Source organism: Aeromonas bivalvium (genome assembly GCF_046078285.1).
Classification (GTDB): domain Bacteria; phylum Pseudomonadota; class Gammaproteobacteria; order Enterobacterales; family Aeromonadaceae; genus Aeromonas; species Aeromonas bivalvium.
On the sequence record NZ_JBGXBV010000005.1, the window covers coordinates 1 to 53770 of the forward strand.

Annotated in this window: 59 protein-coding genes and 2 tRNA genes (1 of these 61 cut by a window edge); 26 read left to right on the plus strand and 35 right to left on the minus strand. The window is 62.5% G+C overall.

The genetic code is table 11. From position 1 onward, the window contains the following. Positions 1 to 33: 33 nt before the first annotated feature. The 15 genes from ACEUCR_RS12570 to ruvA all read right to left on the minus strand — a co-directional run bounded on the left by ACEUCR_RS12570 (position 34) and on the right by ruvA (position 11710). A tRNA-Val gene (locus tag ACEUCR_RS12570) sits at positions 34 to 109 on the minus strand. Positions 110 to 143: 34 nt separating this feature from the next. Beyond that, positions 144 to 219: transfer RNA gene (locus ACEUCR_RS12575), tRNA-Lys, on the minus strand. A gap of 173 nt (positions 220 to 392) precedes the next feature. Then, complete coding sequence (gene ybgF / locus ACEUCR_RS12580) at positions 393 to 1205, minus strand: tol-pal system protein YbgF (protein ID WP_042002241.1); 813 nt, start codon at positions 1203 to 1205, stop codon at positions 393 to 395. 12 nt (positions 1206 to 1217) lie between these two features. Next, positions 1218 to 1742, minus strand: coding sequence for a peptidoglycan-associated lipoprotein Pal (pal, locus tag ACEUCR_RS12585; RefSeq protein ID WP_042002236.1), 525 nt, complete (start codon positions 1740 to 1742; stop codon positions 1218 to 1220). A 49-nt stretch (positions 1743 to 1791) separates the two neighbouring features. Next, the gene (gene tolB, locus ACEUCR_RS12590; protein ID WP_042002234.1) at positions 1792 to 3117 is read right to left on the minus strand and encodes a Tol-Pal system beta propeller repeat protein TolB; all 1326 of its coding nucleotides are present in this window, start codon (positions 3115 to 3117) and stop codon (positions 1792 to 1794) included. A 91-nt stretch (positions 3118 to 3208) separates the two neighbouring features. Continuing rightward, entirely contained in the window at positions 3209 to 4357 is a 1149-nt protein-coding gene (gene tolA / locus ACEUCR_RS12595) for a cell envelope integrity protein TolA (RefSeq protein ID WP_042002232.1), read from the minus strand. 5 nt (positions 4358 to 4362) lie between these two features. Further along, the gene (tolR, locus tag ACEUCR_RS12600; RefSeq protein WP_042002229.1) at positions 4363 to 4809 is read right to left on the minus strand and encodes a protein TolR; all 447 of its coding nucleotides are present in this window, start codon (positions 4807 to 4809) and stop codon (positions 4363 to 4365) included. Next, complete coding sequence (tolQ, locus tag ACEUCR_RS12605) at positions 4809 to 5498, minus strand: protein TolQ (RefSeq protein WP_042002226.1); 690 nt, start codon at positions 5496 to 5498, stop codon at positions 4809 to 4811. Before tolQ ends, tolR begins: the two co-directional genes overlap by 1 nt. Further along, the gene (gene ybgC / locus ACEUCR_RS12610) at positions 5488 to 5895 is read right to left on the minus strand and encodes a tol-pal system-associated acyl-CoA thioesterase (RefSeq protein ID WP_042002221.1); all 408 of its coding nucleotides are present in this window, start codon (positions 5893 to 5895) and stop codon (positions 5488 to 5490) included. The genes tolQ and ybgC overlap by 11 nt, the downstream gene beginning before the upstream one ends. A 104-nt stretch (positions 5896 to 5999) precedes the next feature. Further along, complete coding sequence (locus tag ACEUCR_RS12615; RefSeq protein ID WP_174217908.1) at positions 6000 to 6245, minus strand: cyd operon YbgE family protein; 246 nt, start codon at positions 6243 to 6245, stop codon at positions 6000 to 6002. Positions 6246 to 6297: 52 nt separating this feature from the next. Continuing rightward, entirely contained in the window at positions 6298 to 6414 is a 117-nt protein-coding gene (cydX, locus tag ACEUCR_RS12620; protein WP_005331536.1) for a cytochrome bd-I oxidase subunit CydX, read from the minus strand. 14 nt (positions 6415 to 6428) lie between these two features. Continuing rightward, positions 6429 to 7565 carry a cytochrome d ubiquinol oxidase subunit II gene (gene cydB / locus ACEUCR_RS12625; RefSeq protein WP_392441582.1) on the minus strand — a complete coding sequence of 379 codons (1137 nt, stop codon included), beginning with the start codon at positions 7563 to 7565 and terminating at the stop codon, positions 6429 to 6431. 12 nt (positions 7566 to 7577) lie between these two features. Then, on the minus strand, positions 7578 to 9134 hold the full coding sequence (locus ACEUCR_RS12630; RefSeq protein ID WP_042002211.1) for a cytochrome ubiquinol oxidase subunit I: 1557 nt from the start codon (positions 9132 to 9134) through the stop codon (positions 7578 to 7580). A 942-nt stretch (positions 9135 to 10076) separates the two neighbouring features. Further along, positions 10077 to 11087: a Holliday junction branch migration DNA helicase RuvB gene (gene ruvB / locus ACEUCR_RS12635; protein ID WP_042002209.1), complete on the minus strand. Its 1011-nt coding sequence runs from the start codon at positions 11085 to 11087 to the stop codon at positions 10077 to 10079. Positions 11088 to 11095: 8 nt separating this feature from the next. Next, positions 11096 to 11710: a Holliday junction branch migration protein RuvA gene (ruvA, locus tag ACEUCR_RS12640; RefSeq protein ID WP_042002205.1), complete on the minus strand. Its 615-nt coding sequence runs from the start codon at positions 11708 to 11710 to the stop codon at positions 11096 to 11098. Positions 11711 to 12026: 316 nt separating this feature from the next. On the opposite strand from ruvA, the gene ACEUCR_RS12645 reads away from it, so the two are divergent. Both ACEUCR_RS12645 and ACEUCR_RS12650 read left to right on the plus strand, forming a co-directional pair. Then, positions 12027 to 12404, plus strand: coding sequence for a hypothetical protein (locus ACEUCR_RS12645; RefSeq protein ID WP_408790598.1), 378 nt, complete (start codon positions 12027 to 12029; stop codon positions 12402 to 12404). A gap of 203 nt (positions 12405 to 12607) precedes the next feature. Continuing rightward, on the plus strand, positions 12608 to 14332 hold the full coding sequence (locus ACEUCR_RS12650) for a proline--tRNA ligase (RefSeq protein WP_408790601.1): 1725 nt from the start codon (positions 12608 to 12610) through the stop codon (positions 14330 to 14332). A 116-nt stretch (positions 14333 to 14448) separates the two neighbouring features. Here the strand turns inward: ACEUCR_RS12650 and ACEUCR_RS12655 are convergent, their stop codons facing one another. The 3 genes from ACEUCR_RS12655 to ACEUCR_RS12665 form a co-directional block, all read right to left on the minus strand. Continuing rightward, complete coding sequence (locus tag ACEUCR_RS12655; protein ID WP_042002197.1) at positions 14449 to 15129, minus strand: SDR family oxidoreductase; 681 nt, start codon at positions 15127 to 15129, stop codon at positions 14449 to 14451. 18 nt (positions 15130 to 15147) lie between these two features. Continuing rightward, positions 15148 to 15777: a TIGR04219 family outer membrane beta-barrel protein gene (locus tag ACEUCR_RS12660; RefSeq protein ID WP_408790957.1), complete on the minus strand. Its 630-nt coding sequence runs from the start codon at positions 15775 to 15777 to the stop codon at positions 15148 to 15150. 99 nt (positions 15778 to 15876) lie between these two features. After that, positions 15877 to 16317: a copper chaperone PCu(A)C gene (locus ACEUCR_RS12665; protein ID WP_111873210.1), complete on the minus strand. Its 441-nt coding sequence runs from the start codon at positions 16315 to 16317 to the stop codon at positions 15877 to 15879. A gap of 89 nt (positions 16318 to 16406) precedes the next feature. On the opposite strand from ACEUCR_RS12665, the gene ACEUCR_RS12670 reads away from it, so the two are divergent. Continuing rightward, a complete protein-coding gene (locus ACEUCR_RS12670) occupies positions 16407 to 17150 on the plus strand; it encodes an enoyl-CoA hydratase (RefSeq protein WP_408790605.1) in 744 nt (247 codons plus the stop codon). Here ACEUCR_RS12670 and ACEUCR_RS12675 read toward each other — a convergent pair. Next, on the minus strand, positions 17147 to 17659 hold the full coding sequence (locus tag ACEUCR_RS12675) for a DUF2753 family protein (protein ID WP_408790607.1): 513 nt from the start codon (positions 17657 to 17659) through the stop codon (positions 17147 to 17149). The two genes, ACEUCR_RS12670 and ACEUCR_RS12675, sit on opposite strands and share 4 nt — an antisense overlap. 175 nt (positions 17660 to 17834) lie before the next feature. Between ACEUCR_RS12675 and ACEUCR_RS12680 the strand changes: the two genes are divergently transcribed. The 5 genes from ACEUCR_RS12680 (at position 17835) to ACEUCR_RS12700 (ending at position 24226) form a co-directional block, all read left to right on the plus strand. Beyond that, positions 17835 to 19616, plus strand: a complete 1782-nt coding sequence (locus ACEUCR_RS12680; protein WP_111873207.1) for an ATP-binding protein — start codon at positions 17835 to 17837, stop codon at positions 19614 to 19616. Positions 19617 to 19674: 58 nt separating this feature from the next. Then, positions 19675 to 21027: a sigma-54-dependent transcriptional regulator gene (locus ACEUCR_RS12685; RefSeq protein ID WP_111873206.1), complete on the plus strand. Its 1353-nt coding sequence runs from the start codon at positions 19675 to 19677 to the stop codon at positions 21025 to 21027. A 218-nt stretch (positions 21028 to 21245) separates the two neighbouring features. Then, complete coding sequence (locus ACEUCR_RS12690) at positions 21246 to 22235, plus strand: TRAP transporter substrate-binding protein (protein ID WP_042002176.1); 990 nt, start codon at positions 21246 to 21248, stop codon at positions 22233 to 22235. Between the two features lie 45 nt (positions 22236 to 22280). Further along, on the plus strand, positions 22281 to 22817 hold the full coding sequence (locus tag ACEUCR_RS12695) for a TRAP transporter small permease (RefSeq protein ID WP_042002173.1): 537 nt from the start codon (positions 22281 to 22283) through the stop codon (positions 22815 to 22817). A 5-nt stretch (positions 22818 to 22822) separates the two neighbouring features. Beyond that, positions 22823 to 24226: a TRAP transporter large permease gene (locus ACEUCR_RS12700; RefSeq protein WP_042002171.1), complete on the plus strand. Its 1404-nt coding sequence runs from the start codon at positions 22823 to 22825 to the stop codon at positions 24224 to 24226. Positions 24227 to 24316: 90 nt separating this feature from the next. On the opposite strand, the gene ACEUCR_RS12705 is transcribed toward ACEUCR_RS12700, so the two are convergent. After that, positions 24317 to 25012, minus strand: a complete 696-nt coding sequence (locus ACEUCR_RS12705; RefSeq protein WP_408790610.1) for a ParB-like protein — start codon at positions 25010 to 25012, stop codon at positions 24317 to 24319. Positions 25013 to 25175: 163 nt separating this feature from the next. On the opposite strand from ACEUCR_RS12705, the gene ACEUCR_RS12710 reads away from it, so the two are divergent. Then, positions 25176 to 26780, plus strand: a complete 1605-nt coding sequence (locus tag ACEUCR_RS12710; protein ID WP_408790612.1) for a peptide ABC transporter substrate-binding protein — start codon at positions 25176 to 25178, stop codon at positions 26778 to 26780. Between the two features lie 135 nt (positions 26781 to 26915). Further along, positions 26916 to 27230: a hypothetical protein gene (locus ACEUCR_RS12715; protein WP_392441567.1), complete on the plus strand. Its 315-nt coding sequence runs from the start codon at positions 26916 to 26918 to the stop codon at positions 27228 to 27230. Between the two features lie 106 nt (positions 27231 to 27336). Here ACEUCR_RS12715 and dusA read toward each other — a convergent pair whose 3' ends face one another. After that, on the minus strand, positions 27337 to 28320 hold the full coding sequence (gene dusA / locus ACEUCR_RS12720) for a tRNA dihydrouridine(20/20a) synthase DusA (protein ID WP_408790615.1): 984 nt from the start codon (positions 28318 to 28320) through the stop codon (positions 27337 to 27339). A 136-nt stretch (positions 28321 to 28456) separates the two neighbouring features. On the opposite strand from dusA, the gene zur reads away from it, so the two are divergent. The 6 genes from zur (at position 28457) to ACEUCR_RS12750 (ending at position 31374) form a co-directional block, all read left to right on the plus strand. Next, positions 28457 to 28915: a zinc uptake transcriptional repressor Zur gene (zur, locus tag ACEUCR_RS12725; protein ID WP_042002307.1), complete on the plus strand. Its 459-nt coding sequence runs from the start codon at positions 28457 to 28459 to the stop codon at positions 28913 to 28915. Then, the gene (locus tag ACEUCR_RS12730) at positions 28905 to 29366 is read left to right on the plus strand and encodes a chemotaxis protein CheX (protein WP_042002159.1); all 462 of its coding nucleotides are present in this window, start codon (positions 28905 to 28907) and stop codon (positions 29364 to 29366) included. Before zur ends, ACEUCR_RS12730 begins: the two co-directional genes overlap by 11 nt. A gap of 5 nt (positions 29367 to 29371) precedes the next feature. Next, a complete protein-coding gene (locus ACEUCR_RS12735; RefSeq protein WP_042002157.1) occupies positions 29372 to 29596 on the plus strand; it encodes a hypothetical protein in 225 nt (74 codons plus the stop codon). A gap of 179 nt (positions 29597 to 29775) precedes the next feature. Continuing rightward, positions 29776 to 30306: a helix-turn-helix domain-containing protein gene (locus tag ACEUCR_RS12740; protein WP_042002155.1), complete on the plus strand. Its 531-nt coding sequence runs from the start codon at positions 29776 to 29778 to the stop codon at positions 30304 to 30306. Further along, positions 30303 to 31034: an AzlC family ABC transporter permease gene (locus tag ACEUCR_RS12745; RefSeq protein WP_392441563.1), complete on the plus strand. Its 732-nt coding sequence runs from the start codon at positions 30303 to 30305 to the stop codon at positions 31032 to 31034. Before ACEUCR_RS12740 ends, ACEUCR_RS12745 begins: the two co-directional genes overlap by 4 nt. Further along, positions 31027 to 31374 (plus strand): AzlD domain-containing protein, encoded by a 348-nt coding sequence (locus tag ACEUCR_RS12750; protein WP_042002151.1) that lies wholly within the window; start codon positions 31027 to 31029, stop codon positions 31372 to 31374. Before ACEUCR_RS12745 ends, ACEUCR_RS12750 begins: the two co-directional genes overlap by 8 nt. Before the next feature lie 96 nt (positions 31375 to 31470). On the opposite strand, the gene brnQ is transcribed toward ACEUCR_RS12750, so the two are convergent. Further along, positions 31471 to 32781: a branched-chain amino acid transport system II carrier protein gene (gene brnQ / locus ACEUCR_RS12755; RefSeq protein ID WP_392441559.1), complete on the minus strand. Its 1311-nt coding sequence runs from the start codon at positions 32779 to 32781 to the stop codon at positions 31471 to 31473. A gap of 191 nt (positions 32782 to 32972) precedes the next feature. After that, the gene (locus ACEUCR_RS12760; protein WP_042002146.1) at positions 32973 to 33683 is read right to left on the minus strand and encodes a tRNA1(Val) (adenine(37)-N6)-methyltransferase; all 711 of its coding nucleotides are present in this window, start codon (positions 33681 to 33683) and stop codon (positions 32973 to 32975) included. A 118-nt stretch (positions 33684 to 33801) separates the two neighbouring features. Here ACEUCR_RS12760 and srmB point away from each other — a divergent pair, with 118 nt between their 5' ends. After that, positions 33802 to 35025 (plus strand): ATP-dependent RNA helicase SrmB, encoded by a 1224-nt coding sequence (gene srmB / locus ACEUCR_RS12765; protein ID WP_042002143.1) that lies wholly within the window; start codon positions 33802 to 33804, stop codon positions 35023 to 35025. A gap of 228 nt (positions 35026 to 35253) precedes the next feature. Here the strand turns inward: srmB and yaaA are convergent, their stop codons facing one another. The 3 genes from yaaA to tapT are packed head-to-tail and all read right to left on the minus strand — an operon-like array spanning position 35254 to position 38214. Next, complete coding sequence (gene yaaA / locus ACEUCR_RS12770) at positions 35254 to 36027, minus strand: peroxide stress protein YaaA (RefSeq protein WP_042002140.1); 774 nt, start codon at positions 36025 to 36027, stop codon at positions 35254 to 35256. Positions 36028 to 36061: 34 nt separating this feature from the next. Then, positions 36062 to 37171 carry a PilT/PilU family type 4a pilus ATPase gene (locus ACEUCR_RS12775; RefSeq protein WP_408790618.1) on the minus strand — a complete coding sequence of 370 codons (1110 nt, stop codon included), beginning with the start codon at positions 37169 to 37171 and terminating at the stop codon, positions 36062 to 36064. 8 nt (positions 37172 to 37179) lie between these two features. Continuing rightward, positions 37180 to 38214, minus strand: a complete 1035-nt coding sequence (gene tapT, locus ACEUCR_RS12780; protein ID WP_042002134.1) for a type IVa pilus ATPase TapT — start codon at positions 38212 to 38214, stop codon at positions 37180 to 37182. A gap of 39 nt (positions 38215 to 38253) precedes the next feature. Here tapT and ACEUCR_RS12785 point away from each other — a divergent pair, with 39 nt between their 5' ends. From ACEUCR_RS12785 to ACEUCR_RS12805, 5 genes are all read left to right on the plus strand, one after another. Further along, entirely contained in the window at positions 38254 to 38955 is a 702-nt protein-coding gene (locus ACEUCR_RS12785; RefSeq protein ID WP_042002131.1) for a YggS family pyridoxal phosphate-dependent enzyme, read from the plus strand. 88 nt (positions 38956 to 39043) lie between these two features. After that, the gene (gene proC / locus ACEUCR_RS12790; RefSeq protein ID WP_408760328.1) at positions 39044 to 39868 is read left to right on the plus strand and encodes a pyrroline-5-carboxylate reductase; all 825 of its coding nucleotides are present in this window, start codon (positions 39044 to 39046) and stop codon (positions 39866 to 39868) included. 13 nt (positions 39869 to 39881) lie between these two features. Further along, a complete protein-coding gene (locus ACEUCR_RS12795) occupies positions 39882 to 40433 on the plus strand; it encodes a YggT family protein (protein WP_042002125.1) in 552 nt (183 codons plus the stop codon). Continuing rightward, positions 40433 to 40735, plus strand: a complete 303-nt coding sequence (gene yggU / locus ACEUCR_RS12800; RefSeq protein ID WP_042002121.1) for a DUF167 family protein YggU — start codon at positions 40433 to 40435, stop codon at positions 40733 to 40735. The genes ACEUCR_RS12795 and yggU overlap by 1 nt, the downstream gene beginning before the upstream one ends. 21 nt (positions 40736 to 40756) lie before the next feature. Continuing rightward, entirely contained in the window at positions 40757 to 41173 is a 417-nt protein-coding gene (locus ACEUCR_RS12805) for a DUF4426 domain-containing protein (protein WP_042002119.1), read from the plus strand. 64 nt (positions 41174 to 41237) lie between these two features. Here the strand turns inward: ACEUCR_RS12805 and ACEUCR_RS12810 are convergent, their stop codons facing one another. Further along, entirely contained in the window at positions 41238 to 41663 is a 426-nt protein-coding gene (locus tag ACEUCR_RS12810) for a hypothetical protein (protein WP_042002116.1), read from the minus strand. A gap of 102 nt (positions 41664 to 41765) precedes the next feature. Continuing rightward, positions 41766 to 42038, minus strand: coding sequence for a nucleoid-associated protein HU-alpha (gene hupA / locus ACEUCR_RS12815; RefSeq protein ID WP_005305063.1), 273 nt, complete (start codon positions 42036 to 42038; stop codon positions 41766 to 41768). 339 nt (positions 42039 to 42377) lie between these two features. Between hupA and rsd the strand changes: the two genes are divergently transcribed. Together rsd and ACEUCR_RS12825 are read left to right on the plus strand one after the other, a co-directional pair. Continuing rightward, positions 42378 to 42863 (plus strand): sigma D regulator, encoded by a 486-nt coding sequence (gene rsd / locus ACEUCR_RS12820; RefSeq protein ID WP_111873193.1) that lies wholly within the window; start codon positions 42378 to 42380, stop codon positions 42861 to 42863. An 82-nt stretch (positions 42864 to 42945) separates the two neighbouring features. Continuing rightward, the gene (locus tag ACEUCR_RS12825) at positions 42946 to 43326 is read left to right on the plus strand and encodes a PilZ domain-containing protein (protein WP_042002304.1); all 381 of its coding nucleotides are present in this window, start codon (positions 42946 to 42948) and stop codon (positions 43324 to 43326) included. 70 nt (positions 43327 to 43396) lie between these two features. Here the strand turns inward: ACEUCR_RS12825 and radA are convergent, their stop codons facing one another. Next, positions 43397 to 44761, minus strand: coding sequence for a DNA repair protein RadA (radA, locus tag ACEUCR_RS12830; protein ID WP_042002107.1), 1365 nt, complete (start codon positions 44759 to 44761; stop codon positions 43397 to 43399). A gap of 100 nt (positions 44762 to 44861) precedes the next feature. On the opposite strand from radA, the gene ACEUCR_RS12835 reads away from it, so the two are divergent. After that, positions 44862 to 47249: a PilZ domain-containing protein gene (locus ACEUCR_RS12835; protein WP_408790620.1), complete on the plus strand. Its 2388-nt coding sequence runs from the start codon at positions 44862 to 44864 to the stop codon at positions 47247 to 47249. A gap of 71 nt (positions 47250 to 47320) precedes the next feature. Here ACEUCR_RS12835 and ACEUCR_RS12840 read toward each other — a convergent pair whose 3' ends face one another. Further along, positions 47321 to 48226 (minus strand): alpha/beta fold hydrolase, encoded by a 906-nt coding sequence (locus tag ACEUCR_RS12840; RefSeq protein WP_042002102.1) that lies wholly within the window; start codon positions 48224 to 48226, stop codon positions 47321 to 47323. Positions 48227 to 48250: 24 nt separating this feature from the next. Continuing rightward, positions 48251 to 49258 (minus strand): phosphoserine phosphatase SerB, encoded by a 1008-nt coding sequence (serB, locus tag ACEUCR_RS12845; RefSeq protein WP_408790624.1) that lies wholly within the window; start codon positions 49256 to 49258, stop codon positions 48251 to 48253. A 120-nt stretch (positions 49259 to 49378) separates the two neighbouring features. Between serB and ACEUCR_RS12850 the strand changes: the two genes are divergently transcribed. Beyond that, positions 49379 to 50017, plus strand: coding sequence for an AhpA/YtjB family protein (locus ACEUCR_RS12850; RefSeq protein WP_408790627.1), 639 nt, complete (start codon positions 49379 to 49381; stop codon positions 50015 to 50017). A 3-nt stretch (positions 50018 to 50020) separates the two neighbouring features. Here the strand turns inward: ACEUCR_RS12850 and ACEUCR_RS12855 are convergent, their stop codons facing one another. The 4 genes from ACEUCR_RS12855 to deoA form a co-directional block, all read right to left on the minus strand. After that, positions 50021 to 50605: an RT0821/Lpp0805 family surface protein gene (locus ACEUCR_RS12855; protein ID WP_084205572.1), complete on the minus strand. Its 585-nt coding sequence runs from the start codon at positions 50603 to 50605 to the stop codon at positions 50021 to 50023. A 392-nt stretch (positions 50606 to 50997) separates the two neighbouring features. Beyond that, positions 50998 to 51714: a purine-nucleoside phosphorylase gene (gene deoD, locus ACEUCR_RS12860; protein WP_163154425.1), complete on the minus strand. Its 717-nt coding sequence runs from the start codon at positions 51712 to 51714 to the stop codon at positions 50998 to 51000. Positions 51715 to 51858: 144 nt separating this feature from the next. Further along, a complete protein-coding gene (locus ACEUCR_RS12865; RefSeq protein ID WP_042002091.1) occupies positions 51859 to 53067 on the minus strand; it encodes a phosphopentomutase in 1209 nt (402 codons plus the stop codon). A 14-nt stretch (positions 53068 to 53081) separates the two neighbouring features. After that, positions 53082 to 53770: the 3' portion of a thymidine phosphorylase gene (deoA, locus tag ACEUCR_RS12870; RefSeq protein WP_408790631.1), read on the minus strand. Its footprint extends 643 nt past the window's final position; only the last 689 of its 1332 coding nucleotides appear in the window; its start codon lies off the right edge, out of view; its stop codon occupies positions 53082 to 53084.

The window sequence follows — 53770 nt, forward strand, 5'->3', positions numbered from 1 at the left end:
CATCTAAATCATTTGTCTAACACTTGCAAAACATGGTGGTCGTTACTGGGCTCGAACCAGTGACCCCCTCCTTGTAAGGGAGGTGCTCTCCCAGCTGAGCTAAACGACCTGGGAATCTGTCCATCTCTTGGATGGTAAATTGATGGTGGGTCGTGCTGGGTTCGAACCAGCGACCAATTGATTAAAAGTCAACTGCTCTACCGACTGAGCTAACGACCCTCACCACTGCCGCCTCGACTACATGACTGTACCGACGCTGACGGCGGCCTATAATACGGATTTAAATTCCTGGTGCAATAGAAAAATCTTAATTTAAACCCGTTTGCTCACTGCGCGTACAAACTGCCGTCACATTTACAAGAGTGTTACGAAAACAACCACCTAGCGTAATGTTACAGCTTGTCGAGGCTCTGCTTGGCCAGCTGTGCCGGCGAGGTATTGGGATACCCCTTGATCACCTGCTCATAGTAGCTTTTAGCCTGGGCCTTGTTGCCATCCAGCTGAGCGATCATGCCCAGCTTGACCAGGGCGTCCGCCCGCTTGGGCGACTTGCCGTACTTGTCGGCCAGGGTCTTGAACTGGGCGCTGGCGCCGGGTCTGTCACCCTTGTTGAACAGCAGCTGCCCCAGCCAATAGTGGGCATTGGGCACATAGCTCGAGTCCGGGAACTGCTTGATGAAGCCCTGGAATGCCGGGATCGCCTTGTCGTAGTTCTTGTCCTTGAGCACCAGATTGACGGCCGAGTCGTAGGCCTGATTCTCATCCTGGTTGCTGGAGTAGGTGGCGGCTGTGGCTGCGGTTGCGCTCGCTGCTGTAGCGGCTGCCGCTGCGGCGGGTGCGGCCTGCTGGCTGCTCACCTTGTCGAGCTCCTGATAGAGCTGACGCTGGCGCTCCTGGGACTGCTCCATCTTGTAGCTCTGCTGCTCCAGCTGGCCACGCAGGTCGGCCACCTCCCCTTGCAGGGAGTCCACCTGCTGCTGCAGATCCGCTTGCAGACGCAGACGGGCATTGAGGGTGCGCTCCAGCAGCGCCACCCTGTCCTCCAGGCTGCCTGAGGGCACGATGGCACCCGCATTGCTGCCGAAGGCGGCGGTGACGGCACTGTCGCCACCCGAGAGATCGGTCACGGGCGCCGCGGCGTGGGCCCCCATGCTAAATAGAAGTGCGGCCATCGAAATGGCCGCATGTTTATACACAAGATTCATCCGAATGAAACCTTAGTAGACCAGAACCGCACGACGGTTCTTGGCAAAGGCATCCTCGGTGTGAGACAGGTCCAGCGGCTTCTCTTCGCCATAGCTGACGATGGACAGCTGCTCGGCCTGCACACCCAGGGTTTGCAGATACTTGGCAACGGCCTTGGCACGACGCTCGCCCAGGGCGATGTTGTACTCTGGGGTACCGCGCTCGTCGGCGTGGCCTTCGATCAGGACTTTCACGGACGGGCGCTCACGCAGGTAGCTGGCGTGAGCATCCAGCAGGTCGGCGTACTGACCCTGGATGTCGTAACCGTCGTACGGGAAGAAGATCACGTTGTCGCGCTGCAGCGCTTCGAACTTCTGACGCATCTGCTCTTCCGGGGACAACAGGCCGTTGGCGCCACCGGTTTGAACCCCACCCATGCCGTCGGTCATGCCCGCTTCGGCGCCGGAGGCGTCGGAGTCGGAAGAAGAACTACAGGCGGCCAGGGTGAACAGTGGCAGTGCGATGGCCAGACCCTTGAGCAGTTTATTGAGTTGCATGCTATTTCCTTAAACCTTTATAACAAAACAAAAAACAATCGAATTTTTATCAATTCAAAAAGGGCGACCAAGCTGGCGCACGTATTTCCCCACTGCTCGTCGGCAGGACTGCCTTGAAGCGACCATCGGTCGAGACCAGAGCCAGGCTCTTGCGTCCTTGATAGATGGTGGAGTAGATGATCATGCTGCCATTAGGAGCCACACTTGGCGACTCATCCAATGCACTCTGGGTCAGTACCAACATGGCTCCACTCTCCATATCTTGCCGAGCGATGCGATACTGTCCCTGTTCCCGGGTGACCACTATCATGGACTTGCCGTCCGCTGTCATGGACGCACCCTGGTTCGAATCCCCTTCCCAGGTGATGCGACGAGTGGCGCCAGTGGCCAAATTTACGCTATAAATCTGGGGTTTGCCACCACGTTCAGAGGTGAACAGCAAACTTTGTCCGTCCGCCGCCCAGGAGGGTTCAGTGTCTATGGTGCGACTGTTGGTGACCCGGGTCAGCTGCTTGCTAGCCACATCAATCACATAGATATCCGGCTGGCCATCCTTGGAGAGAACGATAGCCAATCGGCGACCATCCGGAGACCATTCAGGCGCCCCGTTGATGCCGCGGAAGCTGGTGATCAGACTACGCTGCTGGCTATAGATATCCTGCACATAGATCTCGGATTTCTGGTTCTCGAAGCTCACATAGGCCAGCTTGCTGCCATCGGGCGACCAGGCGGGAGACATCAGCGGCTCGCGGGAGCGCAGCAGGGTCTTCTCGTTGTAGCCGTCGTAATCGGAGATGCGCAGCTGATAGGGGAACTGGGTCCCCTGCTCCACCGACACATATGCCAGGCGGGTCAGGAAAGCACCGCGCTCGCCGGTCAGGCGCTCATAGACGATGTCCGAGATACGGTGGGCAAACTGACGCATCTGGGCACCCGGAATGGTGGCCATGCGGCTGTCGAGGATGTAGCCGTTCGCTTCGCCGCCCTGGGTCTTGGCCAGCTGCCCCTTGAGCACGTCGACCAGCTCGAAGTTGACCTTGTAGGCACCGTTGCCGGCCGGCGCTATGGTGCCGACCACCACGGCTTCCACCCCCTGCGAGGCCCAGGGAGCGAAGTCGATTTCGCCACTGGTGCTCGGGGTCTGCGGCATCTGGCCGCGGGCCAGGGGCTTGAACTTGCCGCTGCGCATCAGGTCATTGGAGACCACTTCCGCTATGTCCTGGGGCAGCTGACCTTCACCGCTCCACTTGAAGGGGGCGACGGCGATGGGACGCGCGCTGTCGATGCCACCGGTGATGACGATGTCCAACGCCGCCTGGGCGCTCTGACCCATCAACAAGCAGCCAACCAAAGCAAAAAACACTTTTCTTATCATGGCTTAAGTACTCGGTTCCAATAAAAATGAGAGATTAACGTCCTTGCTCTGCAGACGGGGCAGACCCTGGACACTGTCCGCCCCGTCCCGCTTAGATGCTAGGTTCCAGCTTGAGGTTGAACTCCTTGAGCATCTCGAATGCCGCCGGATCCTTGGGCACCGGCAACTGATTTGCCTTCAGCACAGCCGCCCTGCCGGATCGGCAGACCGCGGGATCACCCTGGCCGTTGTCGACCGAGATGACGAAACCGCTGCTGGCCAATTTGACACCGATAGTACATGTTTTGCCCCGCATGGTGGGATCCAAAATCATGTAACGCTCCACCGTGGCCTTGATGAGGGCGGCATATTTATCGACCTCACCCCGGGCTGCCGCCGATGCAGCCTGACTGCGGGCATTGGCCTCCGCCGCCATCTGTGCCTGCATCTGGGCCTCCAGTTGCGCCTGCAATTTGGCCTCCTCGGCCGCCTTGCGTTTGCGCTCGGCCTCGGCTTTCGCCTTCTTGTCGGCTTCTTCCTTCGCTTTCTTCTCCGCGTCAGCTTTTGCCTTCTTGGCCGCCTCTTCCTTGGCCTTCTTGTCGGCTTCGGCCTTGGCTTTCTTCTCGGCTTCCGCCTTGGCCTTCTTGTCCGCCTCGGCCTTGGCTTTCTTCTCGGCCTCCGCCTTGGCCTTCTTGTCCGCCTCGGCCTTGGCTTTCTTCTCGGCCTCGGCCTTGGCCAGCTTCTCCTGGGCCTCTTTCTGTTCTTGTTCCTTTTTCTTCTTCAGCGCCAGCGCCTTGCTCTCGGCTTCGGCGGCCTTGCGCTCGGCTTCTGCCTGCTGGGCCTTCTGTTCTGCCAGCTTGCGAGCCTGCTCCGCCTGTTCGGCCCGTTCCTCGGCCTGTTTCTGCTCGGCTTGCTTCTTCTGTTTCTCGGCTTCGGCCTTGCGGGTCGCCTCTTCGGCCTCCTTGCGCTTGACCTCGGCGATGCGCAGCCGTTCCTGCTCCAGCTCCCGGGCCTGCTTGGCCTGATCTATCTCGGCCTTCACCGCCGGCTTGTTCTGTTGCTGGGCCTGCTGTTGCTGGATCTTCGCGGCCTGTTCGGCAAGAAACTCGTCATCCAGCATCACCGCATTGACTATCTGGGCCGAGGAGGCAGGCCGCTTGGGCTTGCTGAAGTCGACACCGACCAGCAGTATGATACCGATGATCAGGTGCAGCAGCAGCGAGACGATGAGATAACCGGAAATACCACGCTTCACATCCATCTCCGTCAGTTCACCGGATCCGTCATCAGACCGACCTGGGGCACGCCCGCCTTCTTCAGGGCAACCATCAGCAGGATCACCTCTTCGTAACGCACGGACTTGTCACCGGCCACCACCACGGGGGCATTCTGGTTGACCGCGAGATAGCCCATGGCCTGCTCTGTGATGAATTGCTGCATCGCCTCGGGGGAGCCAGGGGGCACGGGCTCATCGTCCGCCTCCCCCGCCTTGATCACATACTCGCCTTCGGTGTTGACGCTGACGATGAAGGGGGGCTTGGCATCCTCGGGCAGCTGCTCGGACTCCGCCTGGGGCAGATCCACCTTGACCCCTTGGGTGATCACGGGCGTCACCGCCATGAAGATGATGAGCAACACCAGCATGACGTCGATATAAGGCACCACGTTGATCTCGGCCACCTTCTTGCGCCGGATCCGCTGATAGGTTTGCATTACTGGTCACCCTGCTGCTGCGCGATCTGACGGTTCAGTATGGTGGTGAACTCGTCCATGAAGTTGGCGTAGGCGTTCTCAAGCCGTTCTACCTTGTTGGAGAAACGGTTGTAGAAGATAACCGCCGGGATGGCGGCAAACAGCCCCATGGCGGTGGCGATCAGCGCCTCGGCGATGCCGGGTGCCACCATCTGCAGGGTCGCCTGCTGCACCTGACCCAGAGCGATAAAGGCGTTCATGATGCCCCAGACGGTGCCGAACAGACCGATATAGGGGCTGATGGAGCCCACGGTCGCCAACACCGGCAGGTTGGATTCCAGATCGTCTACCGCACGGGAAAGAGAGACCCGCATGGCACGGTATGTACCGTCCATCACCGCATCCTGGCCACGGGCACCGGCCTTGAGCAGGCGGGCGTACTCCTTGAAGCCGGAGTAGAAGATGTCTTCCATGCCTTCGATGTCATCGCGGCGGGCGGAGGACTCCTGATAGAGACGATTGAGATCCACACCGGACCAGAATCTGTCCTCGAATTGCTCGGATGCCAGGTTGGCCGCCTTGATCACCTTGGCGCGCTGGATGATCAGCGCCCAGGAGACGACGGACATGCCCATCAGGGTCAACATGACCAGTTTGACCAACAGGCTGGCTTGCCAGAACAGACCAATAAACGAAATTTCAGCGTGCACTTAACAGCACTCCCTTCACATTTTCAGGTATTGCAACAGGTTTCATCATCGGGTGGCTGACACAGGCTATCTGTACCATGGCCTGGGTGATCAGCCGCCCATCAGCCGCCAGTATCCGCTGCGAGAAGCGCATGGAGGCGCGTTTCACTTCGGTCACTTGCGTCATTACGGTCAGTAATTCGTTGAAGCGGGCCGCCGAACGAAAATCGATCTCGGTCCGGCTCACCACGAAGGCGATGCCAAGATCGAGCAGCAGGTCCTGCTCTATGCCGCCGGCGCGCAAAAACTCGGTGCGGGCCCGCTCCATAAACTTGAGATAATTGGCGTTGTAGACGATGCCCCCGGCGTCTGTGTCTTCGTAGTAGACCCGTACCGGAAACTCAGTAACTTCCCCCATAACAATCTGTGATCCATTCGACAGTCTGATGGGGGGCTATCATAGCGCAGGGGTGCATAGGAAAGAAGCAGGGGGAGACAGGGAAATCCTGTCTCCCCCCGTTTTTATGGCAGGAAGTAAGTGTGTGTCAGCCAGAGCCCATAGAGCAGGCTTGGCCAGGCCAGCCAGGGGCAGAACAAGAGTCTGCCAATCAGGCTGCGGGGATGGAATCCCAGGCCGTGCATCACGCCGCAACTGACCGCCCACATCAGCCAGGGCGCGACCCAGTGGCCGTGCTCGCTGGTGTTGGCTGCGACCAGATTGGGCGCCTGCAAGATGGCGACGGCCAGCAGGGCCGCCGCCAGCAACATCAGCCCCTGCCACGGCTGGCGCTCCAGGGGAGCGGCCAGCCGGGCGAGCCTGTCACTTGTCTTCATCTATCTGGCGATCCAGGTTCTCGGTGTGCTCCAGCCAGAGCGCATTGATGATGCCAAACGCACAAGCCAGCAGCAGACCCAGGATCCAGGTGAAATACCACATATCAGGGCACCTTCTTAGTAGAGCGATTGTTGGTTGTCTTCGATGTGCTGGTTACTCACCCGGCCGAACATTTTGATGTAGGTCCAGATGGTATAAGCCAGCACGGTCGGCACGAAGACGACGGCGACGACCGTCATCACCTTGAGGGTGTTGAACGATGCGGTGGAATCCCACATGGTCAGGCTCTGGGACGGCGCCAGGCTCGAAGGCATCACGAACGGGAACATGGAGAAACCCGCCGTCAGTATGATGCCGGCGATGGCCAGGGAGGAGAACAGGAACGCAACCCACCCCTTGTCCAGCTTGGCCGCCACCGCGGTCAGCAGGCACATCACCAGACCCAGCACGGGAGCGGCGATCATCCAGGGATAGAGGTCGTAGTTCTGCATCCAGGCACCTGACTGCACCACCACTTCCTTGTGAAGGGGGTTGGTGACGGCGTCGGTGGCGACGGAGCCCACGATCACATAGCCATCCATGCCGCTCACCCAGACACCGGCCAGGGCGAACAGCACCAGGGTCAGCAGGGAGAAGATCATGGCGGCGGTGCGGGAGCGGGCCAGCACTTCCCCTTCGGTCTTCATCATCAGCCAGGTGGCGCCCTGGGTCACTATCATGAACAGGCTCACCAGACCGGCCAGCAGGCCGAACGGGTTGAGCAGGCCGAAGAAGTTGCCGTGATAGGTCATCATCAGGAACTGGTTGAAGTCAAACGGTACGCCCTGCAGCAGGTTGCCGAAGGCCACCCCGAAGATGACGGGGGGAATGGCGCTACCGGCAAACAGAGCCCAGTCCCAGTTGGAGCGCCACTTGGCGTCTTCCTGCAGGGAGCGGTACTTGAAGCCGACCGGGCGGAAGAAGAGCGCCATCAGGGTCAGGATCATGGCGATGTAGAAGCCGGAGAAGGCCGCCGCATAGACCATGGGCCAGGCGGCGAACAGGGCTCCGCCCGCCGTCACCAGCCACACCTGGTTGCCTTCCCAGTGCGGGCCCATGGTGTTGAGCATCACCCGACGCTCCACATCCTTCTTGCCGACGAAGGGGAGCAGAGCGCCCACCCCCATATCGAAACCGTCGGTGATGGCGAAGCCGATCAGCAGCACGCCGACCAGTACCCACCAGACCAGACGCAACATTTCGTAATCAAACATGGGTTACTCTCCTTATGCCTTGCTCTGTTCGAAGTGGTACTTGCCCGTCTTCAGGCTGCTTGGGCCCAGACGCGCATACTTGAACATCAGGTACATCTCGATGATCAGCAGCACCGTGTAGAACAGGAAGATCCCGATCAGAGAGAACCAGATCTCGGACGCAGGGATGTTGGATGCGGAGACGTAGGTCGGCAGCACTTCCGCTATGGTCCAGGGCTGACGGCCATACTCGGCGACAAACCAGCCTGCCTCGATGGCGATCCAGGGCAGCGGTATGCCCCACAGCAACGCCTTGAGCAGCCACTTGCGCTCACCGATGCGGTGGCGGGTGCTGTCATAGAAGGCCAGACCGATCAGCACCAGCATCAGGATGCCGCAGGCGACCATGATGCGGAAGGCGAAGAACAGCGGCAGTACCTGCGGGATGGAGTCATCCACGGCGGCCTTGACCTGCTCGTCGGTGGCGTCGGTCACGTTCGGGGTGTAACGCTTGAGCAGCAGACCATAGCCCAGATCCTGTTTCACCTCGTCGAAACGGGCGCGGGTCTCGTCGGACTTGTCGCCGGATTGCAACTTGGTCAGCAGTTCGTAGGCGGTCATGCCGTTGCGCACCCGCAGTTCATGCTCGCTCTTGAGATCCTTGATGCCGGTGACCTGCTCGTCGAGGGAGCGGGTGGCGATGATACCGAGGGCATAAGGGATCTTGATGGCATAGTCGGTGCGCATCTCCTCCTGGTTCGGAATGCCGAACAGGGTGAAGGATGCCGGGGCCGGATGGGTATCCCACTCCGCCTCGATGGCCGCCAGTTTCACCTTCTGCACTTCCCCGGTCTCGTAGCCGGACTCGTCACCCAGCACCAGCACGGAGAGGATGGAAGCCATGCCGAACGCGGCCGCGATGGCGAAGGAGCGACGGGCGAAGGCCACATCACGATTCTTCAGCAGGTAGTAGGAGGAGATGCCCAGCACGAACATGGCGCCCGTGGTATAGCCCGCCGCCACTGTGTGGACGAACTTGACCTGGGCAACCGGGTTGAACACCAGATCGGCGAAGCTCACCATCTCCATGCGCATGGATTCGAAGTTGAACTCGGCGCCGACCGGGTTCTGCATCCAGCCGTTGGCGACCAGGATCCAGAGGGCGGAGAGGTTGGTCCCGAGCGCCATCAACCAGGTCGCCGCCAGGTGCTGACGCTTGGAGAGGCGATCCCAACCGAAGAAGAACATGCCGACGAAGGTGGATTCGAGGAAGAAGGCCATCAGCCCTTCGATGGCCAGCGGGGCCCCGAAGATGTCGCCGACGTAGTGGGAGTAGTAGGCCCAGTTGGTACCGAACTGAAACTCCATGGTCAGCCCGGTGGTCACCCCGAGGGCAAAGTTGATACCAAACAGCTTGCCCCAGAACTTGGTCATGTCCCGGTAGACAGGGTTGTTGGTCATCACATAGACAGACTCCATGATCGCCAGAATGAAGGCCATTCCGAGCGTCAGGGGCACAAACAGGAAGTGATAAAGGGCCGTCGCAGCGAATTGGAACCGCGATAGGTCTACCACATGCTCAGCAATCATGATGTTTCCTCACCGATTATTGGCACGGCTATTTTAGGTGTATTGAGAACAAGGCTTCCGTTGGAGCTTCCGAACCCACAGCGCACAGCGTCACTTAACAATCGCGTCGTTCGGTCACGACCAAAAATTAACAACAAGGCAATAACTGAGAACAAAAAAAGCTAATGTTTAACAACTACAAAACAAGCAAGTCATAATTGTTCTCGCCCATGATGACCGCCGTTTTATATCATCTTTATTTGATTGAAATCAATGTAAAACCGGGGTCGATACATGCGTTTCAAAGGTATTTTTTCATTAGAAAGCCGTCAATTTCGAGAGCGAAATCACACTTTGAGAAAGATTTTAATTTATTGATTTAAATCAATTTTTTGAATTGGCACTGAGAAACACCTCTCATCTGAAAAATATAATGTCAGCGATACCTGGCTTGATTTATCCCCGAAAGAGCACCTTGCTTGAAATTCACTGAAAAACCGATGAAAACGCATGTTCATGCTAAATGCCAAGCCTGGGTTTTTAATTAAAAAAACTAATCCGAATGGTGCAATTTTTCTTGTTTGTCCCCCCAGGTGGCAGCTCCTACAATGCGCCCCGCAGTGAGGGCAATCCCTTGGGCTCAGGCCGATCTACCAGGGTTACCGATGCGTGTTTAATGACCATATTGTACAGAGCAGAGAGACATCAAGATGAAAAAGTTTGTGACCAAGGCCATTCGCTACTACAAGCTTTCGTTCGTTCAGCTCTATCAAATGAACCGACTCTGAGTCTCGCGACGACTCACCGTTTTACTGTTTATCCGGCCTGTGCCCAGACGCGCTTCTTGTCTGTGAACATCCACCCTGAATTGTCTTTTATGCCCACCGCGCCTGCGTGTGGGCTTTTTTTTGTCGACCATGAAAAAACCGCCCCAGGGGGCGGTTCTGTATCGAGTCTGCCGTTTCAGGCCTGTTCCGGTCGCTGCAGGCCGAAGTGGGCATAGGCTCGGGCGGTCGCCATCCTGCCTCTTGGAGTACGTTGCAGATAGCCCTGCTGGATCAGATAGGGCTCCAGCACGTCTTCGATGGTGTCCTTCTCCTCGCCGATGGCGGCGGCCAGGTTGTCGAGTCCGACGGGCCCCCCCATGAACTTGTCAATCACAGCCAACAATAGCTTGCGGTCCATGAAGTCGAACCCCTCATTGTCCACGTCCAGCATGTCCATGGCACGGGCCGCAATGGGTCCATCAATGCGGCCATCGGATTTCACCTGGGCAAAATCCCGCACCCGTCTCAACAAGCGGTTGGCAATGCGCGGTGTTCCGCGGGAGCGGCGCGCCACCTCCAGGGCACCATCGTCGCTCATCTCCAGCCCCAGGCAGCGGGCGCTGCGCGCCACTATGTCGGTGAGATCCTTGACGTTGTAGAACTCGAGGCGCTGGACTATACCGAAACGGTCGCGCAACGGGCTGGTGAGGGAGCCGGCACGGGTGGTGGCCCCGATCAGGGTGAAGGGAGGGAGATCGAGCTTGATGGAGCGGGCGGCAGGGCCCTCCCCTATCATGATGTCGAGCTGGTAATCCTCCATGGCCGGGTAGAGCACCTCCTCCACCACGGGGCTGAGACGGTGGATCTCGTCGATGAAGAGAACATCGTTCGGCTCGAGGTTGGTGAGCAGGGCGGCGAGATCGCCGGCCTTCTCCAGCACTGGGCCCGAGGTGGTCTTGATGTTCACGCTCATCTCGTTGGCCACGATATTTGCAAGCGTGGTCTTGCCCAGGCCCGGTGGCCCGAAGATCAGCAGGTGATCCAGTGCCTCGCCGCGCTGGCGGGCCGCCTCGATGAAGATCTCCATCTGGGCACAGACATGGTCCTGCCCGGTGTAATCGGCCAGCTTTCTGGGGCGGATCGCCCTGTCGATGACCTCATCTTCACGGGCGGCCGAGGCCGAGATGAGGCGGTCAGCTTCTATCATCACTTACCTCACACCAGGCTACGCAGGGACTCGCGGATGATGGCTTCCACCGACATGCCCTCCTTGGCGACCTTGCCGACGATCTGGCTCGCCTGCTGGGGCTTGTAGCCGAGGGCGACCAGGGCGCTGGCTGCCTCTTCGCTGGCATCCGGGGCCCGCAGGCTGCTCTCCTGCGCGGGCAGGCTGATGGCTGCCGGCGAGAAGAGATCGTGACTGACCCAGCCCTTGAGCCTGTCTTTCATCTCCACCACCAGCCGCTCGGCGGTCTTCTTGCCCACCCCGGGCAGCTTGATCAGGGAGCTTATCTCCTCACGCTCGACACTCATCACGAACTGGCTGGCGGTCATGCCGGAGAGGATGGCCAGCGCCAGCTTGGGGCCGACGCCGTTGGTCTTGATCAGCTCGCGAAACAGCGCCCGCTCCTGCTTGTGGTTGAAGCCATAGAGCAACTGGGCATCCTCGCGCACCACGAAGTGGGTCTGGATAGTCGCCTCCTTGCCGAGTTCGGGCAGGTCATAGAAGCAGCTCATGGGCATCTGTACCTCATAGCCCACGCCTCCCACCTCGAGCAATACCTCGGGGGGATTCTTCTCAATCACAATGCCTCTCAAGCGACCGATCACGGCTTATCTCCTCAACCAACACGACTAGCAATAAAGTGGCTCCTAGCATAAAGAATAACTGGATAAGTATCCAGCATCCGCCTGCGCCCCACCGGCGCAGCCATCCAGGATTGCCAGCGGCCCGCCATGGCAAGTCCAACCTTCCCCCGGACCTGCGTCTTCATTCATTTGCATTCAAATGGCCCAAAAATGAAATCCATTTGGAGCTTGATCTATTCCCCATGCCGACTAGTCTGAACTCGCCAGGGAGATCTAAATGAGGCTTATTGGTTTTATTCCACCTTTGTCATACGTGTCACAGCGCAAGGAGAACAAGATGGCTAATGGACAAATCACCTTTTGGGAAGGCAATGGCGCAACGCAGGATCAGGTCGGCAATACCCTCAGTGGCGGGACTAGCTACAACATCAGCTGCAAGAGCGGGGACTATGGCTTCAGCAACGATGAGGCTCGCTCCCTGAAGCTGGAGGGTATCCCCGGCATCACGCTCATCAAGGTCTACGACAGCCCGTCGGCCAGCACCGACGATGACTGGGCCCAGATCCTGGTCAAGGGACCCATCACCGACTCCGTCATCGTCAGCAGTTTCAACAGCAGCGCCAACCTGGATGGCGGCAACGTGGTCGTCACCAGCCATTACCATAATGGTCTGGATGGCAAGGTGTCGAAGATCATGATCGACTATCTCGGCTGATCCCCTCAGCACCAGGAAAGGGTGGCTCACCGCCGCCCTTTCCCCTCCAGCGACCCCCGCCGCCGAACATTCGCAGCGCTCCGACCCCGACGCTTGCCTGACCACAAAATTTAGCCCTTGGGCCCCGGGGCCCGCCCTGTTAAAATTCCGCCCTTGCATATATCCAGGGCCCAGCGGCCCGTCTCACGTTAAGGTTCATCGCGATGCGCACCAGCCAATATCTGCTTTCTACCCTCAAGGAAACCCCGTCCGACGCCGAGGTTGTCAGCCATCAGCTGATGCTGCGCGCCGGCATGATCCGTAAACTGGCCTCCGGCATGTATGCCTGGCTGCCGTCCGGCCTGCGGGTACTGAAGAAGATCGAGAACATAGTTCGCGAAGAGATGAACAAGGCGGGCGCCATCGAAGTCTCCATGCCGGTGGTGCAACCGGCCGAGCTGTGGCAGGAATCCGGCCGCTGGGATGATTACGGCCCCGAGCTGTGCCGCCTGACCGACCGCCACAACCGTCCCTTCGTGCTGGGCCCGACCCACGAAGAGGTGATCACCGCCCTGGTCCGTTACGAGGTGAACAGCTACAAGCAGCTGCCGCTGAATCTGTACCAGATCCAGACCAAGTTCCGCGACGAGGTGCGTCCCCGTTTCGGCGTGATGCGCGGCCGCGAGTTCCTGATGAAGGATGCCTACTCCTTCCACATCGACAAGGCCTCCCTGATCGAGACCTACGAGAAGATGCACGCCGCCTACTGCGCCGCCTTCACCCGCATGGGCCTGAACTTCCGCCCGGTGCAGGCCGATACCGGCTCCATCGGCGGTACCGGCTCCCACGAATTCCAGGTGCTGGCCGAGAGCGGTGAGGATCTCATCGCCTTCTCCGATACATCCGATTACGCCGCCAACATCGAGATGGCCGAGGCGCTGGCACCGGCCGGTGAGCGCGCCGCTGCCACCGCAGCCCTGACCAAGGTTGCCACCCCGGCCGTCCACACCATCGATGAAGTGGCCGCCTTCCTGAGCGTGGCACCGAACGCCATCGCCAAGACCCTGCTGGTACTGGCCGAAGCGGACGAGCACGGCAAGCAGGCCGTCATCGCCCTGGTGCTGCGTGGCGACCACGAGCTGAACGAAATCAAGGCCGAGAAGCTGGCTGGCGTTGCCAACCCGCTCACCTTCGCCAATGACGAGCAGATCAAGGCTGCCGCCGGTTGCGATGCCGGCTCCATCGGCCCGGTCGGCTTTGCCGGTCGCATCATCGTCGATCGCAGCGCCGCCCATCTGGCGGACTTCGTCTGCGGTGCCAACGAGACCGGCTTCCACCTGACCGGTGCCAACTGGGATCGCGACATCGCCACCTATGAGGTTGCCGACCTGCGCAACGTGGTGGAAGGCGACCCGAGCCCGTGCGGCCAGGGCAAGCTGCTGCTCAAGCGCGGCATCGAAGTGGGCCACATCTTCCAGCTGGGTACCAAGTACTCCGAAGCCATGAAGGCGAACGTGCTCAACGAAGGCGGCAAGTCCGTCACCATGGAGATGGGTTGCTACGGCATCGGCGTCTCCCGCCTGGTGGCGGCCGCCATCGAGCAGAACAACGACCAGTACGGCATCATCTGGCCGGACGCCATCGCCCCGTTCGAAGTGGCCATCGTCCCCATGAACATGCACAAGTCCGTGCGCGTCGCCGAGCTGGCCGAGCAGTTCTACGCCGAGCTCAAAGCCGCCGGTGTGGACGTGCTGTTCGACGACCGTAAAGAGCGTCCAGGCGTGATGTTCGCCGACATGGAGCTGCTGGGGGTGCCCCACGGCATCGTCATCGGCGAGCGCGGCATGGACAACGGCGTGGTCGAATACAAGTGCCGCCGCACCGGCGAGAAGCAGGAAGTGGCCATCAGCGACATGGTCGCCCTGCTCAAGAGCAAGCTGGGTCGTTAATCCCGCCCCTTGCCGACATAAAAAAGCGCGCCGATTGGCGCGCTTTTTGTTTGTCTGACTTTCTTATCTGGCTTTTTCATCTGACAAGGGGTTGCCAGGGGATGAGCCGGGGTTGCCTAGTCGTTGCGGCCGATGAAGAGATCGGTCACATGGCAACTGCTCCTCGCCTCCAGGGCATCGAGCATGTAGGCGGCAGCATCCTCCGGGGTCATGAAACGGCTCGGGTCCACGTGATCCGAGTTGTCCCAGAATTCGCTGCGGATCCCGCTCGGATACAGGTTCACCAGCCGCAGGGGCGAGCCCTTGAGCTCGGCGCGCAAGGACTCGAGAAAGCCGCGCATTCCCCACTTGGAGGCGCAGTAGAGGCTCTCGTTGGCCTTGCCCACCTGGGCGGCGGAGGAGAGCACATTGGCCAGCACCCCGCCCCGCTCGCCGATGAGGCGCACCGTCTGCTGGGCCACCAGTATGGTGGAGACCAGATTGCTCTCCACTACCCGGCGCACCTGCTCGGCGGTATAGACACCGACCGGGCCGAACTCGCCGACACCGGCACAGTGGATCACCAGGTCCGGCAAGCCGCCCCACTGGACGGCGGCGGCGAAGGCCACCTCCACCTCTTCGTGATGGGCCAGATCGGCGGCGATACCGATCACCCCCTGGCCGAGCCTGGCTTCCATCTCCTGCAACTTCTGGTAGCGGCGCCCCATCATGGCCACCCTGTGGCCACGGGCAACCAGACCGCAGGTCAGGGCGCGGCCCAGACCCGAACCCGCTCCGGTGACTATGATGCTGCCCATCCCCTCATCCTCTCCCTATCAGAAGGTGAATTCTGCACCCGCAAACCAGCCATCGACCCGCTGATCGACACGGTCAAAGTCCATGTCGACCTGACGCCAGCCGGCGCGCAGCTTGAGCGGCAGGGAGGAGAACTTGTACGCCCCGCCCAGACGGTAGTCATAGTTGTCGGCATCCTGCACCCGGGCATCGCCGAAGGCGGAGAAGCCGGTGCCCGGAATGCGCAGCTCGGTGCCGGCATAGGCCATCAGCACGTCTTCGTGGTAGGAGTCATTGGCGGTGTTGAAGTCCCCTTCGTAACGACGGCCGGTCAGACCCAGGTCAATCTGGAACAGGTCGTTGTTGAACAGGCGGTAGTACAGGCTCAGATCATAGGCCTGCAGCTCGTTGTCGAAGGCGCCGCCGCTGGTGCTGAGATCGGAGATCTCGAACTTGGCGTTGGGCAGCAATATGATGCCGTGCTCCAGCTGCAGGTAGCCGCTCCAGTTGTAGTTGTCGTCAAAACCGTCCCGGGTCCCGACATCATCGACACGACCGCTGCCCTGGGCATTCCAGATATCGGTGCCGGCGGCGAAGCGCCAGTCATCGGCGGCCATGGCAGAGGTGCTCATCAGGGCCAGCAGAGAAGCGGCCAACAGGGTCTTTTTCATCATTAAACTCCAGAGAATGCGGGATGAGACCCGCATTTTACCGCGCCAGCCGCCAATACCTAGCAAGATTATCTATAACGCGACCGGTTCTGTCCCTGATCAGTGCGCCATGCCGGCCATGGGTTCGACCGGCTTCACCGGCAGACTCAGGCTCAGGGCCTGGCCGTTGTCGAGGCTCAGGGTCAGGGGGAAGGGGGTGCCCTGGGAGAGTTCACGCACATCGAACAACATGATGTGCAGGCTGCCGGGTTTGAGTACCGCCTCCCCCTTGGCCGGGATCTCGATGCTCTCGACCTGACGCATCCGCATCACGCCGTTTTCGTGCAGGTGGGTATGCAGCTCGGCGCGCGCCACCTCGGGGGAGCTGACGCCGGTGAGCCGGACCGGGGCATCCCCATCATTTTTCAGCACCATGAAGGCCGCCGTGTTGGGGGTACCGGGGGGCAGCAGGCGCACATAACCATCGACGGCCTCCACCTTGGCCAGGGCGGGGGCGGCCAGTCCCAGGGCCAGCAGGGAATAAAACGCTCGTTTAAACATGGGGGAAATCCTTTTATGATGTTGTCAAACGAAGCAAAGCTTACCCGCAAGGCAAGCTTTTGGCAGCCCCTGACAACAAGGATTCAGACATGGCCCCCACAATTCTGGTCGAGCAGCAGGATGGCCTGCTCACCCTGACCCTCAACCGGCCGCACAAGCGCAACGCCCTCAACACCGAGATGTACCAGGCCCTCACCACGGCGCTGCGAGGGGCCGCCGAGGAGCAGAGCGTCCATGTGCTGCTCATTCAGGGGCAGCAGACCTGCTTCACCGCCGGCAATGATCTGGCCGACTTCATGGGCAAACAGAGTCTGACGGCCGATGATCCCATCTTGCAGTTCCTCCACACCCTGGCCGACTTTCCCAAGCCGGTGATCGCCGCGGTCGGCGGCGCCGCGGTCGGCATCGGCACCACGCTGCTGCTGCACTGCGATCTGGTCTATCTGGCGGACAATGCCAGGCTGCAACTGCCCTTCGTCGAGCTGGGGCTGGTGCCGGAGTTCGCCTCCAGCCTGCTGCTGCCCCGCGCCGTTGGCCACCTCAAGGCCAGCGAGTTGCTGCTGCTGGCGGAGGCCATCGACGCCGGGGAGGCGCTGCGCCTCGGGCTGGCCAACCGGGTGCTGGCTGCGGATGAACTGCTCCCCTTTGCCCGGGCACAGGGCTTGACCCTGGCGGCCAAACCGCCCAAGGCGCTGCAAAGGAGCAAGGCCCTGCTCAAACAGGAGCTCAAGCAGGCGGTGCATTTTGTCATCGACACCGAGGCCCGCGCCTTCTCCCTCGCCCTGCAAGGAGAAGAGGCCCAGGCGCGCATCGCCCGCAAGCTCGGGCGCTAGTTGAGGCGAAAGCGGCCGATCAGCTCGCAGCCCTGCACCTTGTCCTGCACCTGGATAAGCCTGGCTATCTCGGGATTGGGGTGGCGCTTCAGGAAGCCGAGCAGGGCGGCGCGGCAGCAGCCCAGCTCGCTGATGAGGGACTCGCACTCCCGGTTCGGGCACTGGGGCACCAGAGCGGTCACCAGCTCGGCGGCCAGCTTGAGGTAACGCAGCTCATAGCTGGGCTCCTCCATGGCACGCCAGAAATCGGCCAGGCGATGGCAGGTGGCGACGCGCATGGTGGCCAGCTCCTCGAGATCGATGACAGTCGCCTGGGGGACCAGCCCCTCGCCATCGATGACGGCGGCCTGTGACGGCGCCTCCCGGGGGGCCGATATGGTGCCGAGCGCCTGCTGATAGAGGCAGACGGCCGAGCCCAGGGCGCCCTGGCTCAGGGCGCGCTCGGCTTCGATCATGTAACGCTGCCAGTGGGCCTGGGTCTGATCCTGCCGGGGGGATGTCTGTGCCATACGCTACCTCCTTCACCTGATACTGGGCTCTCCATGAGAGCCTAAATGAGAATGAATATCAAGCCGACAGAGAGTGCAGGATCTCTGCGCCTTGTCGCCCCCGTCACACTCTTTCGTCGGCATCGTCCCCTCTGCTCCCGCCAGGGGGTAAGATGACGGCAACCTAAGGAAGGGCATGATGAACAATGGAAGTCGGGGCCTGCTGATCGGCCTCTGGGTCACCTTGATGGTGGTGGTCGCCTTCACGGCACGTCAGTGGGGGCTGGAGAGCCTGCGCCAGCAGGCCAGGATAGACAACGAGCGCCTGGCGGGTCGCCTGCTGATCGAGCTCGACAAGTACCGCCGCCTGCCGGCCCTCATCGCAACCCGCACCGAGTTGCAGCAGGCGCTGCTGCAGCAATTCCCCCCCTATCGGCTCCACCCCCTGCTGGAGCAGTACAACGAGATCCTGGGCACGGATGCCATCTATCTCATGACGGACAAGGGGGAGGTGATCTCCGCCAGCAACTGGCGCCAGTCCGACAGCTTCGTCGGGGACAACTACCATTTTCGCCCCTATTTCCGCCAGGCGATGCAGGGCAAGCCCGGCAGCTACTTCGCCCTCGGCCAGCGCTCGGGGCGGCGGGGCTACTACTTCTCCTATCCGGTGCAGGATGGCGATCGCCGCCTCGGCGTCGTGGTGGTCAAGGTGGCGCTCTCCCTCATCGACGAGCGCTGGACCAGCAACAGCCTCGACTACCTGCTGACCGACGAATACGGGGTCGTCTTCTTCGCCTCCAGGGGCGAGTGGCTCTATCGCCCCCTGGTCGCCCTGGACGAGCCGACCCGCCAGATCCTGGCCGAGGAGCGCAAGTATGGCGACAAGCTGGGCCCTCCCCTGAGCGATCTCCCCTCCCTCGGCCTGCTGCGCAGCCAGGACGAGTGGCACTGGGGTCAGGGTTATCTGTTCACCGGCACCGCCATGCCGAGCGCAGGCTGGTATCTCTATACCCTGGAGCCCCTCCATGACTTGCGCCCCATCATTGCCAAGGCCCTGGCCAGCTTCGCCCTCTTCTCCCTGCTGGTACTGATGGTCTGGCTCTACTGGCGTCAGGTGATGCTCGGCCGCGCCCGTCTCGCCCGCCTCAACAACCGGCTGGAGCACAAGGTGAGCCAGCGCACCCGGGCCCTCTCCACCAGCAATCAGGAGCTGATCGCCACCATAGACAAGTACCGCCAGACCCAGCGCGAGCTGATCGATACCCAGGAACAGCTGGTGCAGACCGCCAAGCTGGCCCTGCTCGGCGAGATGTCTGCCAGCATCAACCATGAACTCAACCAGCCCCTGGCCGCCATGCGGGCCTATGGCGAGAATGCGTTGCAGCTGCTCGACAGGGGCCGCATCGACAGCTGTCGCGACAACCTGGTGCAGATCAACGGCCTCAACCATCACATGAGCGAGCTGGTGGCCCGCTTCAAGGTATTCGCCCGCAAGGGGGAGCAGACCCTGCAGGCGGTGGCGCTGCAACCCGTGATCCACGCCAGCCTGGCCCTGCTCCACAGCCAGATGCTCAAGCAGGGGCTGCTGGTGGAAACCCGGTTGCCGACCGACCCCCTCTATGTCCATGCCGATGCGGTGCAACTGGAGCAGGTGCTGGTCAATCTGCTGCACAACGCCCTGCAGGCCTGCGCCGGCATGACGCCGCCCCGGGTCTGGCTGGAAGTGGAGCGCGAAGGCGATCGGGTGACCATCGCCGTCATCGACAACGGCCCGGGCCTGGCCGTCGAGGCCAGGCAGCTGTTCGCCCCCTTCTACACCACCAAGTCCAAGGGGCTCGGGCTCGGGCTCACCATCTCCCAACGTATCATCACCGCCTTCGGCGGCCAGCTGACGGCGAGCAATGACCCGGAGCTTGGCGGCGCCCGCTTCACCATCAGCCTGCCCGAGGCCCGGCCCGACCTGAGACATAGCCCATGAGCCGCCGCGCCCGCGCCAAGGTGCGCCCGACCATCCCCGCCCGATCGAGGAGAACCCCATGAACCAAGTCATGCTGATCGACGATGAACACCATCTGCGCCTCTCCCTCGGTCAGACCCTGGAGCTGGCCCAGTGGCAGGTCACCACCTTCGCCAGCGCCGCAGAGGCCCTGCCCCACATCAGCCCCCAGTGGCCCGGCATCATCATCAGCGACATCAACATGCCCGGCATGAACGGCATCGCCCTGCTCGAGGAGGCCATGGGCCGCGACGCCGAGCTGCCGGTGATCCTGCTCACGGGGCATGGCGACATCTCCACCGCAGTACAGGCCATGCGCCTGGGGGCCTATGACTTCATCGAGAAGCCGTTTGGCACTGAGCAGCTGCTGGAGGTGGTGCGCCGTGCCTGTGACAAGCGGCGCCTGGTGCTGGAGAACCGGGAGCTGCGCAGCGAACTGGAGGCCCAGAGCGGGCCTGGACCGCGCCTGCTCGGTGCCCACCCGGCCATCAAGCGGCTGCGCCAGCTCCTCACCCACATCAAGGATGCCCCCGCCGACGTGCTGATCATGGGGGAGACGGGGAGCGGCAAGGAGCTGGTCGCCCGCTTCCTGCACGACCATTCGGTGCGCGCCACCGAGCCCTTCGTCGCCATCAACTGCGGCGCCGTGCCCGAGACCATGATGGAGAGCGAGCTGTTCGGCTTCGAGGCCGGCGCCTTCACCGGGGCCCAGAAGCGCCGGGTAGGCAAGATCGCCTGGGCAGACAGGGGCACCCTCTTTCTCGACGAGATAGAGAGCATGCCGATGGCGCTGCAGATCAAGCTGCTGCGGGTGCTGGAAGACAGAAAGGTCGAGCCCCTCGGTACCAATCACCCCATCCCCCTGGACATACGGGTGCTGGCGGCCAGCAAGGTGGATCTGAAGACCCTGGTCGAGCAGGGCGCCTTTCGCGCCGACCTCTATTACCGGCTCAATGTGGTGCGGGTGGATATCCCCCCATTGCGGGAGCGCAAGGAGGACGTGCCCCTCCTGTTCGAAAACTTCCTGCGGGTGGCGGCGACCCGCTATCAGCTGGCGCCCCCCAGGATCGGGGCCGAGCAGCGGGCCTGGCTGCTGGCCCACGACTGGCCGGGCAATGTGCGCGAGCTGCGCAACCTGGCCGAACGCTGCGTGCTGCTGGGGGAAGAGGGGGCCTTCGCCGACCTCAGCCTGGGGCGCGAGGCCCTGACCCTGGCCGAGCAGGTGGATCGCTTCGAGCGGATACTGCTGACCGACACCCTGAGCCAGCACAGGGGCCGGCTCAAGGAGGTGCAGGAGACCCTGGGGCTGCCGCGCAAGACCCTCTACGACAAGATGCGCAAGTACGGCCTCGACAAGCAGGACTACAAGCTCGGCGAGGAGGGGGCGGACTAGCCCGCCCTGGTGCTGCCCGCCAACGCCCCCCATGGGGGGAAGATCACCCGGCCCTGGGCACGGATGGGGGGATTTCCCCCCTTTTTCCCGGGCAGCCACCCTCCCCCATCCCTCCCGAACGCCCGCCGTTAATGAAATGTTGATCTATTGTGAAATCTGGCATGCAAGTTGCGATGCCAGGTAGCAATGACCTGCACTCACACACAAGGAAGAGAGACATGACATTTCACATCCGCACCCTGACCGCCGCCCTCACCCTGGCGCTCGGCCTCTCCTCGGCCGTCGCCGCCCCCATCGAGCTCAAGTTCTCCCACGTGGTGGCGGAGAACACCCCCAAGGGCCAGATGGCGACCCACTTCAAGCAGCTGGTGGATGAGCGCCTCCAGGGTCAGGTGGAGGTCAAGGTCTACCCCAACTCCCAGCTGTTCGGCGATGGCAAGGAGCTGGAGGCCATGCTGCTTGGCGACGTACAGATGATCGCCCCCTCCCTCTCCAAGTTCCAGAAGTACACGGATCAGCTGCAGATCTTCGACTTGCCCTTCCTGTTCAATGACATGGCCGCAGTCGACCGATTCCAGCAGGGCAAGGAGGGGCAGGCCATGCTGGGCTCCCTCGAGAAGTACGGTCTGGTGGGCCTGGGCTATCTGCACAACGGCATGAAGCAGATCTCCGCCAGCAATCCCCTCAAGACCCCGGCGGACGCCAAGGGCAAGAAGTTCCGCATCCAGACCTCGGACGTGCTGGCCGCCCAGTTCGAGGCCATCCATGCCGTGCCGGTGAAAAAGCCCTTCGCCGAGGTGTTCACCCTGCTCCAGACCAAGGCCATCGACGGCCAGGAGAACACCTGGTCCAACATTTACTCCCAGAAGTTCTTCGAGGTGCAGCCCTATATCACCGAAAGCAACCACGGGGTGCTGGATTACCTGATCGTCACCAACGCCGAGTTCTGGAACGGCCTGCCGGATGGGGTCCGCAGCGAGCTGAAAAAAGCGCTGGATGAGTCGGTCGCCTACGGCAACAAGATTGCCGCCGAGAAAGATAGCGAGGACAAGGCCGCCATCTTCGCCTCCGGCAAGAGCCAGCTGGTTACCCTGACCGACGCCGAGCGCAACCAGTGGGTCGAGGCGATGAAGCCGGTCTGGCAGCAATTCGAGGGGGCCATCGGCAAGGAGCTCCTCGACGCCGCCGTCGCCGCCAACCAGCCCTAAGCCAGCCAGCGGCGCCCGACGTCTGGGCGCCGCCCGGAGGATCCCATGAAAAAATTCGTCTATCAGCTGGAGGAGGCCATCATAGGCCTGCTCCTGGTCAGCACCACCCTGCTGGTCTTCATCGAAGTGGTGATGCGCTTCTTCTTCGATACCGGCCTGCTCTGGGCCCAGGAGCTAACCCTCAACCTCTGCGCCTGGATGGTGCTGTTCGGCGCCTCCTGGGGGGTGCGGGTCGGCGCCCATATCGGCGTGGATGCCTTCATCAAGGTGCTGCCCGCCCATTGGCAGCGCCGCCTGACCCTGCTGGCCGTAGGCCTGTGCCTGGTCTACTGCGGCTTCTATTTCTACGGTGCCTGGATCTACCTGGCCAAGCTCAAGATGATCGGCATCGAGATGGAGGATCTGCCCATCCCCCGCTGGCAAGCCATGAGCATACTGCCCATCGGCCTGGCCCTGCTGTTCGTCCGCTTCCTCGGGGTCGGCGTCATGGTGTGGCGCGGCCAGATGCAGGGCTTCGCCCTCGCCGATGAAGCCAGGGAGAGCATGCACCTCATCGACCACGGCCCGGATCAGAAGGTATAACCACAATGGCAACACTGACCCTCTTTACCCTGCTGATCCTCTCCATGTTGCTCGGCATGCCCATCGCGGTGGCCCTCGGCCTCTCCAGCGTGACCACCATACTGCTCTTCTCCAACGACTCCCTCGCCTCCCTGGCGCTCAAGCTGTTCGAGGCCACATCGGAGCACTACACCCTGCTCGCCATCCCCTTCTTCGTGCTGTCGTCCGCCTTTCTGTCGACCGGCGGCGTGGCCAAGCGGATCATCAACTTCGCCATGGACTCCGTCGGTCACATCCGTGGCGGCCTCGCCATGGCCTCCGTCATGGCCTGCATGCTGTTCGCCGCCGTGTGCGGCTCCAGCCCGGCGACCGTGGCCGCCATCGGCAGCATCGTCATCGCCGGCATGGTGCGATCCGGTTATCCCCAGGCCTTCGCCGCCGGGGTGATCGCCAACGCGGGCACCCTGGGGATCCTGATCCCCCCCTCCATCGTCATGCTGGTCTATGCGGCGGCGACCGAGGTCTCGGCATCCCGCATGTTCATGGCCGGCTTCCTGCCGGGGCTCATGATGGGGGGCCTCATCATGGTGGTCATCTATGTGGTGGCCCGCATCAAGGGGCTGCCGAGCCAGCCCTTCCCGGGGCTCATCACCCTGCTTGGCAGCGGTGGCAAGGCACTCGGCGGCCTCTTCCTCATCATACTGGTGCTGGGATCCATCTACGGGGGCATTGCCAGCCCCACCGAGGCGGCGGCGGTGGCGGCGGTCTACGCCTTCTTCATCGCCGTCTACGGCTATCGCGACATAGGTCCCCTCAAGGGGGTAGCCTGGCGCAACCAGGGGGAGTCCCTGCTCGCCGCCAGCCTGCGCAACCTGGTGCTGCTGCCCCTCTCCCTGCTCAGGTCCCCCTTCGACCGCGAGGTGGGCCATGTGGTGCGCGACGCCGCCAAGGTGAGCATCATGCTGCTGTTCATCATCAGCAACGCCATGCTGTTCGCCCACGTGCTCACCTCGGAGCGGATCCCCCATGCCATCGCCGAGGCCATCATCGCCTGGGGCCTGCCCGCCTGGGGCTTCCTCATCGTGGTGAACATACTGCTGCTGCTGGCGGGCAACTTCATGGAGCCTTCGGCCATCGTGCTGATCATGGCCCCCATCCTGTTCCCCATCGCCACCCAGCTGGGCATAGATCCCATCCACCTGGGGATCATCATGGTGATCAACATGGAGATAGGCATGCTGACCCCGCCGGTGGGGCTCAACCTGTTCGTGACCGCCGGGATCACGGGCCAGAGCATGGGCTGGGTGATCCGCGCCTGCCTGCCCTGGGTCGGCTTCCTGCTGCTGTTTCTCATGCTCATCACCTATGTGCCCCAGATCACCCTGTTCCTGCCGGAATACCTGGATGGCCCCAGTCTGGCGCTGCCCTGACCGGTATGCTGTCCGTCGACCAATGCAAAGCGCCACCCCTGGGGTGGCGCTTTGCATGGCGATCAGGGCGCGCCCTGGCAACCATGGCGGTCAAGGCCCCTTGCTGCGGCACTGCTTGCCGGGATAGCCGGGCAGATCCCGGGCCGCCTGGGTGCAGGCGAGTCGCTTGGCCTGCTGCAGGCGCGCCGTCAGGTTCTCCCGGGTCACCGGCAGCCACTGCATCTGCTGGCCCAGCCAGCTGGCCCAGGCAAACTCGACGAAGTAGACCTGCTTGTTCTTCTGGAAATAGCCGGCATCCTGCAACAGGCCCGCCAGGGTGCGGTAGGGGTAATCGGGCAGGGCGCCGATGCGGCCTGGCAACTGCCGGGGCATGATGGGCCGACCCCGTTCGTCCTTGAGCCAGGCCCAGTGGTTGTTCTGCATCTGGCTCCAGAATTGGTGCTCGTCCTGCAAACGGGCGATCACCTTGACCCTGGCCTCCCTGACCCCGGTCTGCCACAGGGCCGTGGTGAGATGATGCCGGTCCACCAGCCAGTAGCCGCCATCCGGGGCGATGACGACCGGGATCTCCTTCTTCTTCATGTAGGCATCGAGCCGCTGTTCATCCTTGCCCGCCAGCTTGCGCGCCGTCTCGTCTACCTGCAGCTGGCCTATGCCCGCCTGGGTCGGGTGCAGCTTGGCGATCGCCACCTGGCACCAGCTCCCCACCCGGGTCTCGGGCCGACACGGCTCCAGCCCCCAGGCCCCCTGACTCAACAACCCCAGTATCACCCACACTAGCTTCATTCGATCCCCTCAACCGATCCCGTTCACACCCAGATAAAAAGGGCCCATGCCAGCCCGGGTCGGCGCTGGCGGTCTGACCAGCAATGGGGATATCATGTTTTCCCACCGGCAGGCGAGCACTTGTCGCCGACTTTTCTCCCCGCTTCACATTAAGGATCTGACCATGACAGGATGGCGCCCCTTGCTGTTACTGCTGGCCATGGGCGCTGCCCAGGCCGCCGATGTTCCGCCCGATGCCAGACTCGCCGCCGAGCAGACGGTGGTGCGCCATCTCAAGGATGAGCCCAGCAGCCTGAACCCCCTCAAGCTGGTCGGCCTGCCCGAGTTGCAGGTGGTGCGGGATCTGTTCGAGGGGCTGCTGACCCAGGGCCCGGATGGCAGCGTGCAGCCCGGGGTCGCCCTGTCATGGCACAGTGACGACAACCAGCACTTTCGCTTCCAGTTGCGCCAGGATGCCGCCTGGTCAAACGGAGATCCGGTCACGGCACACGATTTCGTCCATGGCTGGCGCCGGCTGGTCGACCCCAAAGAGGGAGCCACTTTCGCCTGGTTCGCCCAGCTCGCCCATTTCGAGAACGTGGACAGGATAGTGGCCGGCGAGCTGAGCCCTGAGCGGCTCGGGGTCAAGGCCATCGATGACCACACCCTCGAGGTCAGCCTCTCCCAGCCGGTGCCCTATTTTCTCAACCTGCTGACCCACCCCAGCCTCTCGCCCCTGCATCGGGCCAGCATGGCGCAACACGGCCAGCAGTGGACCCAGCCCGGCAAGCTGGTCGGCAATGGCGCCTTCATGCTGGCGGACCGGGTCGTCAACGAGCGGCTCGATCTGGTGCCCAATCCCCACTACTGGGACAGGGCCCACACCGTGCTGACCAGGGTCACCTTCCTGCCCATCAACCAGGAGAGCGCGGCCACCCAGCGCTATCTGGCGGGGGACATAGACATCACCGAATCCTTCCCCAAGGAGCAATACGCCAGGCTGATCAAGCAGATCCCAGGCGAGGTCCATACGCCGGAGCAGCTGGGCACCTACTACTACGCCTTCAACACCCGTCAGCCTCCCCTCGACGACGTGCGGGTGCGCAAGGCGCTCTCCTATGCCATCGACCGGCGGCTCATCGCCGACAAGGTGCTGGGCACGGGGGAGAAACCCGCCTACCACTTCACCCCGGACGTGACCGCCCACTTCAGCCCCAAGCCCAATCCGCTCTCGACCCTGAGCCAGGAGGCGCTCGATGCCCAGGCCAGACAGCTGCTGGCCGAGGCCGGCTATGGTCCCCAGCGCCCCCTCACCCTGACCCTGCTCTACAACACGGCTGAGGTGCACAAGAAACTGGCCCTGGCCGTGGCCAGCATGTGGAAGCAGAAGCTGGGCGCCCGGGTCGAACTCACCAATCAGGAGTGGAAGAGCTATCTCGACAGCCGCCAGAGCGGCCAGTTCCAGGTGATCCGCTCCTCCTGGGTGGCCGACTACAACGACCCCTCCGCCTTCCTCGAACTGTGGCGCAGCAGCAACGGCGGCAACATGGCCCGCTTCGCGAATCCGGGCTACGACGCCCTGCTGGATCAGGCCTCCCGCGACACCAGCCAGGCCAGTCGCGGCCAGCTGTTCGATCGGGCCGAAGCCCTGCTGCAGGAGCAGGCCCCGATAGCCCCCCTCTACCAGTACACCAATGCCAGGCTGATCAAGCCCTGGCTCAAGGGTTACCCCATCAACAATCCGGAAGACGTGGCCTACAGCCGCCAGCTCTATCTGCTCGCCCACTGAGCCAGCCCCAGGTGACCGCCGGGTCGCGGTCACCTGCCCCAACAGAAATGGCGTCATTTTTGTCCTGTACCCGGCGGCCATTACGCCATAAAATAGCCGTTAATCAGCCACTTACTAACAATCCACTCAACGAACATGCCTCGTCTTCTCCTCCTGACCCTGCTGCTCAGTCCGCTCACTCACGCCGCGTCCCCCCCTCCTCGGGAAGATCAGTGCCGTCAGGCCTTCTTGCAATGGATGCTGGATCAGCAGCAGGTGTTCAGCGATCGCAAGGCGAGCAAGCAGGATCGCCGCCAGGCGGAGCGCGCCATCGATCTGGTGCGGGCCGAATATGAGAAGGAGGAGAGCTTCTGCCAGAGCATGGCCCTGGCCCGGCAGAAGCTGGGGGCCGATCCCCGCTTCAAGCCAAGACGCGGCGAGATCCACGACTTCACGCCGGATCAGGGCTGAGCCCCCCTGCTGCCAGGGGGACCTCTCTGGCAACAAAAAGCCCCGCATCAGGCGGGGCTTTTTGTCGAGACAGGGTCATAGACCCCGAGTCCGATACCGGCCGGGATCAGACCACGGCTTCGCCGTGATGCTCGGGCACCTTGGCCATGGCGTCCAGCACCACCTGGATACCGGCCCCCGGCTTGCAGGCGTTTTCGCTCAGGTGACGGCGCCAGGCGCGGGCCCCCGGCATGTTCTGGAACAGCCCCAGCATGTGGCGGGTCACGTGGGAGAGGTAGTTGCCCTTGGCCAGCTCCTGCTCCAGGTAGGGCAGCATCATGCGCACCACCTCGTGGCGGCTCGGCACCGCTCCCTGCTGGCCGAACACCCGGTTGTCCACCTGGGCCAGGATATAGGGATTCTGGTAGGCTTCGCGCCCCATCATCACACCATCCAGATGTTGCAGATGCTCCAGCGTCTGCTCCAGGCTGGTGACACCGCCGTTGAGGGCGATGGTCAGCTCGGGGTAATCCTGCTTGACCCGGTAGACCCGCGGATAGTCCAGCGGCGGGATCTCGCGGTTCTCCCGGGGGCTCAGGCCGCTGAGCCAGGCCTTGCGGGCATGGACGATGAAGGTATCGCAACCGGCATCGCGCACCTGCTCGATGAAGGCCTGCAAGAATTCGTAGGAGTCCTGATCGTCGATGCCGATCCGGGTCTTGACGGTCACCGGAATGGCCACCACGTCGCGCATCGCCTTGATGCAGTCGGCCACCAGGGCGGGCTCCCCCATCAGGCAGGCGCCGAAACGGCCGTTCTGGACCCGATCCGACGGGCAGCCCACGTTGAGGTTGATCTCGTCATAGCCCCGCTCCTCGGCCAGCCTGGCGCAGTGGGCCAGATCAGCCGGGTTGCTGCCCCCCAGTTGCAGGGCGATGGGGTGCTCCTGCTCGCTGTAGCCCAGATAATCGCCCTTGCCGTGGATGATGGCGCCCGTGGTGACCATCTCGGTATAGAGCAGGGTCTGACGGCTCATCAAACGGTGAAAGTAACGGCAATGCCGATCGGTCCAGTCCAGCATGGGGGCGATGGAGAAGCGCTGCGCCTGCATAAAGATCATCCGGGTGGCTATGGGAGGGGGCGGATATTAGCACAAGGGACGCCGCGCCCAGAAAATGAATTTTGACGCCGCGCCAAGAGAGGCCCTATGTTAGTATCCGCAGACGATACAGGCCATTTGCGTGATCATGAATCAAGACCAATTGCTACAAGCCGCCGAGCGCCTCTGCCAACAGCGCGGCATTCGCTTCACCCCGACCCGGCGCCAGGTATTTCGCCTGCTGGCTGCCCATGGCAATGCCATCAGCGCTTACGATCTGCTGGCCCAGTTGCAGAAGACCGAGGCCAGCGCCAAGCCGCCGACCGTCTATCGCGCCCTCGATTTTCTGCTCGAGCAGGGGTTTGCCCACAAGGTGGAGTCCCTCAACGCCTTCATCTTCTGCTGTCACTTCGACCATGCTCATCCCATGCAGCTGCTGATCTGCGATCGCTGCGGCGACGTGGTCGAGCTCCATGACGATGCCATCGACCACGCATTCTCCGAGCAGGCCCGTCTGCATGGCTTTACCATTACCAACAAGACCATAGAGGCTCATGGACAGTGCGTCCGCTGCGCGCCTCCCGTAGGAAGTCAACATGAAGGCTGATTTTGTCAATCCGTTCCTGCTCTCCCTGCTCAACGTGCTGTCCACCATGGCCCAGCTCGAGCTGACCCCGGGCAAGCCCAAGCGCAAACTCGACGAGCTGGCCCGTGGCGATGTCTCCGGTCTCATCGGCATGGTCGGCCCCCAGACCCGGGGTTCTCTCTCCATCAGCTTCGAGAAGGGGCTGGCACTGGAGATCATGCGCCGCATGCTGGGGGAGGCGCCGACCACCATCAACGAGGAGGTCACCGACATGGTGGGGGAGATCACCAACATGGTCACCGGCGGCGCCAAGCGCATGCTGGGGGAGAAGGGCTATGAGTTCGACATGGCGACCCCCGTCATCGTCTCGGGGCCCAATCACACCATTACTCACAAGGCGGATGGCAGCAAGATCATGATGCCGTTCGACTCTGAGTACGGCCGGGCCACCATCGAAATCTGCTTCGAGTAACGGCCATGTGGCGCCTGCTGAAATGGTGTCTCGTCGGGCTTGTCCTGCTGCTGATCGGCTCCGACATCGAGCTGAGCACCTCCCTCTATCGCTACCAGGACAACAAGGTGGAGATCGCCTTCCCCCGCTGGGAGAGCCAGCATCCCTGGGCCACCTTCTCCTGGCATGCAGGCGAGAGCCGGTTCCACTGGTACGGTCTGGCGGGCAAGCCCGTCGCCGAGCCGCTCTGAGTGCGCACGGTTGACAGCGAGAGGCCGGCCCATGCCGGCCTTTCTCTTATCTAAGTCCCCCGCCCTCCCTCGCCTCTCCCCAGATGGGGATGGCCGTACCAAAGGGTTTGACATCTGGTTGTTCGTTATATAGAACGTTCGTTATATGGAACGTTCTATATAACGAACAGGAAACCATCATGGATAAACCCCTTCTCGATACCCTGGGGCGCCACCTCCAGGCGTTGCGACTGGCCCGCGGCCTGTCTCTCTCCCAACTGGCCCAGGATGCCGGCATCGCCAAGTCGAATCTGTCGCGCCTGGAGCAGGGGTGCGGCAACCCCACCCTGGATACCGTCTGGCGCATCGCCATTCAGCTCAACGTGCCGTTCGGCAACCTGGTGGCCCCCATCTGCGCCCCCGTCTTTGACGACGGCATGCAGGTCAGGCTGATCGATCAGGGCACGGATGATCCCCATGTGGATGTCTACTGGATGTCCTGCGCCCCCCACGCACAGCGACGCGCCGAGCCCCACTCACCAGGATCGTCCGAATCCATCACCATCATCAGCGGCCAGCTTGAGGTGGGCACGGAAGGGCACACCAGGCGGCTGAATCCGGGGGAGAGCCACACCTTCCCCGCCGATCAGCCCCATCTCTATCGCGCCGGGGAGACCTGGGTCACCCTGCTGGTCACCATCGTCTACGCAAGCAAGGGGAACGCCCCATGACCCAGACAACCAAGACCACAGGCCAGCGCCCCTTCGTCATGGGGCTGCTCGAGGCGGTGCCCCTGCTGGGGGGCTATATCCCGGTCGCCGTCTCCTTCGGCCTGATCGCCATCCAGGCTGGCTTCAGCCCCTGGGAAGCCGTGATCGTCTCCACCCTCATCTATGCCGGGGCATCCCAGTTCCTGTTCGTGGCCATGGTGGCCTCGGGGGCGCCGCTCTGGCTGGTGGTGGTCATGACACTGCTGATCAATGCCCGCCACCTGGTCTATGGACCGAATCTGGCCCCCTATCTGCCCCGCAGCCGATGGTGGCCCTGGCTGATGCACGGCCTCACGGATCAGATCTTCGCCCTGGCCCACACCCGCCTGCCACAGCTGGCACCGGCAGAGCGCCTGGGCTGGTTCACGGGGGCCATGCTGCTCGCCTGGGCCAGCTGGATTGGGGGCACCGCACTCGGGGCCATCGCGGGCGGTGAGCTGACGGCGCGCTGGCCCCTGCTCGGCGAGGTGATGCCCTTCGCACTGCCGGCTCTGTTCCTGGTGCTGCTGGCGCCACGCTTTACCTCACGCCAGTGGTCCCTGACCCTGGGCAGCGCCATCCTGGGAGCCATGGTGCTCAAGATGATGGGCTTTGCCAATGCGGCCATTCCCCTGGCGGCCATCTGCGGCGCCATCCTCTTCTACCTGATGGAAACCAACTCGAAGACGGGAGAAACACAACATGGATAGCGCCCTCTGGCTCGCCATGCTCGCCGCGGCGGCGGGCACCTTCTTGCTGCGGATGCTGCCCCTGCTCTGGATGCAGCGACACCTGGATCGCCGCGACAATCAGGAGACGGTGGAGCAGATGCCGGTCTGGCTCAGGGTGCTGGGCCCGGCCATGATAGCGGCCATGTTCGGCGTCTCCGTGGTCCCCGCCAGCCTCACCCTCACCTCCTGGCTGGCCACCCTGCTCGGAGGGGCGCTGACCCTGGCGGTCTGGTATCGCACCCGCTCCCTGGGCTGGCCCGTGTTTGCCGGTGTGGCCATGTACGGTGTCGTCGAGATAGTCGCCAGCCTCACTCGATAGCAGAAAGGTGCAACAGAGCCCCTGACCAGATCACCAATAAAAAAAGAGCCAGCAGTGACTGCTGGCTCTTTTTTTATTGGGGGAAGCGAGTCGGGATCAGGCGGTCGCGTCGCTCACCTGGCCCGCGTTGCCGCGCACCATGACGCCCAGGCCACAGGCCACAAGGGTCGGCAGCAACCAGGCCAATCCCTTGTCAAACAGCGGCAAGAAGGCGAAGGCATCCATCTTCATGCCGGCAGCGCCCAGACCATCCAGGCAACCGAACAGGAAGGCCACGGCCAGCACCAGACGGAACGTCAGGCGGGGACGACCGAAATACCCCTTCAGGAAGGTGACCAGCACCAGGGCGACCGCGACCGGGTAGATGGCAACCAGCACAGGGATGGAGAGGCTGATCAGCTGGCTCAGACCCACGTTGGCTACCAGGGCGCAGGCGGCACCCAGGATCACCACCAGCTTGCGATACGCCATGCCGGTGAGGTTGTGGAAGAAGTCGGCACAGGCGGAGATCAGACCCACGGCGGTGGTGAAGCAGGCCAGGGTGATGATGGCCGCCAGGATGAACTGGCCCGGCTGACCGAACAGGCTCAGCACATAGGCGCTGACGATGGCGCCACCATTGCTGGTATCGGTCGCCACGCCGGCGGCAGAGTTGCCCAGCTGGAACAGGGAGATGTAGACCACGGCCAGACCGATGGCGGAGATCACGCCCGCGATGGCCAGATACTTGAACTGGCTCTGGTAGTCATTGATGCCCTTCTTGCGCAGGATATCGACGATCAGGGCACCAAACATCAGGGAGGCCAGGGTATCCATGGTGTTGTACCCCTCAAGGATCCCCTTGATGAAGGCATCATTCTGGTAGTCGGCCACTGCGGCAGGCATGGTGCCCTGGGGCGCCACGAACACACCGATGGCCAGCACCAGCAGCAACAGCATCAGCACCGGGGTCAGCAACTTGCCGATGGCATCCATCAGACGACCCTGATTGAGGGAGACCAGGATGGCAGCACCGAAGAAGACCAGGGTGTAGATCAGCAGGCCCTGGGCACCCATCTCGCCCAGGAAGGGCTTGAGACCCATCTCGTAGGCCACCAGGCCGGTACGGGGGGCGGCGAAGGCCGGGCCTATGATGATATAGATGGCGACAGCCAGCGCACTGGCGATGCCGACGGGCAGCAGCTTGGTCATGCCGGCCCAGCCGTTACCCGCCTTGGCGACGGCCAGTATGGTGATGAGCGGCAGACCCACGGCGGTGACCAGGAAGCCAAACATGGCCAGGGTCATGTTCTCGCCAGCGAGGAAACCCGCCAGGGGCGGGAAGATGATGTTGCCGGCGCCCAGATAGAAGGCGAAGGTCATAAAGCCCAATCCGAGCACATCAGATAATGTCAGTGATTTCGTCAAGTTCAACCTCGTCTGTCTTGTAAACTATTGCTTGTTATAGTTTTTTATTGGTCATCGCCCCGGAAATTCACCGGGTAAAAAAAAGGAGCCCCGCGCGTTTTTTCATCACGACCAGTGGTTTTGGCTGGTCTTGGGCGGGTGCTCATTTAAGTGCCAGCATAATGATGTGAAAAAATAGTTCAAGACGAAATTTACATCTTCAAATAGAAGGGGGCGGTCAGTTGGATATATCTGTTGGAATAGCCACCATCAGCAGAATGGATCACAATTTCACCCCGCTCACACCTGTTTAATTCTCTGCCTAGCAGCAGTAAAACACGATTTGCCGCTTTTCCGGATTTGGTGATAACAGCTGTATAACAAAGTTCGTGCAGATCATAGTGCGGCAAACTGGATATTATTTCATCAGCCAGCGCCGTCGGCAGCACCAGGGCGACCCGTCCCCGAGGGGCGAGCAGACGATCACAGGCATCGAGCAAGTCCCGGCTGTCCAGGGAGCCCCGGTGGCGCGCCTGGGCCCTGGCGGGATCCTCGAACCCTTGCCCGGCACCGAAATAGGGCGGATTGGAGACAATGAGATCATAGGGCGGCGCCTCATGCTGCTGGATGGCTCCCCCCCTCATCTGCACCCGACTCGCCCAGGGCGACGCCGCCACGTTTTCCCGTGCCTGGGCCAGCGCCGCCGCCTCCAGCTCGACTCCCGTGATCTGGCAATCGGGGCCGCTGCGCTGCGCCAGCATCAGGGCGATGAGGCCGCTGCCACTGCCGATGTCCAGCACCCGCCTGGCTCCCTCAACGGGCGCCCAGGCGCCGAGCAGTATGCCATCCGTGCCCACCTTCATGGCACAGCGGTCATGGTCGATATGAAACTGCTTGAAGGTAAAACCACGGCTTGGGCTCATCTGTTTCCCGCTCTGACGAAAAAGGGTCGGGGATTATAGCCAGTTCCCGCCGCCAGCCATAGGAGACGACGCCATAATCGCCTATAATCTGCCGTTTCCTTAATGACCGAGCATTGCCATGAGCCAATCCTTTGATGATTTCGACCTGAATCCAGCCCTCAACCGGGCCCTGGCCGAGATGGGGTTCACCCGTCCCACCACCATTCAACAGATGGTGCTTGAGCCCGCACTGGAGGGTCGTGACATCCTGGCTTCTGCGCCCACTGGCACCGGCAAGACGGCCGCCTTCCTGCTGCCGGCCATGCAGCATCTGCTGGATTTCCCGCGCCGCAAGCCGGGGCCGTGCCGCATGCTGATCCTCACCCCGACCCGCGAGCTGGCCCTGCAGATCACGGCCCATGCCAAGGCGTTGGCGGCGCACACCCATCTGAGCATCGAGACCATCATAGGCGGCGTCAGCCATGAAGAGCAGCTGCCGGCACTGACCAAGACCACGGACATTGTGGTCGCCACCCCGGGCCGCCTGCTGGAGTACATCGACAAGGAGGAGTTCGAGAGCCACGACATCGAGGTGCTGGTGCTGGATGAGGCGGATCGCATGCTGGACATGGGCTTCATCAAGGACGTGAACCGCATCGTGGCCGAGGCGCGTTACCGCAAGCACACCATGCTGTTCTCCGCCACCCTGGAGGGGGCGGGTCTGGAGAAATTTGCCAACGAGATCCTCAACGAGCCCGTCGAGCTGCATGCCGAGCCGCCCCGCAGCGAACGGCGCAAGATCACCCAGTGGATCCACCTGGCCGACGACGCCGCCCACAAGCTGGCGCTGCTGACCCATATCCTCAAGGATCCCGAGACCCAGAAGGCCATCGTCTTCGTTCGTACCCGCGAGCGGCTGGCCGAGCTCTCCGGCCAGTTGCAGGCGGCCGGTGTCTCCTGCGCCTGGATCCGTGGCGAGATGGAGCAGAGCAAGCGCATCGAGTCGATCCGCAAGTTCCACGAGGGTGAAGTGCCCTTCCTCATCGCCACCGACGTCGCCGCTCGCGGCATCGACCTGCCCAACGTCAGCCATGTCATCAACTACGACATGCCCTATGGCACCGATGTCTATGTGCATCGCATCGGTCGCACCGGCCGGGCCGGCAACCGTGGCTGTGCCATCAGCCTGGTGGAGGCCCACGACATGGCCATGGTGGCCAAGATCGAGCGCTACACCGAAGAGCGGCTCAAGCGTCGGGTCATCGACACCCTGCGTCCCAAGCACAAGGAAGCCCGGGTGCCGGTGAAGAAGAAAAAGCCGAAGGATGCCAAGAAGAAATCGGCGAAGAAGAAAAAGAAATAATCGCGCCTTCCGCGCGCTGATTCTGCCTGTGCACGGCCATCTTCGGATGGCCGTTTTCGTCTTCGCGTGCGGGATGAGGCAACTGTCTTTGTGGCAGAACGTGCCGACAACGGCGGCGAACAGGCAAGAAAAAGCCGACGTATGAACGTCGGCGAATAAAAAGTGCTTACAACAGAGGATTCACATATTAAGACCCGGGGGCCAGTGATTGGTTCCCTGCTATTTCAATTAATTTTCCGAGCGCTTGAACATCAGGGTGCCGTCGCCGGACTCCTCGGCCACGAACCGGTAGCCGCCGCTGTCGAAACCGGTCAGCTGCTCGACCCGGGTCAGGCGGTGCTTGATGATGTAGCGGGCCATCATGCCCCTCGCCTTCTTGGCGTAGAAGCTGATGATCTTGAACTGGCCGTTCTTCTCGTCCTTGAAGACCGGGGTGACGATCCTGCCCTTGAGCGCCTTGGGGCGCACCGATTTGAAATACTCGTCGGAAGCCAGGTTGATCAGCACGTCGTCCCCCTGGGCGGCCAGGGCGCGATTGAGCTGCTCCGTGATGATGTCGCCCCAGAACTGGTAGAGGTCCTTGCCCCGCTCGTTGTCGAGCCGGATCCCCATCTCGAGACGATAGGCCATCATCAGATCGAGGGGACGCAGCACCCCGTAGAGCCCGGACAGCATGCGCAGATGCGCCTGGGCGAAGTCAAAATCCCCCTCCTCGAAATCCTCGGCCGCAAGCCCGGTATAGACATCCCCCTTGAAGGCCAGGATCGCCTGGCGGGCGTTGGCCGGGGAGAAATCGGGCTGCCACTCGGCAAAGCGGGCGGCATTGAGGCCGGAGAGCTTGTCGCTGATCTTCATCAGGCTGGCAATCTGGGCCGGGCTCAATTGCCGCGCCCGTTCGATCAGACGGGCGGAGTGATCCAGCAGTTCGGGTTGAGTGAAACGGGCGGTCGCCAGCGGCGACTCGAAATCCAGCGTCTTGGCCGGGGAAACCACAATCAGCATAACGATCCTATCTCAAGGGAGGGGCCGGCGGCCCCTATTCATCCACAGTCACGCCCTCCAGCGTACCAGAATCCAGGGGCCCCTTGCCGGACAACTTTATCTGCAGGCGCAGATCGTTGGCCGAATCCGCATGGGCCAGCGCCTCGGCAAGGCCGATGCGCCCCGCCATGAACAGCTGGAACAGGCCCTGATCGAAGGTCTGCATCCCCAGCTCAGGGGATCGGGTCATCACCTCCTTGAGGCGGTGCATCTCCCCCTTGCGGAGGATGTCGCTGATGATGGGGGTATTGAGCATCACCTCGAACACGGCGCAACGTCGCCCGCCATCGAGGGCCGGCACCAGTTGCTGGGCTATGATGCCCCTCAGGTTGCAGGAGAGATCGAACAGCAGCTGGCGGTGCTTCTCGGTCGGCACCAGATGCAGGATGCGATCGATCGCCTGGTTGGCGTTGTTGGCATGGAGGGTGGCGAGGCACAGGTGCCCCGTCTCGGCAAACTGCAGGGCGAAGGCCATGGTCTCGGCGCTGCGGACCTCGCCGATGAGGATCACATCCGGCGCCTGACGCAGCGAGCTCTTGAGGGCGACATCGAATGAAGCAGTGTCTATTCCCACCTCCCGCTGGGTGATCAGGCTGCGACCGTGCCGGTGCACGAACTCCACCGGATCTTCCACCGTCAGTATGTGGCCTTCGCTGTGTTGATTGCGATAGCCAATCATGGCGGCCTGGGTAGTGGTTTTGCCGGTGCCGGTCGCCCCGACGAACAGCACCAGCCCCCGCTTGGCCATGCCTATCTCCTTGAGGATGTCGGGCAGGCCCAGCTCCTCGAAGGTGGGGATGCGGGTCTCTATCCGGCGCAGCACCATGCCGGGCAACGCCTGTTGCCAGAAGGCGCTGACCCGAAACCGGCCAAGGCCCGGCCTGTGGATGGCGTAGTTCGCCTCCTGAGTCGCCATGAAGCGCGCGAGATGGTCCGGGCTCAGGGTCTCCCGGATCAGGGCCTGGGTCTGCTCCTCATCGAGCTGGGCCTCATCGATGGGCTGCAGCCGGCCATCCACCTTGACCATGGGGCGACTGCCCACGGTGACGAACAGATCCGATCCTTGCCGTTCAACCAGCTGTGCCAACAGCGACTCGAGTGTCATACGCGCTCCTAGATAGAGTTGGGATCCACCGCCTTGGCCTTGGCATCCAGCGACGCCACCGTGCCACGCCCCACCAGCTGCTTGAGGCTCTGATCCATGGTTTGCATGCCGTGCACCATCCCCGTCTGGATCACGGAGTAGAGCTGGGCCACCTTGTCTTCCCGGATGAGGTTGCGCACCGCCGGGATGCCCAGCATGATCTCGTGGGCCGCGACCCGGCCACCGCCGATCCGCTTGAGCAGGGTCTGGGAGATGACGGCCCGCAGGGATTCGGACAGCATGGATCGCACCATGTCCTTCTCCGATCCGGGGAAGACATCGATGATCCTGTCTATGGTCTTGGCCGCCGACGAGGTGTGCAGGGTGCCGAATACCAGATGACCTGTCTCCGCCGCCGTCATGGCGAGGCGTATGGTCTCGAGGTCACGCATCTCCCCCACCAGTATGATGTCCGGATCCTCCCGCAGCGCCGAACGCAGGGCGTTGGCGAAGCTTCTGGTATCCCTGTGCACCTCCCGCTGGTTCACCAGGCAGCGCTTGTTCTCGTGCACGAACTCGATGGGATCTTCGATGGTGAGGATGTGGTGATGGAAATTCTCGTTGATGTAGTTGACCATGGCCGCCAGCGTGGTGGACTTGCCCGAGCCGGTCGGCCCGGTCACCAGCACCAGGCCGCGGGGATACTCGGCGATCTTCTGGAAGATCTCGGGGGCATCGAGATCCTCCAGGGTCAGCACTGTGCTCGGAATGGTGCGAAAGACGGCCCCGGCCCCCCGGGATTGCTGGAAGGCATTGACCCGAAAGCGCGCCATGTTGGGCACCTCGAACGAGAAGTCGACCTCCAGGTTCTCCTCCAGCTCCTTGCGTTGATGGTCGTTCATGATGTCGTAGATGAGGGCATGGACTTCTCGCTGATCCAGCGCCGGCAAATTGATCTTGCGCACCTCGCCATCAACCCGGATCATCGGTGGCACCCCGGCCGAGAGATGTAGATCCGAGGCGTTATGTTTTACACTAAAGGCCAATAACTCTGTGATATCCATAGACTTGTCATTCTCCCATCACAAGACAGTTAACGAAATATGAGCCAGATTCTGCAACAGCTGACAGGGGTCAGGGCACGCATGGAGCAGGCCGCCGCCGCGGCCGGACGAGACCCTGCCCACATCCGCCTGCTCGCGGTCAGCAAGACCAAACCCGTCGAGGCCATCCGTGACGCCTACCAGGCCGGGCAGCGCCGCTTCGGCGAATCCTATGCCCAGGAGGCCTGCGCCAAGATTGATGCCCTGCGCAGCCAGGGCGACTTCGCCGATATTGAATGGCACTTCATCGGTCCCCTGCAGTCCAACAAGTCCCGGCTGGTGGCAGAGCGGTTCGATTGGGTGCAAAGCGTCGATCGAGACAAGCTTGTCGAGCGCCTCGCCCGGCAGAGGCCGGCGCAACTTGCGCCGCTAAATATCTGTCTGCAAATCAATATTAGTGGAGAGAGTAGCAAATCCGGCGCATCTGAATCAGAGATTTTCCGGCTGGCCCAGCTGGTCGCACAGTCGGATCGGCTGCGGCTGCGCGGCCTGATGGCCATCCCCCAGCACACCCAGGACCCGGACGTGCTGGGGCAACAGATGCAGAGCATGCAGGCTCTGTTCACCCGGCTTGCGCAACAATATCCCACGGTCGATACCCTCTCGATGGGCATGACGGAGGATCTGGAGGCCGCCATCTTGCATGGCAGTACCATGGTCCGGGTCGGCACCGCCATCTTCGGGGCCCGCGACTATTCATGAGGCACGCAGGCCACACACAGGCGTCGCCGCGCCCCTGCGGGACGCAAGCGAACTCGACATACCCAGACATCATCAGCAGGAGAGCTTGATGCAACAGAGAAGTATTGCCTTCATCGGGGCGGGTAACATGAGCCGCAGCATCATAGCCGGCCTTCGCCAAGCGGGTTATCCGGCGGATCGGATCCTTGCCGCCAACCCTAGCCGCCCCAAGCTCGACGAGCTGGCGCAGCAATTTGGCATCGGCATCACCCAGGATAATGCGAAGGCCGCCAGGGCGAGCGAGGTCATAGTGCTGGCCGTCAAGCCCCAGCTGATGGCCACCATGCTGGCGCAGCTGGTGTCCGAGCTGGGTTCCCTTGAGGGCAAGCTACTCATCTCCATCGCCGCCGGGATCCGGATCGAACGCCTGAGCGACATGGCCGGCGGCCACCCACGCATCATCCGCACCATGCCCAACACCCCTTCCCTGCTCGGCCTTGGCATGACGGGCCTCTATGCCCCCGCCGCCATCGATGCAGAGGACAGGCTGTACGCAGAGCAGCTGATGCAGTCCGTCGGCAAGACCCTCTGGGTCGAGCAGGAGGCCGGCATCAATGGCGTCATCGCGGCCGCCGGCAGCGCCCCTGCCTACTTCTTCCTGTTCATGCAGGCCATCGCCGAACAGGCAGAGGCCATGGGCTTCAGCCCGCAGCAGGCCAGGTTGCTGGTGCAACAGACCGCGCTGGGCGCCGCCACCATGGTCGAGCAGAATCCCCAGCTGTCGCTGCAGGCCCTACGCGAGCAGGTGACCAGCAAGGGAGGCACCACGGCCGAAGCCGTGCGCACCTTCCAGGAGCAGGGGCTGATGCCGCTCACCGCCCAGGCCATGCAGGCGGCCGTCGCTCGCGCCGCCGAGATGGAAACCCTTTTCTAAACCAGGAGTTCAGATGAACACTGCTTACTTTTTGATTAATACCGTCTTCGATCTCTACCTCATGGTGGTGCTGCTGCGCGTCTGGCTGCAGTGGGCCCGTGCCGATTTCTACAACCCCATGAGCCAGATGGTGGTCAAGCTGACCAATCCGCTGGTGGTGCCCCTGCGCCGGATCATTCCGGGTCTGGGGGGGCTGGATCTCGCCTCCGTGGTGCTGGCGCTGCTGATCGCCTTCGCCAAGCTGGCCCTGCTCAAGACCCTGAACGTCATGGTCGCCGACTGGCTGACCCTGAGCCTGTTCGCCCTGCTGACCGTGCTGAAGAAGGCCGGCTCCATGATCTTCTGGATCCTGCTGATCCGCGCCATCCTGAGCTGGGTAAGCCAGGGCCGCAACCCCATCGAGTACGTGATGCACCAGCTCACCGAACCCTTCCTCGCCCCCATCCGCCGCATACTGCCGGCACTGGGCGGCCTGGATCTTTCCGTGCTGGTCGCCTTTATCGGCCTGCAGGCCATAAACTATCTATTGGGTGATCTGTTTGGTCAGCTGTGGTGGATGATCTGATGGCGGCCGTCGCCTGGCAAAGTGATGTCCTGGTGCTGCACCTGGTCATCCAGCCCAAGGCGAGCCGGGATCAGATTGTCGGCCTGCATGGTGAGGAGCTGAAGGTCGCCATCACGGCGCCGCCGGTGGATGGGCAGGCCAATGCCCACCTCATCAGGTTTCTGGCCAAACAGTTCCGGGTCGCCAAGGGGCAGGTTCGCCTGCTGCGTGGCGAGCTCGGTCGCCACAAGACGGTGGCGATCGAGACGCCCAGACAGGTCCCGGCTGAAATAGCCGCCCTGCTTGCCACGACCCCAAGCTAATTCGATGAGAAGGATGACGCGATGAAAACAGCATGGGTTTTCCTGCTGACCCTGTTGATGACGCTGCCGCTGCGGGCGGAGCAGTCTCAGACCCTGGGTCCCTGGCAGGTGCACTATAACGCCTTCAACTCCAGCTTCCTGACCCCTGAGGTCGCCAAGGCCTACGGGCTGGAGCGCAGCCGCTACAACGGCATCCTCAACATTGCGGTGCAGGACAAGAGCGGCAAGGCACTGGCGGTGGGCATGACGGGGCAGGCGAAGAACCTGACCGGTACCCTGCGCACCCTCAGCTTCCAGCAGGTCAAGGAGGGAGACGCCATCTACTATCTGGCGGTGCTGCCCTATCGCAACGAGGATACCTATCAGTTCACCATCAACATCATGGCGGATGGCCGGCAGGAGACCCTCAAGTTTCAGCAGACCTTCTACGTGGATTGATCCTCGGGACTCCCATCAAAAAGGGGCATCATCTGATGCCCCTTTTTCTATCATGGCGGCGCCATCATGGCTCGGGATCGACAAACTGCAGCTCGGGGGCATGGGAGGTGAGCACATCGGCGCAATAATCCCAGGTCGAGATGCGGTAGTGCTGGATGTCATCGTCCAGATGCAGGCCATCGGATTCCTGATGAAACCAGCTGGCGAAGCGGGATGGGGTGATGAGCTGGATCTGCTCCTCTATGGCATGGCTGTCCTTCCCCTCCGCCAGATCGCAATCCTCCATCACCCGCACCGCCAGGATATGGCGAAAGTGCACGCGACACAGGATCTGGGGGGGCAAGTCTATGCTGCGGGCACGGCCCAGCACCACGGTCAGGGCATCGCTCCATACGTCCTGATGCAGCTCTGCCACCACCAGGCCAGGGGGAAGTTGACGGGACGGAGCCCAGGGGACGGCAACCTGCCGAATGGCGTTTTTCTGTTCCATCGTCTACCTCCACTACAGCAAGCTGTATAACTTGAGTGTATCCGAAACGAAAAGCGGTGACAGAAGGAAGAAAAAACCCGGCGGGCGCCGGGTTTTGGAAGATTACTTGACGGCGTCTTTGAGTGCCTTGCCGGCCACAAAGGAGGGCACGTTCGCGGCGGCAATCTGGATCTCTTTACCGGTTTGCGGGTTGCGACCGGTACGGCCAGCGCGATGGTTCACCTTGAAGGTGCCAAACCCTACCAACTGGACTGCATCACCTTCTTTCAGGCTCTGGGTGATACCATTGATGATCTCTTCCAGGGCCACTTTCGCCTGAGCCTTGCTCAGATCCGCTTTGGCGGCAATCGCATCGACAAGTTGAGCTTTGTTCATAACATTTCCTTTATGATCGGGCATTTAGCACTTGGTCACTCTATGCAAAAAAAAAGACTCAGGCAAAGGCTTTATCCCGAGGCCCGACTCAAATGCTGGGCTTTTCATCAAGAAGTGAGAAAAAAGTCACAGATCCAGCCAGGATGCGGCTTATTCTGACCGCAACCGCGCGAAAACAGCCCCTGTCATGGAAGGGACTTGTCACGCTCCCCCTGGATGAGGTAACAATATCCTTACAATACGAGGCCGAGCCAAGATCCCATTGCCTGATGGCCCTTGCTGTCGTCACTCAGGACGCCGGAGCCAGAATGCTCCCAGTCTATGCCCCACGGAGGGACTATGTTAACTGAACTGGAAAAGACCAAGCGCGCACTGACAGGAAAGCACAAGGCGATCGATGACTGGCTCGAGGCAAGGCAGGCCCTGCTGGTCGAGTACATCCGCCTCGCCGGGCTCAGCCCCTCCCGCAGCAAGCAGCAACGTTGCCTTCCCGGTTGTCCCGAACTGCAGCAGTTTTGCGAACAGCTGGTCGACTATGTCAGCGCCGGGCATTTCGAGATCTATCACCATGTGGTGAATGCCTTCGAACAGGCCAGTGGCGACAGCCTGGAGCTGGCCAAGCGCATCTACCCCCATATCCGCAGCTGCACCGAATTTGCCCTCGAGTTCAATGACAAATACAGCGATGCCAGCGAAGAGCAGCTGTTGAGCCTGGATGAGGATCTCAACAAGCTGGGGCCAGTCCTGGAGGACAGATTCAAATACGAGGACAGGTTGATCAGCGCCCTGCATGTGGTCGAAACCCTGAGCGGTCAACCCGGTTGAGTGCAATCTTGGCACCAGCGCAACGTTCCGGGTTGGCGTCTGGGTTACACTCAGGGTCAGGATCTCCAAGCAGGACATGATGATGACAGAGCGCCGCCACTTCTCACGCATACTCTACGCCACCCTGGCCAGCCTGAGTCAGGGGGCCCAGAGCTGGACCACCCAGCTGGTCGATGTCTCCCTGCAGGGCGCCCTGCTGGTGCGCCCCACCGACTGGCACTCGGGGCAGGATCGGGACTATCGCCTGAGTTTCCGTCTGGCGGGCAGCGACATAGTGCTGACCATGGAGGTCGAGCTGAGCCATGAAGAAGGCGATCGCCTCGGTTTTTACTGCCATCACATGGATATCGACAGCGCCACTCACCTCAAGCGCATGATCGAACTCAATGTGGGGGACGAGGCCCTGCTGCACCGGGAGCTGGAACAGTTGCTGGCCGAGCACCTGGATCACCCCCACCCCTGACCGGCACGCCGGTTGCCGTCAGAAATGCAAAGAGGGCGCCGCGGCGCCCTCTCTCGTTTCTCCTGCTCCCTCAGAGCGCCTCCAGGGCATCGGCCAGCTTCTTGACCGGCACCACCTCCATCCCCTCGATGGCATGCTTGGGGGCATTGGCATGGGGCACGATGGCACGGCGAAAACCGTGTTTGACCGCCTCCTGCAGCCGCTCCTGACCGGAGGGCACGGGACGTATCTCGCCGGAGAGCCCCACCTCGCCGAACACCACCAGATCCTTGGGCAGTGCCTGATCGCGAAAGCTCGATACCATGGCCAGCAGCAGGGCCAGATCCGCGCTGGTCTCCTCGACCTTGACGCCACCCACCACGTTGATGAACACATCCTGATCCGCCATCTGCAAGCCACCATGACGATGCAGCACCGCCAGCAGCATGGCGAGGCGGTTGTGATCCATACCCACCGCCACCCGGCGCGGGTTGGAGAGCTGGGAGTAATCCACCAGCGCCTGCAACTCCACCAGCAGCGGCCGGGTGCCTTCCCAGATCACCATGACGATGGAGCCCGGCGCCTGCTCCTCGCCCCGGCTCAAGAAGATGGCCGAGGGATTGCTCACCTCCTTCATCCCCTGCCCCGTCATGGCAAACACCCCCAGCTCGTTGACGGCGCCGAAGCGGTTCTTGTGGGAACGCAGGGTGCGAAAGCGCGAGTCATGGCCGCCATCGAGCATGATGGAGCAGTCGATGCAGTGTTCGAGCACCTTGGGGCCCGCCAGGGTGCCGTCCTTGGTGACATGGCCCACCATGAAGATGGCCACATGATTCTGCTTGGCGTAACGGGTGAGCAGGGCGGCCGCCTCGCGCACCTGGGAGACGGAGCCGGGCGCGGACTGCACGTCCGCCACATGCATCACCTGGATGGAGTCGATGACCATCAGCTGGGGTTGCTCCTGCTGGGCGATGAGGCAGATCTGCTCGACACTGGTCTCGGACAGCATCCGCAGCTTGTCGGTGGGCAGGCCGAGGCGGTTGGCCCGCATCGCCACCTGCTGCAATGACTCCTCCCCGGTCACATAGAGGGTCTTCATCCGCTCGGCCAAACCGCACATGGTCTGCAGCAGCAGGGTAGACTTGCCCGCCCCCGGGCTGCCGCCGATCAACACGGCCGAGCCCGGCACCACGCCACCGCCGAGCACCCTGTCCAGCTCCTTGAAGCCGGAGGAGAAGCGGGGGATCTCTGTGGTCGCTATCTCGGCCAGGGTCTGCACCTGGCTGCCGACCGCGCCGGCATAGCCGCCATAACGTGCCCCCTTGCCCGGCGTGACACTGCCAAGGCGCACTTCAGTGATGGTGTTCCACTCCTTGCACTCGCCGCACTGGCCCTGCCAGCGGCTGAAGGCGGCACCACACTCGGAGCAGACGTAAGCTGTTTTATTTTTGGCCATGGATAACTCGGGGACAGAATGAATGCCTGCTTGATATACTCGGTTCAGCCCGACAGATCAAACCCAGACTCGGAAAATTGACTTTCCGTAGCAGGAACTCATGGACTCAGCCCAGCCACACCCACTCATCGATCAACTCATCCCCCTGCAGCGAGAGGCCGATTTCGACGAGCTCTTCCTGCGCCTGACCGCCGAACAGAGCAGCAACACCCGTTTCCTGCTGAAGATGGAGCTGAACCGGCGCGGCGCCGACTGCCGGCGCGTCATCGACATGCGCAGCGAGTGGCCCCAGGCCTGCCGGGTGTTCGAGTTTGCCGGCATCACCCACTTCATGCCCGATGAGGCGGTTGCCCAGTTCCAGTCCCACTGCTACCTCTATCGGGATCGCTACACCCTGGGGGTCTATGAGGCGATGCAGGCATGGCAGCGCCAGGCCGGCAACCGCGCCCTCTCCCCCCACCAGCCTGCGCCGGGCCAGCTGCGCCAGCTCGATGTCAACCTCATCACCTTCGCCAGCTATGTCGGCCGCAGCCAGGACAGGATGCACTTCAGCTCCCCCCTCGAGCTGCAGCTCGGCAACGGCGAGCGCATCAGCGCCAAGAGCTCGGATCTCTCCACCGGCGGCATTCGCATCTCGGTGCCCTATCTGCCCCGCTTCGAGGCGGGCGACCAGGTGCTGGTGCACTTCCATGGTCTGGACAAGGAGGCCCCCCATCCCTGCCTCGGCCAGGGGATCGGTTACCGCATCCTCGGCCAGGAGAGTCGTGACGACAGGTACTGGCTGCGCCTGGTGCGCGAGGGGGAGAACGCCCCCTTCGATGCCCATCTCGCCCACTTCATCGAGAACAACAAGGGACGCTATCGCGTCAGCGTGGATCACCTGCTGTCGGCGGCCATCATCAAGGGTTACGAGCAGTTCTTCCTGCCGCGCATGAGCGGCCTGCCGCTGTTTTTCAGCAAGGGGGAACCGGGGGAGGCCCCCAGGCTCGAGGTGGTGCTCAAGAGCGAGAACAACCTGCACCTGCTCGAATACTGGCGCGACGAGAAGAACCAGCCGACCCTGGCCGGGCTCTTCCCGCCGGCGCGCCTGCGCAAACTGCTGCCAGACAGTGACACCTGCCGCGAGACCCTGATCTACAGCTTCACCCACGCGGTGCGCAGCCACCTCTACTTCTTCTCGGCCAGCGCCGAGGAGCTGGCCGAGAGCGGATTACACGCCCTCTTCTTTCAGGTCGCGGCCAAGCGGCCCAGCTTTCGGGTCTACAAGTTTTCCCTCGAAGCCTGCGCCCTGGCAGAGGCCGACATCAGCAGCCTGCCGACCCGGGAGCAGCCCCTGAGCCAGGACACCCTGCTGCGCGCCAGGCTGGACCGGCTCGGCTATGTCGGCCTGTTGCAGGAGATACCGAGCGAGACGATACGCGAGGAATACCTGACGCAGCCCCAGGTGCAGCACGACGCCAATGCCCTGCAACGCTTCGGCCACGACCTGGGCCCGGCCCCCTTCGAGGTGGAGACGCTGCACTATGTCCAGCTCAGGCGCGAGGCCCGCTACCTGCACAAGACGGCAATCGCCCTGCGCCTGGGGGAGCAGGCCTGGGTGGGCTGGACCCGCGACATCTCGGCCCACGGCATGCAGATCGAGCTGGAGGCCCCCTTCCCCGGCAACAAGGGGGATCTGGTCACCGTGGCCCTGCCCAAGCTGCAACCCCTCACCAAGCATCTGGATCTGCAGACCCTGCCCTACCGCCTGGTCAACTTCAACCAGAGCCGAACCGTGCTGCACCTGTGCATCGAAGGGGAACCGGAGCGGCACACGGGGCGCCACTTCTTCAGCCTGCTGATCGAGAGCAACCGCAGCAAGCTCAAGACGGCCGAGGGGCTGCGCCGCTACCGTGGCCTGGCCCGGGCCCTGCGCAACATCTACAGCCACCATGTCTTCAGCACCCCCGTCTACATCAACAAGGGCAAGAACAGCATCAGACCCGCCACCCTGGCACAAGCGCCCCGGCCCCGCGCCCTTGCCCGCCTGTTGCAGGCCTGCGCCGACGCCCCCCGGCAGGCCAATCTCTATCCCCTGCTGCAGGGGGATCTGCTGCGCCAGCTGCTGCTGGAACCCCTGCGCACCCTGGCTAGGGAAGACTTGCCAAGGGAGGCCGAGATCTATGTCAGCTGGCAGCGGCTGGCAAACGGCGCCCCCCAGTTTCACAGCGTGGCGGCGGCCAGCCTGACGGACATGGCGGCCAAGCGGGCCTTCATCGAGCAGGCCAGGGCCAAGGGGGAGTTCTATTCGGTGCAGCTTGGCCTGTCACGCACAGGGCGACCCGATACCAGCTTCATCGCCAGCGAACTGGATTACATCGCCAAGTTCGCGATCCACAAGGCCAAGCGGCTGGAAGATGAGCTGTGGAGCGTAGTCGGCGTCGGCGAGCTGACCGACACCACCCAGGCCACCCTGCTGCGCCTCGGTCTGGGCCCGGCCAAGGGGTAGGGCCACCGCAGACGGACAACGAAGAGGGGCGGACATCAGTCCGCCCCTCTTCGTTCGTTGGGTTGCCAGGCTCAGGGAGCGCTCGGCTGTTGCAGCCAGGACAGGATAGCGGGGAAGTGATCCTCGGCGGCCTGGGGCGCCGTCAGCATGTTGATGTGGTCATAGTCGAGGCGGTTGCCGTTGTCGCGCCCAAGCCGGGTGTGACGGGCGAGCGACCCCATCTCGGCGCCGAAGCGGCGCACGTCGGTCGGGTGACCCAGCACCTTGTCGGCCTTGGCCGAGATCATCCACAAGGGGGGCCAGTTGACCCGGCTCGCCGCCTCGTCATAGGCAAAGCCGTCATGGGGATCCTGCCAGGGGCCGCATTTCACCCAGGGGATCGTCTCCTCCAGGTAGCGCAGCGGCTCGTCATCGGCCCCCAGCTTCAGACGCCGCGCCGCCAGAAAACCCCGACGGCGTGCCAGCCAGGGGGCGAGCCGGTTCCAGATCAGATCCACCTTGAACCAGCGCTCCGGGCCGTGAACCGAGATCCCCCGCTTGCTGCCAAAAAACAGCAGGCTCGCCACCCCGGCGGCGAGGGCGGGAAAGCGCACCAGGGTCGATGCCATCAGCACCCCGCCCCAGGAGTGCGCCATCCAGTGCACCTTTTGCCCAGGGTGGCGGGCCGAGATCCAGGCCTGCAGGGTCGGCAGATCCTCGGTGATCAGCTCATGCTGACCATGGTCGGCCCGCTCTGCGATGGCCGGCGTGCTCAGGCCCCGGCCCCGCAGATCCGCCACATAGACCCGATAACCGTGGCGCGCCAGGAAGCAGGCGAGCCCCTTGCCCGAGCCGGTATAGAAGATACGGCCATTCTCGATGGCGCCATGCACCATCAGTATGGGTTCGCCCTGACTGGGTTGCGCCAGGCCTATCTGGCGCAGATGCAGTCTGTGCTCCCCGCAGGGGATGAAGTGAGAATTTTGCAGCAGTTCCATTGTGGCGCCCTCCATGGCGTGTCGTCAGCGGTGCCAGCGCATCTCGGCGCAGGCGCGGGCCCCCAGCAGGCAGATGACCCCTTCCAGATCGTGATGGGTCAGGCTGGCGCTCGCCTGGGCGCGCACCAGGGGCTTGGCATGAATGGCGATGCCAAGACCTGCCGCCGCCATCATCTTGAGATCGTTGGCGCCATCCCCCACCGCCACCGTCTGGGCCTGTGCCAGCCCCCGCTCGGCGGCGAGCCGGGTCAGCACCCTTGCCTTGGCATCGGCGTCCACTATCTCCCCCGCCACCTGACCGGTCAGTTTGCCATCCGCCACCGCCAGTTCATTGGCGAAGATGGCATCCAGCCCCAGGGCCTGTTGCAGCTCGCCGGCGAAACGGGTGAAGCCGCCGGAGGCGATGGCCAGGGTCCAGCCCGACTGCTTGAGGGTATCGACCATCAACTGCAAGCCCGGCATCCATGGCATGTCGGCGGCCACCTGATCGAGGATGGTGACGGGCGCCCCGGCCAGCAAGGCGACCCGGCGACGCAGACTGTCGGCGAACTCCAGTTGTCCCTGCATGGCAGCGGCGGTGACGGCGGACACCTGCTCCCCCACCCCGGCCAGGCGCGCTATCTCGTCGATGCACTCCATCTGGATCGCGGTCGAATCCATGTCCATCACCAGCAGCCCGGGTTCGGCCAGGCTAGGCAAGTGCGCCAGATGGCAGATATCGATGGCCCAGCTCTCCTGCTTGATGGCGGCGGCCAGCGCACTGGAGAAGCTGTCTGTCCCTATCAGCAGCAGGGGCACACCGGCGAGGCAGGTCACGGGATAGAGGCAGGCTTGCACCCCCTCCAGCGCCAGCAGGGGCGCCAGCTGCCTAAGCTGGCTCGCGGCCAGATCATGGCCGAACAGCACCAGCCATCCTCCCGTCAAGGGGTGGCTCGTGCCCTGCAAGGCGTCTATGTGCAGTTCCCAGAGCGGGGCAGAGGCAAGCTGGGCGGGCCAGTCGGTGGGGGCTTGGGCTAACTGGGACAACAACATGAGCGAAAAACCTTCCTTGGATGTCGGGGGGGGGTGAAAGTGCGGGCCCAGAGTAGCGTATTGCTTTTTATACAGGCAAGCGCCAAGATCCCGCCTGCACCCGCAATCAGGAGAGCCCCCTTGCGTCATATGCCCGTCAAACGCCTGCTGAGTCTGGGCGCCGGTATCGCCCTCGGCTGCTGGGTTCTGGCCCTGTTGATCCACATGCAGAGCGCCAGCCAGGCGGCCCTGCACGATCAGGCGCGTACCCGGGCCCAGGCTCTGGTCAGCTATGCCAGCCGGGACATGCGCCGCTGGCTGAAGGAGGATAACGAGAGCGAGCTGGCACGGCTGGCCCAGGAGCTGGCCCTCTCCCCCGAGATCCTGGATGTCACCCTCTATGACGCCAGGGGCGTTCCCCTGGCCCAGTCTGACAACGCTCTGCCGCTGGACAGCCTGCTTCCCATCGGCCAGGACAATGCCAGCCCCCCGACATCCGGCAAGGGGCGACTCCCCTATGTCGAGGAGATCCTCGACGGTGACAAGACCCTTGGCTATCTGAGGATCACCCTGGAGGAGCAGCTGATGCTGGCCAAGCAGGATACCCAGCTCAAGGTGAACCAGGAGAAGCAGCGGCTGATGCTGCTGGTGATGCTGCTGGCGGGATTGCTCATCTCCTACGGCGTGCGCCGCAACTACATGCGAGTACGCAAGCATAAGAAAAAGAGCGCCCAACCGAGCGCTCCCGATGGCAGTGAACCCCCACCAGGGCTCAGTTAAGTCTCAATCAGAGACCAGCTCCCAGGAACCATCCGGGTTCTGGCATGCCGTCCCGTAGGCATCCTCCTTCTTGCCAGCCACCGTGATGGTCTGCTGGAACTCACGGCAGTAGCGGCCGTTGTTGCTGGTCCCCTCCCGCACCGCCGTCACCGAGCCCGATGCGCTGCCGTCGCTCCAGGTGACGGCTTGATTCAGGGGGGCCGTGGTTGCCTGCACCTGGGCCGCTTCATGCTCCCGCTGCTGAGCTTCGTTGAGGTTATCCAGTATTTTCAAGGTGATGGCAGTAAAGGCCAGCCACTTCCAGGCATCATTGTCGTCATAGTAGTTGCCATAGCCGTTGTACCAGTGGCCATAGGGCCGCACCACCACCACGTCACGATAGACCCGGTGTCGATCGGCGGGCACCGCTATCCTGTTGTGCTTGTTGTTGATGTAGACGGTGTTGCCCTCAATGCTGCGGCTGTTGTCGATGCGATGATCCCGCTGGCCGGTGAGATTGCGCTCCTGGTGCCTGATCTGCCCCTCTCCCCCGTGCACCTTGCCGCCCTTGACGGGGGTGTTGAGCCAGCTGCCCTTGAAGCTCACCATCTCCTGATTGTTCCTGCGCGCGGGCACCGCCTTGTGCTGGGCCGTCCTCGGTTGGACTGCCCTTTGCTGAGGCGCCCTGTGTTGCACTCTGGGTTGCTGCGCCCTCTGCTGCGGCGCCCTGTGCTGTAACCTGCCTTCCGCCGCCCACACCGCCTGCCAGGCCTGAGGGACGGCCAGCGCGAGGGCAAGGAGCATAGTGGTGAGCATCTGTCCTTTTTTCATCGCCTGAGCCTCTGTTGGGGGTCAGGTGAGAGTATAGGCGCCGATCTGATGCGTCTCTTTTCCTGTTCCCTGGCGGCCTCCTCCCCGTGCCAGGGCTGAAGGGATGCTGGCCATCGACCATAAAAAAACGGCGACCCCGAGGTCGCCGTTTTGCATGATGTGAATGGGGATTACTTGTCGCCCAGCAGCACGGAGTCCAGTGCGATCTCGATCATGTCGTTGAAGGTCAGCTGACGCTCTTCGGAGCTGGTCTGCTCGCCGGTACGGATATGGTCGGAGACGGTGCAGATGGTCAGGGCACGGGCACCATACTCGGCGGCCACGCCGTAGATGCCGGCAGCTTCCATCTCGACACCCAGGATGCCGTATTTTTCCATGACGTCGAACATGGAGGGATCCGGGGTGTAGAACAGGTCGGCGGAGAAGATGTTGCCCACGCGCACCGGCGTGCCCTTGTTCTTGGCGGCCTGCACGGCATTGGCCACCAGATCGAAGTCGGCGATGGCGGCGAAGTCGTGATCCTTGAAGCGCAGACGGTTGACCTTGGAGTCGGTGCAGGCACCCATGCCGATCACCACGTCACGCAGTTTCACGTCTTCACGCACGGCACCGCAGGAGCCCACGCGGATCAGGGTCTTGACGCCGTAGTCGGTGATCAGCTCTTTTGCGTAGATGGAGCAGGACGGGATGCCCATGCCGTGGCCCATGACGGAGATGCGACGGCCCTTGTAGGTACCGGTGAAGCCGAGCATGCTGCGCACGTCACACACCTGCTCGACGTTCTCCAGGAAGGTCTCGGCGATGTACTTGGCACGCAGGGGGTCGCCCGGCATCAGTACTGTGTCGGCAAAGGCGCCATCTTTCGCATTGATATGAGGAGTTGCCATTCTCTTTATTCCTTCACACTAGGTTGGGTTTTATTGTCTTTATGGGTTGCCCGCCACCTGGGTGGCGGGCGGGTCGGTTACAAAAAGCAGAGACCCTGCTGCAACCGGGCAGAGCGCACCCGAGAGGCCGCCCTGCCCAGGGCATCAGAGGAAACTGGTGCCGTATTGCAGCTTGGGCAGACCGTGGTAGGCCGCTATGCTCTGGCCGATGTCGGCGAAGGTCTCGCGACGGCCGACGGAGCCCGCCTTGACCGGCTTGCCGTAGAACAGCACAGGGATGTATTCGCGGGTGTGGTCGGTGCCGCTCCAGGTCGGGTCGCAGCCGTGGTCGGCGGTCAGCACCACCACATCGCCATCTTGCAGTATCTCGAACAGCTCCGGCAGGCGGGAGTCGAAATACTCAAGCGCATCGGCGTAGCCCTTGACGTCACGGCGGTGGCCGTAAGAGGAGTCGAAGTCCACGAAGTTGGTGAAGACGATGGTGTTGTCACCGGCCGCCTTCACCTCTTCCAGGGTTCTGTCCCACAGCTCGGTCAGGCCCGTGCCCTTCACCTGCTTGGTGATGCCCTGCTGGGCATAGATGTCGGCGATCTTGCCGATGGAGACCACCTGGCCCCCTGCATCCTTCATGTAGTCCAGCACGGTCGGCGCCGGCGGCAGCACCGAGTAGTCGTGACGGTTGCCGGTACGCTTGAAGTCGCCCTTGCCGCTGCCCACGAACGGACGCGCGATGACGCGGCCTATGTTGTAGGGCTCCAGCAGCTCGCGCACTATGTGGCACAGCTCATATAGCTTCTCGAGGCCGTAGGTCTCTTCGTGGCAGGCAATCTGGAACACGGAGTCGGCAGAGGTGTAGAGAATGGGCTTGCCGGTACGCATGTGCTCTTCGCCCAGATCGTCCAGCACCTGGGTGCCGGAGGCGTGGCAGTTGCCCAGATATCCCGGCAGGCCGGCCTTCTCGACGATGGCGTCCAGCAGCTCCTGGGGGAAGCTGTTGTGGTGATCGTGGAAGTAACCCCACTCGAACAGCACGGGCACACCGGCGATCTCCCAGTGGCCGGACGGGGTGTCCTTGCCGGAGGAGAGCTCCTGGGCAAAGCCGTAGGCCCCGACCACCTCGATATCTTTCTTCAAGCCAGCCGGGAAGTAGCCGGAAGCCTGCTCCCCCGCGTGGCCCAGGCCCAGCTTGTTGAGGTTCGGCAGCTTGAGGGCGCCACGGCCTTCAATCTCACCGGCGGCGCAAGCCTTGGCGATATGGCCAAGGGTGTTGGCGCCCACGTCTCCGAACTTCTCGGCATCGGCGGCAGCGCCAATACCGAAGGAGTCCATCATCAGAATAAAGGTACGTTTCATGGGTGTTCCCCCTGTTACAAATCGGCCAGACCGATGCGACGGTAAACCTCGGGCAGCGCCTCTGGTCGGGTGTCACCGATCTTCACGGCAGCCTGCACCATGCGGGCGGCCTCGGCAAATTGGGCTTCTGTTTGAGCGTGGATCAGGGCGAGCGGCTTGTCAGCCTCGACGCTCTGCCCCAGGCGGATAAAGTCGGTCAGACCGACCGCATAATCGAGTTTGTCCCCGGCGGCGCGGCGACCGCCCCCCATGGCCACCACGGCCAGGCCCAGTTCGCGGGTATCCATGGCGGTGACGAAGCCGCTCTGCGCCGCATACACGGGGCGCACTATGGCGGCCTTGGGCAGGTAGGCGTCGTAGCGCTCCATGAAATCGCTCGGACCACCGAGGCCGGTCACCATGCGACCGAAGATCTCGGCGGCCTTGCCGTTGTCCAGCACCGCCTGCAGCTTGGCACGGGCGTCCTGTTCGTTGCTGGCGAGGCCCGCGGAGATCAGCATCTCGGCGCACAGGGCCAGGGTCACTTCGTGGATGCGCTGATTGCGATACTCGCCGGTCAGGTAGCGTACCGCCTCGCGCACTTCGACCGCGTTGCCGGCACTGGAGGCCAGCACCTGGTTCATGTCGGTCAAGAGCGCCGAGGTGCGGCAGCCGGCACCGTTGGCCACGGCCACTATGCTCCTGGCCAGCTCTTCGGAGGCTT

What these genes read in the sequence shown, in the direction of transcription:
- yggU (WP_042002121.1), top strand. Translation starts at nt 40,433, where the DNA reads ATGGCGGCCGTCGCCTGGCAAAGTGATGTCCTGGTGCTGCACCTGGTC.
- ACEUCR_RS12825 (WP_042002304.1), top strand. Translation starts at nt 42,946, where the DNA reads ATGACAGAGCGCCGCCACTTCTCACGCATACTCTACGCCACCCTGGCC.
- pal (WP_042002236.1), bottom strand. Translation starts at nt 1,742, where the DNA reads ATGCAACTCAATAAACTGCTCAAGGGTCTGGCCATCGCACTGCCACTG.
- ACEUCR_RS12865 (WP_042002091.1), bottom strand. Translation starts at nt 53,067, where the DNA reads ATGAAACGTACCTTTATTCTGATGATGGACTCCTTCGGTATTGGCGCT.
- ACEUCR_RS12810 (WP_042002116.1), bottom strand. Translation starts at nt 41,663, where the DNA reads ATGGAACAGAAAAACGCCATTCGGCAGGTTGCCGTCCCCTGGGCTCCG.
- dusA (WP_408790615.1), bottom strand. Translation starts at nt 28,320, where the DNA reads ATGCAGGCGCAGCGCTTCTCCATCGCCCCCATGCTGGACTGGACCGAT.
- cydB (WP_392441582.1), bottom strand. Translation starts at nt 7,565, where the DNA reads ATGTTTGATTACGAAATGTTGCGTCTGGTCTGGTGGGTACTGGTCGGC.
- hupA (WP_005305063.1), bottom strand. Translation starts at nt 42,038, where the DNA reads ATGAACAAAGCTCAACTTGTCGATGCGATTGCCGCCAAAGCGGATCTG.
- ACEUCR_RS12735 (WP_042002157.1), top strand. Translation starts at nt 29,372, where the DNA reads ATGTGGCGCCTGCTGAAATGGTGTCTCGTCGGGCTTGTCCTGCTGCTG.
- ACEUCR_RS12750 (WP_042002151.1), top strand. Translation starts at nt 31,027, where the DNA reads ATGGATAGCGCCCTCTGGCTCGCCATGCTCGCCGCGGCGGCGGGCACC.
- ACEUCR_RS12660 (WP_408790957.1), bottom strand. Translation starts at nt 15,777, where the DNA reads ATGAAAAAGACCCTGTTGGCCGCTTCTCTGCTGGCCCTGATGAGCACC.
- ACEUCR_RS12675 (WP_408790607.1), bottom strand. Translation starts at nt 17,659, where the DNA reads ATGGCACAGACATCCCCCCGGCAGGATCAGACCCAGGCCCACTGGCAG.
- ACEUCR_RS12670 (WP_408790605.1), top strand. Translation starts at nt 16,407, where the DNA reads ATGGCCCCCACAATTCTGGTCGAGCAGCAGGATGGCCTGCTCACCCTG.
- tolR (WP_042002229.1), bottom strand. Translation starts at nt 4,809, where the DNA reads ATGCAAACCTATCAGCGGATCCGGCGCAAGAAGGTGGCCGAGATCAAC.
- ACEUCR_RS12700 (WP_042002171.1), top strand. Translation starts at nt 22,823, where the DNA reads ATGGCAACACTGACCCTCTTTACCCTGCTGATCCTCTCCATGTTGCTC.
- ACEUCR_RS12705 (WP_408790610.1), bottom strand. Translation starts at nt 25,012, where the DNA reads ATGAAGCTAGTGTGGGTGATACTGGGGTTGTTGAGTCAGGGGGCCTGG.
- rsd (WP_111873193.1), top strand. Translation starts at nt 42,378, where the DNA reads ATGTTAACTGAACTGGAAAAGACCAAGCGCGCACTGACAGGAAAGCAC.
- cydX (WP_005331536.1), bottom strand. Translation starts at nt 6,414, where the DNA reads ATGTGGTATTTCACCTGGATCCTGGGTCTGCTGCTGGCTTGTGCGTTT.
- ruvB (WP_042002209.1), bottom strand. Translation starts at nt 11,087, where the DNA reads ATGATAGAAGCTGACCGCCTCATCTCGGCCTCGGCCGCCCGTGAAGAT.
- ACEUCR_RS12740 (WP_042002155.1), top strand. Translation starts at nt 29,776, where the DNA reads ATGGATAAACCCCTTCTCGATACCCTGGGGCGCCACCTCCAGGCGTTG.
- tapT (WP_042002134.1), bottom strand. Translation starts at nt 38,214, where the DNA reads ATGGATATCACAGAGTTATTGGCCTTTAGTGTAAAACATAACGCCTCG.
- ACEUCR_RS12680 (WP_111873207.1), top strand. Translation starts at nt 17,835, where the DNA reads ATGATGAACAATGGAAGTCGGGGCCTGCTGATCGGCCTCTGGGTCACC.
- zur (WP_042002307.1), top strand. Translation starts at nt 28,457, where the DNA reads ATGAATCAAGACCAATTGCTACAAGCCGCCGAGCGCCTCTGCCAACAG.
- ybgF (WP_042002241.1), bottom strand. Translation starts at nt 1,205, where the DNA reads ATGAATCTTGTGTATAAACATGCGGCCATTTCGATGGCCGCACTTCTA.
- ACEUCR_RS12650 (WP_408790601.1), top strand. Translation starts at nt 12,608, where the DNA reads ATGCGCACCAGCCAATATCTGCTTTCTACCCTCAAGGAAACCCCGTCC.
- ACEUCR_RS12695 (WP_042002173.1), top strand. Translation starts at nt 22,281, where the DNA reads ATGAAAAAATTCGTCTATCAGCTGGAGGAGGCCATCATAGGCCTGCTC.
- ACEUCR_RS12715 (WP_392441567.1), top strand. Translation starts at nt 26,916, where the DNA reads ATGCCTCGTCTTCTCCTCCTGACCCTGCTGCTCAGTCCGCTCACTCAC.
- tolA (WP_042002232.1), bottom strand. Translation starts at nt 4,357, where the DNA reads ATGGATGTGAAGCGTGGTATTTCCGGTTATCTCATCGTCTCGCTGCTG.
- ACEUCR_RS12805 (WP_042002119.1), top strand. Translation starts at nt 40,757, where the DNA reads ATGAAAACAGCATGGGTTTTCCTGCTGACCCTGTTGATGACGCTGCCG.
- serB (WP_408790624.1), bottom strand. Translation starts at nt 49,258, where the DNA reads ATGTTGTTGTCCCAGTTAGCCCAAGCCCCCACCGACTGGCCCGCCCAG.
- srmB (WP_042002143.1), top strand. Translation starts at nt 33,802, where the DNA reads ATGAGCCAATCCTTTGATGATTTCGACCTGAATCCAGCCCTCAACCGG.
- ACEUCR_RS12630 (WP_042002211.1), bottom strand. Translation starts at nt 9,134, where the DNA reads ATGATTGCTGAGCATGTGGTAGACCTATCGCGGTTCCAATTCGCTGCG.
- ACEUCR_RS12855 (WP_084205572.1), bottom strand. Translation starts at nt 50,605, where the DNA reads ATGGTGAGCTTCAAGGGCAGCTGGCTCAACACCCCCGTCAAGGGCGGC.
- ACEUCR_RS12795 (WP_042002125.1), top strand. Translation starts at nt 39,882, where the DNA reads ATGAACACTGCTTACTTTTTGATTAATACCGTCTTCGATCTCTACCTC.
- ACEUCR_RS12655 (WP_042002197.1), bottom strand. Translation starts at nt 15,129, where the DNA reads ATGGGCAGCATCATAGTCACCGGAGCGGGTTCGGGTCTGGGCCGCGCC.
- ACEUCR_RS12615 (WP_174217908.1), bottom strand. Translation starts at nt 6,245, where the DNA reads ATGTTGCTGGCGGCGGCCCTGCTGGCCGTCGCCATCTTGCAGGCGCCC.
- yaaA (WP_042002140.1), bottom strand. Translation starts at nt 36,027, where the DNA reads ATGCTGATTGTGGTTTCCCCGGCCAAGACGCTGGATTTCGAGTCGCCG.
- ACEUCR_RS12710 (WP_408790612.1), top strand. Translation starts at nt 25,176, where the DNA reads ATGACAGGATGGCGCCCCTTGCTGTTACTGCTGGCCATGGGCGCTGCC.
- deoD (WP_163154425.1), bottom strand. Translation starts at nt 51,714, where the DNA reads ATGGCAACTCCTCATATCAATGCGAAAGATGGCGCCTTTGCCGACACA.
- ACEUCR_RS12775 (WP_408790618.1), bottom strand. Translation starts at nt 37,171, where the DNA reads ATGACACTCGAGTCGCTGTTGGCACAGCTGGTTGAACGGCAAGGATCG.
- ACEUCR_RS12840 (WP_042002102.1), bottom strand. Translation starts at nt 48,226, where the DNA reads ATGGAACTGCTGCAAAATTCTCACTTCATCCCCTGCGGGGAGCACAGA.
- ACEUCR_RS12665 (WP_111873210.1), bottom strand. Translation starts at nt 16,317, where the DNA reads ATGTTTAAACGAGCGTTTTATTCCCTGCTGGCCCTGGGACTGGCCGCC.
- tolB (WP_042002234.1), bottom strand. Translation starts at nt 3,117, where the DNA reads ATGATAAGAAAAGTGTTTTTTGCTTTGGTTGGCTGCTTGTTGATGGGT.
- ybgC (WP_042002221.1), bottom strand. Translation starts at nt 5,895, where the DNA reads ATGGGGGAAGTTACTGAGTTTCCGGTACGGGTCTACTACGAAGACACA.
- ACEUCR_RS12835 (WP_408790620.1), top strand. Translation starts at nt 44,862, where the DNA reads ATGGACTCAGCCCAGCCACACCCACTCATCGATCAACTCATCCCCCTG.
- radA (WP_042002107.1), bottom strand. Translation starts at nt 44,761, where the DNA reads ATGGCCAAAAATAAAACAGCTTACGTCTGCTCCGAGTGTGGTGCCGCC.
- ACEUCR_RS12760 (WP_042002146.1), bottom strand. Translation starts at nt 33,683, where the DNA reads ATGAGCCCAAGCCGTGGTTTTACCTTCAAGCAGTTTCATATCGACCAT.
- ACEUCR_RS12690 (WP_042002176.1), top strand. Translation starts at nt 21,246, where the DNA reads ATGACATTTCACATCCGCACCCTGACCGCCGCCCTCACCCTGGCGCTC.
- ACEUCR_RS12685 (WP_111873206.1), top strand. Translation starts at nt 19,675, where the DNA reads ATGAACCAAGTCATGCTGATCGACGATGAACACCATCTGCGCCTCTCC.
- ACEUCR_RS12785 (WP_042002131.1), top strand. Translation starts at nt 38,254, where the DNA reads ATGAGCCAGATTCTGCAACAGCTGACAGGGGTCAGGGCACGCATGGAG.
- ACEUCR_RS12730 (WP_042002159.1), top strand. Translation starts at nt 28,905, where the DNA reads ATGAAGGCTGATTTTGTCAATCCGTTCCTGCTCTCCCTGCTCAACGTG.
- proC (WP_408760328.1), top strand. Translation starts at nt 39,044, where the DNA reads ATGCAACAGAGAAGTATTGCCTTCATCGGGGCGGGTAACATGAGCCGC.
- ACEUCR_RS12645 (WP_408790598.1), top strand. Translation starts at nt 12,027, where the DNA reads ATGGCTAATGGACAAATCACCTTTTGGGAAGGCAATGGCGCAACGCAG.
- ACEUCR_RS12745 (WP_392441563.1), top strand. Translation starts at nt 30,303, where the DNA reads ATGACCCAGACAACCAAGACCACAGGCCAGCGCCCCTTCGTCATGGGG.